The sequence below is a fragment of the Rhodovulum viride genome (assembly GCF_003265965.1).
GTDB classification, from domain to species: Bacteria; Pseudomonadota; Alphaproteobacteria; order Rhodobacterales; family Rhodobacteraceae; genus Rhodovulum; species Rhodovulum kholense.
The window spans coordinates 110,664-166,879 of record NZ_MUAV01000008.1 but is presented as its reverse complement, the minus strand read 5'-3'; the positions used below and the strand labels follow the sequence as shown (position 1 = coordinate 166,879).

Here is a 56,216-nt window from a genome sequence, read left to right as displayed (position 1 = left end):
GGCCGGCATCACCGAGCCCACCCCGGTTCAGGCCCGTGCCATTCCTCCGGCGCTGGAAGGCCGCGACGTGATCGGTCTGGCGCAGACCGGCACCGGCAAGACCGCGGCCTTCGGGCTGCCGCTTCTCACCGCGCTGTCGGAAACCCGCGGCAAGCCCGTGCCCAAGACTGCCCGCGCCCTGGTGCTGGCCCCGACCCGCGAACTGGTCAAGCAGATCGCCGAGAGCCTTCGGCCGCTGGTCGCGGGCACGCCGGTCAGCGTCGAGACCGTGGTCGGCGGCGCCTCGCTGTCGGCTCAGGAAAAGCGGATGGCGCGCGGCGCCGATCTGCTGGTTGCGACGCCCGGGCGGCTGATCGACCTGATGGGCCGGGGCGCCGTGGTGCTGGCCGAGACCCGGTTCCTGGTGCTGGACGAGGCCGACCAGATGCTGGATCTGGGCTTCATCCATGCCCTGCGCCGGATCGCCGCCAAGCTGCCGAAAGAGCGCCAGACCATGCTGTTCTCGGCCACCATGCCCAAGCAGATGGACGAGATCGCGGCCAGCTACCTGACCGATCCGGTCCGGGTCGAGGTGACGCCCCCCGGCACCGCCGTCGACAAGATCCTGCAATCGGTGCATTTCCTTGAGAAGGCCGAGAAGACCGGGCGTCTGATCGAGCTTCTGGATGGCCACCGCGACGACCGTGCCATCGTCTTCGGCCGCACCAAGCACGGCGCCGAGCGGCTGTCGAAACAGCTGGAACGGGCGGGCTTCGCGACCGCCTCGATCCATGGCAACAAGAGCCAGGGCCAGCGCGACCGCGCGATCAAGGCGTTCCGCGCGGGCGACGTGCGGGTGCTGGTGGCGACCGACGTCGCGGCGCGGGGCATCGACATCCCCGAGGTGCGCCACGTCTACAATTTCGACCTGCCGAACGTGCCCGACAACTATGTCCATCGGATCGGCCGCACCGCGCGGGCCGGGGCCGATGGCGCGGCGATCGCCTTCTGCTCGCCCGAGGAGGTGTCAGAACTCCGCGCGATCCAGAAGGTGATGGGCACCGCGATCCCGGTTGCCTCGGGCACGCCCTGGGAAGGGCTGGAGCCGAAGCAGTCGCGGGGCGGCCCGCGCGGCGCAAGCAAAGGCGCGGGCAAACCGCCCGCCAAGGCCCGGGCGCGCCGCCGTCCGCGCAACAAGAACCGCGCCGCGGCCTGAGGCCGGGGGGGCGGTTCGCCCTCGTCAGTCCCAAAAAAACGCCCGCCCGGGGAACCGGGCGGGCGTTCTTTTTTGCATCGGCCGTCGTCAGGCCGGTTCGAGGTCGAGCCCGCGCCCTTTCAGCAGCGCCTCGACCCCGGGCAAGCGGCCGCGGAAGGCGGTGTAAAGCGCATCGGGCTCGGCCGTGCCGCCGGTCGACAGCACGTTGTCTTCCAGCGCCCGGGCCGTCGCCGGATCGAAGGCGTCGCCGGTTTCCTCGAAGGCCGCGAAGGCATCGGCATCCATCACCTCGGACCACATGTAGGAATAATAGGCCGATGCGTAGCCGCCCGCGAAGACATGGGCGAAATGCGGCGTCGCATGGCGCATCCGGATCGCGCGCGGCATGCCGATCCTTTCCAGCACCTCGGCCTGTTTCTGCATCGGATCGGCGGGGGCGGGGCCATCGTGGAATTCCAGATCGACCAGCGCCGAGGCGATGAACTCGACGGTCTGGAAGCCCATGTCGTAGGTTGCCGCCGCCAGCACCCGGTCGCGCATCGCCTCGGGCATCGGTTGGCCCGTTTCGGCATGGGTGGCGAAGCGGTCCAGCACCTCGGGCACTTCCAGCCAGTGTTCGTAAAGCTGGCTCGGCAGTTCCACGAAATCGCGCGGCACCGACGTGCCCGAAAGGCTTTCATAGGTCACGTCCGACAGCATCTGGTGCAGCGCATGGCCGAATTCGTGAAACAGCGTCCGCGCGTCGTCATAGGACAGCAGCGCGCGTCGCCCCTCGGCGGGCTTCGAGAAATTGCAGACGTTCAGCACATGCGGGCGGATCTCGCCCGTCAGCTTCTGCTGGCTGCGCAGCGCCGAGCACCACGCCCCCGACCGCTTGCCCGCCCGGGCGAAATAGTCGCCGATGAAGACGCCCATATGGCGGCCGTCTCGGGTGACCTCCCAGGCGCGGGCGTCGGGGTGGTGCAGATCGACCTCGAGCGGCGCGAAATCCAACCCGAAAAGCCGGTGCGCGCAGTCGAAGGCCGCTTCGATCATCCGGTCGAGCTGCAGGTAGGGTTTCAGCTCGGCCTCGTCGAGATCGTGCAGCGCGCGGCGGCGTTTCTCGGAATAATAATGCCAGTCCCAGGGTTCGAGCGGCGCGGCAAGCCCGTCGGCGACCAGCATGTCCTGAAGGATCGCCGCATCGGCCTCGGCGCGCGCCCGGGCCGGGGCCCAGACCTGCATCAGCAGATCGCGCACATGATCCGGGGTCTTGGCCATCTCGGTTTCCAGCACATAGGCCGCATAGCTGTCATAGCCCAGAAGCGCCGCGCGCTCGGCGCGAAGCTTCAGCGTCTCGGCCACGAGGGCGCGGTTATCGGTGGCGCCGCCCCGCGCGCCGCGCGATGTCCAGGCCTCGTAGGCCGCCTTGCGCAGATCGCGCCGGGGCGAGAATTGCAGGAAGGGCACGATCACCGAGCGCGACAGCGTCACGACCGGGCCGTCCGCGCCGCGTTCGGCGCCCGCCGCCCGGGTGGCCTCGGCGACGAAACCGGGCAGGCCCTCCAGATCCGCCTCGGCCAGCGGCATCGTCCAGTCGCGCTCGTCGGCCAGCAGGTTCTGGGCGAAGGCGGTCGACAGCTCGGCCAGCCGGGTGTTGAGGTCGCGAAGCCGCCCGCGCCCCTCTTCGGGCAGCGCCGCGCCCGCGCGGACGAAATCGCGATGCTTCAGTTCCAGCAGGCGGGCCTGTTCGGCGGTCAGATCCAGCGTCTCGCGGGCCTGCCAGACCGCGTCGATCCGGTCGAACAGCGCGCGGTTCAGCACCACGTCGGACGAGAAGTCGGCCAGTTTCGGAGAAAAGGCGCGTTGCAGCGCCTCGCGGTCCGGGGTCGACGAGACCGAGGCCAGCAGGAAGAAGACCGACAGCACGTCGGACAGGGCCTGACCCGTCCGTTCCAGCGCCTCGATGGTATTGGCGAAATCGGGCGGCTCGGGGGACTCAGCGATGGCGGCGATTTCGGCCCGGGCCTCGCTCAGCGCCTGATCGAAGGCCGGGGCGAAATCCGCGTCCGAGACGGCGGCGAAGGCGGGAAGCTCGAACGGCGCCGTGCGCGGCGCCAGCAGGGGATTGGTCATGGGGATCTCCGTTTGCCAGAAGGCATAGCCGGATCGCGGCCGGGTTCAAGGCCGGCCCGGCACCGGCACCGGCGCGCGTCCGCGCAGCGCGGTCAGCCGCGCTCCGGCCCGCGCCCAGATCGCCACGACCGCCCGGTCGAAGGCGACAAGCTTGACCGTGGCGACAAGCCAGCCCAGAACCGCCCCGGCCAGCGTCTGCCAGATCGTGTGACGCCCGGCGTCGATCCGCGAGGCGCCGACGAAGCCGGCCGACATGACGGCGACCGCCTGCGCCCCGGGGCTGTCGCGCAGGCAGCCGGCAACCAGCGCGCTCGCCCCGAAGGCGGCCGCTGCGGTGTGCCCGGAGGGGAAGCCATGCCCGCCGCCATTCGGGCGAAGATTGACAGGCAGATCGCCCAGCAGGGCCTTGGGGAACTTGATTCCCGCCTCGAGCAAGAGGTATCGTCCAGCGTAGACGCGCGCCTGTCCCCGGGTCGCGGCGCAGACCAGTCCGGCCGCGGGCAGGGCAATCTGCAGATGGTCGCCGATCCGGCGGGCCCGCCCCTCGGACAGTGCGGCCGAAAGCAGGACAAGCGCAAGCATCGCCGAAAGGGCTGCGGGTCGGATAAGGAACGAGGGCGGCGGCACTCGCATGGCGAACAGGTCCGTCTCCGGCAATTGAGGCGCGTCCTCTATCGGCAAGATCTGTGACGATTTGGTGTCGAGTCGCGGTTGCCTTGCGTCGGCTGGCGCAGAAAACGATCCTTGCGGGCTCGTCGCGGCACGGTCCCGGCAGGGCCGCCCCGCCCGTGCTTTAACACTTCCCGAGTTTCGCCCGACTTTGCGATCACACCATTCGCGAGCGTGATCACAAAGGCAAAAAACATCGGATGATCACGGAAATTTCGGGAAAAGGGCGTTTCGCCGCACCATCATTCCGTGCTTAGACAGCGGTAAATCGTACCAGCACGGGACAGTTTGATGAACATCCACGAATACCAGGCCAAGGCGTTGCTGCGCAGCTACGGCGCGCCGGTCTCGAAAGGGCATGTCGTCACCAAGGCCGAAGAAGCGAAGGCCATCGCGGCCGACATCGACGGGCCGATCTGGGTCGTCAAGGCACAGATCCACGCAGGCGGCCGCGGCAAGGGCCATTTCATCGAGGAAGAAGCGGGCGAGAAGGGCGGCGTGCGCCTGACCAAATCGGTCGGCGAAGCCGCCGAAGAGGCCAAGAAGATGCTGGGCCGCACTCTCGTCACCCATCAGACCGGTCCCGCGGGCAAGCAGGTCGGCCGCGTCTATATCGAGGAAGGCGCGGGCATCGACCGCGAGCTTTACCTCGCGCTGCTGGTGGACCGTCAGACCAGCCGGGTGGCCTTCGTCTGTTCGACCGAGGGCGGCATGGACATCGAGGAGGTCGCCGCCAAGACCCCTGATCGCATCCTCAGCTTCTCGGTCGATCCCGTGACCGGCTATCAGGGCTATCACGGCCGCCGGATCGCCTTTGCGCTGGGGCTGACCGGCAACCAGATCAAGCAATGCGTCCGGCTGATGGGCCAGCTTTACAAGCTCTTCACCGAGAAGGATTGCGAGCTTCTGGAAATCAACCCGCTGATCGTGACCGACCAGGGCGACCTTCGCTGCCTCGACGCCAAGATGTGCTTCGACTCGAACGCGCTCTACCGGCAGGAAGATATCCTCGCGCTGCGCGACGAGACCGAGGAAGACCCCAAGGAGCTTCAGGCCTCGAAATACGACCTGAACTATATCGCGCTCGATGGCGAGATCGGCTGCATGGTCAACGGCGCGGGCCTCGCGATGGCGACCATGGACATCATCAAGCTGTACGGCGCCGAGCCCGCAAACTTCCTCGATGTGGGCGGCGGCGCCACCAAGGAGAAGGTGACCGAGGCCTTCAAGATCATCACCTCGGACCCGAACGTGAAGGGCATCCTGGTGAACATCTTCGGCGGCATCATGCGCTGCGACGTCATCGCCGAGGGTGTGGTCGCCGCGGTCAAGGAAGTCGGGCTGAAGGTGCCGCTGGTCGTGCGCCTCGAAGGCACCAATGTCGAGAAGGGCAAGGCCATCATCAATGGCTCGGGCCTCGACGTCATCGCGGCGGACGATCTGTCGGACGCGGCGCAGAAAATTGTCAAAGCGGTGAAGGGGTAAGATCCATGGCGGTTCTCGTCGACGAAAACACCAAGGTGATCTGCCAAGGCTTTACCGGCAGCCAGGGCACCTTCCATTCGGAACAGGCCATCGCCTACGGCACTCAGATGGTGGGCGGCGTCACGCCCGGCAAGGGCGGCCAGAGCCATCTGGACCTGCCCGTCTTCAACTCGTGCCACGAGGCCGTGGCCAAGACCGGCGCCAACGCATCGGTAATCTACGTTCCGCCGCCCTTCGCGGCCGACTCGATCCTCGAGGCCATCGACGCCCAGATCCCGCTGATCGTCTGCATCACCGAGGGCATTCCGGTGATGGACATGATGACCGTCAAGCGCGCGCTGCAGGGGTCGAACTCGATCCTGATCGGGCCGAACTGCCCGGGCGTCATCACGCCGGACGCCTGCAAGATCGGCATCATGCCCGGCCATATCCACAAGCGCGGATCGGTCGGCGTGGTGTCGCGCTCGGGCACGCTGACCTACGAGGCCGTCAAGCAGACCACCGATGTGGGGCTGGGCCAGTCGACCTGCGTCGGCATCGGCGGCGACCCGATCAAGGGCACCGAACATATCGACGTGCTGGAATGGTTCCTCGCCGATGACGAGACCCAGTCGATCATCATGATCGGCGAGATCGGCGGCTCGGCCGAAGAGGAAGCTGCCCAGTTCATCAAGGACGAGGCCAAGAAGGGCCGCAAGAAACCCATCGCGGGCTTCATCGCCGGTCGTACGGCGCCGCCCGGACGCCGCATGGGCCATGCCGGTGCCATCGTCGCCGGTGGCAAGGGCGGGGCCGAGGACAAGATCGAGGCAATGAAGTCGGCCGGGATCGTCGTGGCCGACAGCCCGGCGCATCTTGGCGAAGCGGTGCTGAAGGCGATCGGCTGAGGCCGGTCGCAGGGGAGGCAAAATGGGCTTTGCGGCTGCCGTAAAGGTCTGTTTCAGAAAGTACTTCACCTTTTCGGGGCGGGCGTCCCGCCCCGAATACTGGTGGTTCATCCTGTTCATGCTGCTGGGCAGCATCGTCACCGGGCTGCTTGACCTGGTGCTGTTCCCGAGCGAGGTCCGCACCGGACCGGGCAGCATCGAGGCCGAAAGCGACGGTCCCCTGACAGCCCTGTTCACGCTTGCCGTTCTGGTGCCCTCGGTTTCGGCAGGCTGGCGACGCATGCATGACAGCGGCCGCAGCGGGCTCTTTCTGCTTTATCCGCTGATCGTGCTGGTGGGCATCGCCGGTTTTGCGAATTTCATCGGTGCCTTCGACGCCGCCACCACGGGCGATGTCGCGCAGATGTTCACCGGCCTCGCGGGCGTCGTGCTCGCCCTGTCGGTCGTGGTGCTGATGATCTCGCCGCTTCTGGTGCTCTGGTGGCTGACCCGCCCGTCCCAGCCCGGCCCCAACGACTACGGTCCAAACCCCCATGAGGTAGCTCCATGACCGAGCAAAGCGCGAACGACATCTTTCACAGCTCGTCCTTCCTGCAGGGGCATAATGCCGAGTATGTGGAACAGCTTTACGCCCGCTATGCCAACGATCCGAACGCGGTCGACGAGGCCTGGCAGAGGTTCTTTGCGGAACTGGGCGATGACGAGGTTTCGGTCAAGCGCGAGGCGGCGGGGCCGTCTTGGGCCCGGCGCGACTGGCCGCCCGCACCGAACGACGATCTGACCGCGGCGCTTGACGGGCAATGGCCGACCCCGCCCGCCGCCCGCGAAGCCAAGGCCGCCGAGGAGAAAATCCGCGAGAAGGCGAAGGAAAAGGGCGTCGAGGTCACCGACGACGAGGTCAAGCGCGCGGTGCTCGACTCGATCCGGGCGCTGATGCTGATCCGGGCCTACCGGATCCGGGGCCATCTGGTCGCCGATCTCGACCCGCTGGGGCTGCGCAATCCGACCCCGCATCCCGAGCTCGACCCGGGGTCCTACGGCTTCACCGATGCCGACATGGAGCGGCCGATCTTCATCGACAACGTGCTGGGCCTGCAGGTCGCCTCGATGCGCGAGATCCTCGCCATCGTGCAGCGGACCTATTGCGGCACCTTCGCGCTGCAATACATGCACATTTCCGATCCCGAGCAGTCGTCCTGGCTGAAGGAGCGGATCGAGGGCTATGGCAAGGAAATCAAGTTCACCCGCGAGGGGCGGCGCGCGATCCTTAACAAGCTGGTCGAGGCCGAGGGCTTCGAGAAGTTCCTGCATGTGAAATACATGGGCACCAAGCGCTTCGGCCTCGACGGCGGCGAGGCGCTGATCCCGGCGATGGAACAGATCATCAAGCGGGGCGGTGCGCTGGGCCTGAAGGAAATCGCCATCGGCATGCCCCACCGGGGCCGCCTGTCGGTGCTGGCCAACGTGATGGGCAAGCCCTACCGCGCGATCTTCAACGAATTTCAGGGCGGCAGCTTCAAGCCCGAGGATGTCGACGGTTCGGGCGACGTGAAATACCACCTCGGCGCCTCGTCGGACCGCGAATTCGACGGCAATACCGTGCACCTGTCGCTGACCGCGAACCCCTCGCACCTCGAGGCGGTGAACCCGGTCGTCCTGGGCAAGACCCGCGCCAAGCAGGCGCAGATGGTCGATCACGAACGCAAGCAGGTCCTGTCGGTGCTCCTGCACGGCGACGCGGCCTTCGCGGGGCAGGGCGTCGTGGCGGAATGCTTCGGGCTGTCGGGGCTCGTTGGCCACCGTACCGGCGGCACCATCCATATCGTCGTGAACAACCAGATCGGCTTTACCACGGCGCCGCATTTCTCGCGGTCCTCGCCCTATCCGACCGATATCGCGCTGATGGTCGAGGCGCCGATCTTCCACGTCAACGGCGACGACCCCGAGGCGGTGGTGCATGCCGCCAAGGTCGCGACCGAGTTCCGCCAGAAGTTCGGCAAGGACGTGGTTCTGGACATCTTCTGCTATCGCCGCTTCGGCCATAACGAGGGGGATGAACCGATGTTCACCAACCCCCTGATGTATCAGAAGATCAAGAAGCATAAGACCACGCTGCAGCTTTACACCGAGCGGCTGGTCGAGGACGGGCTGATCCCCGAAGGCGAGATCGAGGACATGAAGGCCGCCTTCCAGTCTCATCTCAACGAGGAATTCGAGGCCGCCAAGGAATACAAGCCCAACAAGGCCGACTGGCTCGACGGGCGCTGGTCGCATATCCAGCGCGGCGGCGGCGACGACTATCAGCGCGGCGATACCGCGATCGGCGAGGAAACCCTGCAGGAACTGGGCCAGGCCCTGACCACGCCCCCCGAGGGCTTCGAGGTCCACAAGACCGTCGGCCGCCTGCTTGACGCCAAGAAAGAGATGTTCGCGACCGGCAAGGGCTTCGACTGGGCGACCGCCGAGGCGATGGCCTTCGGAAGCCTCCTGACCGAAGGCTATCCGGTGCGGCTGGCCGGTCAGGACAGTGCCCGCGGCACCTTCAGCCAGCGCCACTCCGCGCTGATCGACCAGAACAGCGAAGAGCGCTATTACCCGCTGAACCACATCCGCAAGGGGCAGGCGAAATACGAGGTCATCGACTCGATGCTCTCGGAATACGCGGTTCTGGGCTTCGAATACGGCTACAGCCTGGCCGAGCCCAACGCGCTGGTGATGTGGGAGGCCCAGTTCGGCGATTTCGCCAATGGCGCGCAGATCATGTTCGACCAGTTCATCAGCTCGGGCGAACGCAAATGGCTGCGGATGTCGGGCCTCGTCGTGCTGCTGCCGCACGGCTTCGAGGGGCAGGGGCCGGAACACAGCTCGGCCCGGCTCGAACGCTTCCTGCAGATGTCGGCCGAGGACAACTGGATCGTCGCCAACTGCTCGACGCCCGCCAACTACTTCCACATCCTGCGCCGCCAGCTGCATCGCAGCTTCCGCAAGCCGCTGATCCTGATGACGCCCAAATCGCTGCTGCGGCACCGGCTGGCGGTGTCCGAGGCGCAGGACTTCGTCACCGGATCGTCGTTCCACCGGGTCCTGTGGGACGATGCCGATGCGGGCCGCATGTCTGAAACAAAGCTCAAGCCCGACGATCAGATCCGGCGCGTGGTGATCTGTTCGGGCAAGGTCTATTACGACCTGCTGGAAGAACGCGACGCCCGCGGCATCGACGATGTCTACCTGATGCGGCTCGAACAGTTCTATCCGTTCCCGGCGCTCAGCCTCGTCAAGGAGCTGGACCGGTTCCGCGACGCCGAGGTCGTCTGGTGTCAGGAAGAGCCCAAGAACCAGGGCGGCTGGACCTTCATCGAGCCCAATCTCGAATGGGTCCTGACCCGCATCAACGCCAAGCACGGCCGGCCCCGCTATGCGGGCCGTCCCGCCGCCGCCTCGCCGGCCACGGGCCTCGCCAGCACGCACAAGGCACAACAAGCCGCGCTCGTGAACGACGCGCTGACCATCGAAGGATAATCGCCATGTCCACAGAAGTCCGTGTTCCGACGCTCGGGGAAAGCGTCACCGAGGCCACCGTCGCCACCTGGTTCAAGAAGCCCGGCGATGCGGTCGATGCCGACGAGATGCTCTGCGAGCTGGAAACCGACAAGGTGACCGTCGAGGTGCCCGCCCCCGCTGCGGGGACCCTGTCCGAGATCGTCGCCGCCGAAGGCGAAACCGTGGGCGTCGATGCGCTGCTGGCCACCATCGCCGAGGGCGCCGCCGCGCCCGCGCCGAAGTCGAATGGCGGCGAGCCCGCCGCGGCTCCGGCTGCCGAGGCCGCCACCGAAGAGGTGCCGGTGATGGTGCCGACGCTGGGCGAAAGCGTGACCGAGGCGACCGTCTCGACCTGGTTCAAGCAGGCGGGCGACACGGTCGAGCGCGACGAGATGCTGTGCGAGCTTGAAACCGACAAGGTTTCGGTCGAGGTGCCCGCGCCCGCCTCGGGCGTGCTGAAGGACATCCTCGCGGGCGAGGGCAGCACCGTCGAGGCGGGCGGCCAGCTGGCCGTCCTGCTGGCGGGCGAAGGCGCTGCCTCTGCGCCGGCCGCAAGTCCGGCCCCCGCGCAGGGCACCGGCGGCGGCAAGGATGTCGAGGACGCCCCCTCGGCCAGGAAGCTGATGGCCGAAAAGGGCCTGACCGCGGCCGAAGTCGCGGGCACCGGCCGCGACGGGCGCATCATGAAGGAAGACGTGCTGAAGGCCGCCTCGGCCCCGAAACCGGCCGCCTCTGCGCCCCGTGCCCCCGAGGCCCCCAAGCCCGCCGCCATCCCGGACGCGGCCCGCGCGCCGATCCCCGCCGAGGATGCCGAGCGCGAGGAACGGGTCAAGATGACCCGCCTGCGCCAGACCATCGCCCGCCGCCTGAAGGATGCGCAGAACAGCGCTGCGATGCTGACCACCTATAACGAGGTGGACATGTCGGGCGTGATGGCGCTCCGGAAGGAATACAAGGACCTCTTCGAGAAGAAGCACGGGGTGAAACTGGGCTTCATGTCCTTCTTCACCAAGGCCTGCTGCCATGCGCTGTCCGAGGTGCCCGAGGTCAACGCGGAAATCGACGGTACCGACATCGTCTACAAGCGCTTCGTCCATATGGGCATCGCCGTCGGCACGCCCTCGGGGCTGGTGGTTCCGGTGCTGCGCAATGCGGATTCGATGAGCTTTGCCGAGATCGAGAAGCGGATCGCCGAGATGGGCACCCGCGCCCGCGACGGCAAGCTGTCGATGGCCGAGATGCAGGGCGGTACCTTCACCATCTCGAACGGCGGCGTCTACGGCTCGCTGATGTCCTCGCCGATCCTGAACCCGCCGCAATCGGGCATCCTCGGCATGCACAAGATCCAGGATCGGCCGATGGTCGAGGGCGGCCAGATCGTGATCCGTCCGATGATGTATCTGGCACTCAGCTACGATCACCGCATCGTCGACGGCAAGGGCGCCGTGACCTTCCTCGTCCGCGTCAAGGAAGCGCTGGAAGATCCGAGACGGCTGCTGATGGATCTGTAAGGCGATGGCGGGCGACACCGGACTGAAACCGGGCAACGTGCATTGGGCGACAGGCGTCAAGGACGCCTGTCGCGCTGCCACGGGATGCCGGGATTTCAATTCGGGCGACGCCCGCAAGGTCTTCGGCCATAAGGGCTGTTCCGTCGTCAGACCGGAACAGCCCATTGACGCAACTGCCAGAGACCGGGAGAATTCATGACCCTCGAACTCGCCGCCCTCGCCGCCACCGCCTTCATCCACCTTGCCGCCGTGCTCTGGTCCCAGCGCGCGCTTGAGGCCGATGTGGGCCGCGAGGGCAATACCGGCCCCCGCGACGGGATCGAGGACCGGCTGTCGCCCCATACCCTCCGCCTGCGCCGGGCGCTCGCCAACCATGTCGAGAATACCGGCCTCTTCGTGATCGCCGTGGTTCTGGTGCAGTTCACCGGCTCCAATGGCTGGGTCACCGGGCTTGCCGCCTGGATCTTCGTCGCCGCCCGCGCGCTCTACCTGCCCGCCTATGCCTTCGGCTGGGTGCCCTGGCGGTCCGTCATCTTCATGGCCGGGCTCGTTTCCTGCTTCGCCATGATCCTTGCCAGTATCTTCTGAGGCCCGCATGACCCCCGAACTCACCGCCCTCGCTCTCGCAATCCTCGTTCAGGCTGTGCAATTCGTCCTCATGGCGATCCCTGCCAATATGGAACTGGGCACCGAATACACCACCAGCCCCCGCGACACGGCCCCCGACCAGCAGCTCTCGCGGCGGACCGGACGGATGCAGCGCGCGCTGAACAACCATTTCGAAGGGCTGATCCTCTTCACCGCGGCGGTGGTCCTCGTCACCGTATCGGACCAGTCGACCTGGTTCACCGCGCTTTGCGCCTGGATCTACCTGATCGCCCGCATCGCCTATGTGCCCGCCTATATCCGCGGCTGGGTGCCGGGCCGCTCGATGATCTGGGCCGCGGGCTTCGCGGCGACCGTCCTGATGACGCTCGCCGCGCTGATATGATCTTCTTCTTGGCGAAAATGCCCTCGGGGGGTGAATTGTCCGCCAGGACAAGAGGGGGGCAGACAGCCCCCCATGCCCCCGCCGCCATCCCAACACCCGCCCGTAAAGGAGGCCCCGAATGGCAAGCTATGATGTGATCGTGATCGGCTCCGGCCCGGGTGGCTATGTCTGTGCCATCCGCTGCGCCCAGCTGGGCCTGAAGACCGCCTGCGTCGAGGGCCGCGAAACCCTTGGCGGCACCTGCCTGAACGTGGGCTGCATCCCCTCCAAGGCGCTGCTGCACGCCTCGCACCAGCTGCACGAGGCGCAGCACAATTTCGAGAAGATGGGCCTGAAGGGCAAGGCGCCCTCGGTCGACTGGGCGCAGATGCTGTCCTACAAGGACGAGGTCATCGGCCAGAACACCAAGGGCATCGAATTCCTGTTCAAGAAGAACAAGATCGACTGGATCAAGGGCTGGGCCTCGATCCCCGAGGCGGGGCTCGTGCAGGTTGGCGACGAGACCCACAAGGCGAAACACATCGTCATTGCCAGCGGGTCCGAGGCCTCCAGCCTGCCGGGGATCGAGATCGACGAGAAGACGATCGTCACCTCGACCGGCGCACTGGCGCTGCCGAAGGTGCCCAAGAAGATGATCGTGATCGGCGCGGGCGTGATCGGGCTGGAACTCGGGTCCGTCTATGCCCGTCTTGGTGCCGAGGTCACGGTGCTGGAATATCTCGACCAGATCACCCCCGGCATCGACACCGAGGTCGCCCGCAGCTTCCGCTCGCTGCTCAAGCGCCAGGGGCTCGACATCATCACCGGCGCCGCCGTGCAGTCGGCCGAGGCGCTGAAGACCAAGGCCAAGGTCACCTACAAGCTCCGCAAGGATGACAGCGAGCATCAGCTTGATGCCGATGTCGTGCTGGTCGCGACCGGCCGCAAGCCTTTCACCGACGGGCTCGGGCTCGACGCGCTGGGCCTGCAGCTGACCAAGCGCGGCCAGATCGCGACCGATGCCCATTACAAGACCTCGGTCGACGGGATCTATGCCATCGGCGACGTGATCGAAGGCCCCATGCTGGCCCACAAGGCCGAGGACGAGGGCATGGCGGTCGCCGAGATCCTGGCAGGGCAGGCGGGCCACGTGAATTACGGCGTGATCCCGGGCGTGATCTACACCCATCCCGAGGTCGCCTCGGTCGGTCAGACCGAGGACCAGCTGAAGGAAGCGGGCCGCGCCTACAAGGTCGGCAAGTTCTCCTTCATGGGCAACGGCCGGGCCAAGGCCAATTTCGCCGCGGACGGCTTCGTCAAGATCCTCGTCGATGCCGAAACCGACCGCATCCTCGGCGCCCATATCCTCGGGCCGTCGGCGGGCGATCTGATCCACGAGATCTGCGTCGCGATGGAATTCGGCGCCGCGGCCGAGGACATCGCCCGCACCTGCCATGCCCACCCGACCTATTCCGAGGCGGTGCGCGAGGCGGCGCTGGCCTGCGGCGACGGACCGATCCACAGCTGAGGCCGGGACAGGACCTGCAAGGGGCGGTGGCCGGACCGGGCTGCCGCCTCTCGTCATGCCGGGGAGCATGACAGCCCGGCCGTCCCGGGCAAGCGCCCGCTTCGGGCCACGGATGATCTTGCGGCCGGGCCGTCGGCATCCGTCGCGCGCGGTGCGGGACGGCCTGCGGCCCCAGCGGCGACGCGCGGGCCCTCGGGTCGGGCCGTCAGGTCGTGCGGGTCTGGGCCCGGATCAGCATCTCGGCGAAGGCCGTGACCTTGGGCTGGCGGTAGCGCGTCGGCGGATAGACGATGTGGATCCCGCCGTCCCGCAGGCTCCATCCGCTGAGCAGCGGCTGCAGCTGGCCGTCGCGCAACGGCGACTCCAGCAGGAAGTCCGGCAGGACGGCGCAGCCCATGCCATGAAGCGCGCCCGCCAGCACGGCCGCGGTCGTCGACATCGAGACGACAGTGTCGAAGCGCACCCGCTCGACCTGACCCGAACCATCCTCGAAATCCCAGCTGCCGGGGTCGTGCAGCGCCGAGTTGGCGACGAAGGGCAGGCCTTTCAGGTCGGCCGGGGTCTCGATCGGGCCGAAGTCGTCCAGAAAGGCCGGGGCCGCCACCAGAGCCTGTCCGAACCGGCCGACGCGGCGCGATTTCAGGCTGGAATCGACCAGCCAGCCCAGCCGCACCGACAGGTCCCAGCGGCCGGATTGCAGGTCGACCACCGCGTCGGTCAGGTCCAGCTCGACCCGGCAATCGGGGTAGCGGCGGCGGAACTCGGCCACCAGCGGCACCAGGACCGACTGGCCGAAATCGAGCGGCGCGGTGATCCGCAAAAGCCCCGTGGGCCGGTCGGCCGCGTGCAGCAGGGCCTCTTCGGCCTCGGAGGCTTCCTGCAGGATGACCTGGCATTTCTCATGCAGAAGAAGGCCTTCGGCGGTTGCCGTGACCCGGCGGGTCGTGCGCACCAGCAGCGCGGTGCCAAGCTCTTCCTCCAGCCGGGCCACATGCGCGCTGACCACGGCCTTGGTGACCCCCAGCCGGTCCGCCGCGCGGGTGAAGGACCCGGTCTCGACCACGGCGGCAAAGAAGGGAAGACGGTCAAGTTTCATGGGCGCTCCGGACCGAAGGGAAATGGTGAGGCCGTATGGAAAAAGCAGACAGAAATGAATGTATTATTCGGGTAATGCTTCCCAACCCGCAATGATACCCCTGCGTCACCCGGGGCGCCGTCGCCCTGCACAGATGAGGACATCATGACGTACCGCCCGATTGCCGTCTCCCTGACCGCCATCACGCTGATCCTCGGCGGCCAGGCCGCGCTGGCCGAGGCCCCGTCCACGGTTCATGCGACCTATCGCGCCGCCTCGGCCGATCAGGCGCTGGCGCCGGGCGAGAAGATCGCCGATCTCTTCACGCTGAACATGACCGCGCCCTATATCCTGCAGAAGCTGACCGACCGCACCTACTGGTATCAGGCGGGCTTCTACGGCACGACCTGGTATGTGGGCGACGAGGGCGTGCTGCTGTTCGACCCGCTGGACGGGCAGGCGCCGAAGATCCTCGAGGCGGTGCGCAAGGTCACCGACAAGCCGATCACGGCGGTGGTCTATTCGCACGACCATGCCGACCATATCGGCGGCACGCAGGCGCTGTTCGACCTGCTGGCGGGCCAGCAGCCGGTGCCGGAGATCATCGCCTCGCAGGAAACGGCCGACAAGATGGAGCGTCTGGGCAGCACGCTGCCGCGCCCCGACCGCACCGTCGCCTGGCCCGAGGGCAGCTTCACCTTCGAGGGGCTGACCGTCGAACTGCACGGCTTTGCCCATGCCGCCCATACCGAGGACCATTCGGCCTGGCTACTGGTCGGCGAACGGGTGCTGCATGCCCCCGACCTGCTGAACGCCGACCAGCCGCCCTTCTGGGACTTCGCCGGGTCCGAGCGGTTCACTTATCTGCAGGACAACCTGCGCCAGGCCGATGCGCTTGGCTGGGACTATCTCAATGGCGGCCACGGCAACGTGGGCTCGCATGACGACATCGCCTTCCACCTGACCTTCATCGACGACCTGGTCGCGGCGGTCGGCACGGCGATGGGCGAGGTGCCCTGGGGCTTCGGCGTCGATCCGGCCACGCTGACCGCGCATACCGCGATGCTGCCGGCCTGGTATGCCGAGATCTCGCGGCGCGCGACCGAGGCGCTGCGGCCGAAATACGGCACCTACTACGGTTTCGATGCGGCCACTCCGCCCAATGCCGAGATGGTGGCCGAGTATCTCTTCAGCTATCGCTGAGCCCCCGGGCGCGGCAGAGCCAGCCGAAGGAAAGCGAACGGCCCGCCGATGGCGGGCCGTTCTGCGTTGCGGGAGGGGCGACCGTTCCGGCGCTCCCTATTTCATGAAGACATAGGTTCCCGGCGCGGGGCAAAGCGGCGGCAGGCCGGCATCGGGCGCCCCCATGGCGGGCGGAGCGGCCTCGGCCGGGCCGGTCTTGCCGGCCAGCCAGCGCGCCCATTCCGGCCACCAGGACCCCTCGGTCGCCGGATGGCGGGCATACCAGCTGTCGGGGTCGGTATAGCGGGTCTCGGGCGTCCGGCAGCCGATCCGGTAATGACGGCCCTTGTGGCCCGGTTCGGACAGGATGCCGCCGTTATGGCCGCCCTTGGTCAGCACGAAGGTCAGCTCGTTCTGGGTGAACAGCGCCACCTTGTAGACCGAATGCCAGGGCGCGATATGGTCCTTCTCGGTGCCGATCACGAACATCGGCGCGCGGATGTCCTTCAGGGCGATCACCCGGCCTTCGACCGCGAACCGGCCCGAGGTCAGCCGGTTGTCGAGGAAAAGCGCGCGCAGATAGTCGGAATGCATCTTCGCGGGCATCCGCGTCGCGTCGGCGTTCCAGACGGTGATGTCGAAGGCCTCGTCTTCCTTGCCCATCAGATAGCGGCCGACGGCGCGGGTCCAGACCAGATCCTCGTCCCTCAGCGCCCGGAACGCGCCCGCCATCTGTTCCTGCGCCAGATAACCTTGGTCCCACATCATGTCCTCAAGGAAGGCCACCTGGCTTTCGTCGAGAAAGAGCATCAACTCGCCCGCTTCGGTGAAATCGGTCTGCGCCGCCAGAAGGGTGATCGAGCCCAGCCGGTCATCGCCGTCCCGCGCCATGGTGGCGGCGGCGATCGACAGGATGGTGCCGCCGAGGCAATAGCCGCAGGCATGGATCTTCTGCCCGGGCATGACCTTGCCCACCGTATCGAGCGCCGCCATCACGCCGTCGCGGCGGTAATCGTCCAGCGACACGTCGCGATAGTCGGCCGAGGGGTTCACCCAGGACATCGCGAAGACGGTGAACCCCTGCTCGACCAGATAGGCGATCAGCGAGTTTTCCGGGCTGAGGTCGAGGATGTAGTATTTCATGATCCAGGCGGGCACGATCAGCACCGGCTCGGGATGCACCTTTTCGGTGCGGGGGGCGTACTGGATCAGCTCGAACAGTTCGTTGCGGAAGACGACCTGACCCCCGGTGACCGCGAGGTTGCGGCCCACGGCGAACCCGCCCGGCGCGGCGGCGGGGGTGGCGGTGGCCTGGGCGCGGATGTCCTCGGCCAGGTGGCGCATCCCCTGCATCAGGTTGCCGCCGCCGGTGCGGACGGTTTCCTGCAGGATCTCGGGGTTGGTCAGCGGCATGTTCGAGGGCGACAGCACGTCCAGCATCTGCCGCGCCATGAAGGCGACCCGGTCGCTGTTATGCGGATCGGTGCCGCGCGCCGGTTCGGCGGCGGCGTCCCACCAGTCCTGCGCGGCCAGGAACGCCTGCTGCCAGAGCGAAAAGGGCGGGGTCGACCAGCCGGGATGGGAAAAGCGGTGATCCTCGGCGCGGGGGCGGAACGGCGGGTCGTCCCGCGTCAGGCCGCTGGCATGGGCCGCCAGCTTGGCGCCGTTGCGCATGGCGCGTTCGGCCAGTTCCATCTGCCGGCCCGGGGCGCGGGCCAGATGGCTCGCCCAGTCGGCCCAGGCGGCCGCCGCCGCGTTCAGCGAGGCGCCCGAGGTCATGCGCGCCAGCATCGCGCGGCCGGCCCGGTCGGCGGTCTCGTAGGGATGGTCGTGTTTCGGATGGCCGTTGGGTGCGGTCATGCCCTGCCTCTCTGTCGCTCGATCCGTCGCCGGTCTGACAGGCCGGCGTGTCGGCCCCGCGATAGCAACGCCGCGCCGCAGCGACAATCGTCCCGCAACGTCACAGAAAAAACGCCCCGAACCTGGGTTCGAGGCGTTTCATGATCACAGCTGCGATCTTGTCCTTGTGCGACGCTCAGCCCTGACGGGCCTTGTAGCGGCGCTGGGTCTTGTTGATGACATAGACCCGGCCCTTGCGGCGCACAACGCGGCAGTCGCGATGACGCTGCTTGAGCGAGCGGAGCGAGTTGCGGACCTTCATCGGCCTTCTCCTCATGTCGCGGCGCGTCCGTGCGCCTCGTGGGTTTCAAGGGCTGTCCCTGGGCATGCACCGCAGGGGCAGAAATTCAATGGTGGGCGGTACTGGGATCGAACCAGTGACCCCTACGATGTCAACGTAGTGCTCTACCGCTGAGCTAACCGCCCGGTCTCCGATGCCATCCCACCCGTCCGAAAGAAAACGGACGCGGGCAGGACCGCGTCGGTTCGCAGGTCTATAAAAGGAGTCGGAGGAGGGTGCAAGGGCTTTTGGTCGGCCGCGAAATACCGTTATAAACGTTCGAAGGAGGACGTGGCGGCGTGCAGGCGTTCAAGCTTTTCCGGCCGGACTGGCCGACCACCAGCGTTGTGTTTTCCTCGCCCCATAGCGGGCGGGACTACCCTTGGTCGTTCCTGCGCCAGACGGTGCTGGACGAACGTTCCGTGCGGTCGTCCGAGGATGCCTTCGTCGATCTGCTGTTTTCCGATGCGCCCGAGCATGGCGCGCCGCTGATCGTGGCCTCGGCCCCGCGCGCCTATGTGGATCTGAACCGCGCCGCCGAGGAACTCGACCCCGCCGTCATCGACGGGGCGCGGCTGGCCGGACACAATCCCCGGATCAGTTCGGGGCTGGGGGTGATCCCCCGGGTCGTGGCAAACGGTCGCGCCATCTATCGCGGCAAGATCGCCCTTACCGAGGCCGAGACCCGGATCGAGACTTGCTGGCGGCCCTATCACCGGCAACTCGAATCGCTGGTCGAGGAAGCGCTGGCCCGGTTCGGCGAATCGATATTGATCGACTGTCACTCGATGCCGCGCGAGGCCATCGAAAGCGCACGGGCGGGCGGGCGGCCCCGCCCCGAGGTGGTGCTGGGCGACCGGTTCGGCACCTCGGCGGGCGGCGAGATCGTCGACCGGGTCGAGCAGGCCTTTTCCAATGCGGGGCTCAGGGTCGGGCGCAACGCGCCCTTTGCCGGGGCCTATATCACCCAGCGCTACGGCCTGCCCTCGCGGCGGCGCCACGCGGTGCAGGTCGAGATCGACCGCTCGCTTTACATGGACGAGGCCACGGTGCGCCCGAATGCCGATTTCGACGCGGTGCGGCGGCTTCTGGGCCAGGTGGTCGGCACGCTGACCCAGATCGGCCGCCCGGGCGAGGTGCCGCTGGCCGCCGAATAGCGCGACCTTCGCCGAGGCACGCGCTCAGACGAAATCCGACCGGCGGAACAGGCTGCGCACGATCGTCAGCCCGGCGCCGATCGCGCCGATGGTGAAGGCCACCCGCAGTCCGGCCGACGCGGTCATGCCCAGCGTTTCGGCGGCGGTTGCCGGGTCCTCTGCGGTCAGGGTCAGAAGGCCGATGATGCATTGCGTGGCGGCCCCGCCCGGGATCATCGGGATGCAGCCCGCGACCGCCAGCGCGGTGCCCATCCGCGCCACCCGAAGCCGCGGCAGGGACAAGATCTCGACCCCCAGCGCGACCGAGGCGGCGGCGGCGAAAGAGGCCGCCTCGAGGCTCCAGCCCAGATCCATGCCGACGGTGCGCACCGCCAGCGCCAGCGCGCCCGCCGCCGCCGCCCAGACCAGCCGGACCCAGCCGAAGTTGAACAGGACCCCGAACCCCGCCGCCGCGACCGCGCCGAAGACGGCCTGGTGCAGCACCGAGCGCTGCGGCTCGAAGATCTGGTCGGGAAGCGCCGGAACCAGAAGCCGCGCGGCCGAGATCCCCACCGTGATGAAGACGAGGATCATGCCGACGGTCACGAAACGGGCGCTTCCGGTGGTCGGATGGCCCTCCATGATGTCGGTCTGCGCGTTCATCGCCGGAACCCCCGGCACCAGCAGCAGAACCGCCGCCGTCATCGCCGTTTCGATCATGTGGCTGCCCGCCGGGATCGCCAGCAGCCCCGCGAGGCTGGCCGCGAGGCAGGCGACGATGGCGGTCAGAACGAAGGTGTTGGTGCCCCGGCGCAGCAGGCTGACCCGGACCCATTGCGCCGCCGTGCTGGCCGCCAGAACGGGTCCGAAGGCGGCCCAGTCGACCCCCAGCAGCCGCCCGAAGGCGGCGCAGGCGATGCCTGCGGCCAGCGCGATCACCAGCCGGGGGTGATGCGGCGTCCCGGCCTTCAGCCGGGCCAGCGCCTCGCGGACCTGCTCGGCGGTCTGGCCGCCCTTCTCGACCTCGACGCAGAGATCGCGGATGGCGTGGTTCAGGCGCATGTTGACCCCATGCCCGCCGGTGCCCGTCATCCGGGTGATGGTGTTCTCGCCATGGGTGACGGTGATCGCGAGCGAGGCGAAGCCGATCCGCGCATGCACCTCTTCGGCGCCAAGCCCCTCGGCGATCTTGCGCATCCCCTCCTTGACCAGAAGGGATTTGCCTCCCGTTTCGGTCAGCAGCACGCCGGCCTGCAGCGCGGTCATCGCGATCTGTTCGAGGTGTCGGTGCCGAAGCACCACCGGGTCCGAGCTGCGTGTCATGCCCGCCTGCCTGTGCGCTATGGGTCGTGCCCTCCCAATTGTGGTCCTGCCGCCCGAGGGCAAGGCCATTCTGCACGACCGGTCGGACGACCGCGCCGGGGCTGGATTCCTGATCGACTAAAAATGGCATTGATTTCCATGATTTGGTTGAAATTTTGGCCGCCGCCCAGCACCCCGCCGTGGCACCTCCTCCGGTCTGGGCAGGGGCATCCCGGACGGACGGCAGGCATGAGCATCGAGCATCCCGAGAAGATCGGACTTGGCATCTGGGACCGCGATTCCCTCGGCAGCGCGCTGAACGACCTCGAAAGCGTCGGGGTCGCCTGGTATTACACCTGGTCCGACTGGGCGCTTTACGATGCCGATCCCGCGCCCGAGACGGTCGGGTTCGTCGGCATGACCTGGGACGAGCGGCTGGTGACGCCCGAAGCGCTGGAGCGCATCCGGGCCTCGGGGGCGACAGCGCTTCTGGGCTTCAACGAGCCCGATCTGGACCGGCAGGCCGACATGAGCATCGCGCAGGCGCTAGACCTGTGGTCGGCGCTTGAGGCGACCGGACTCCGGCTCGGGTCGCCAGCCGCCTCGCAGGACCAGACGCTGGGCGGGGACTCCTGGCTCGGCCGGTTCGTGGCGGGGGCCGAGGCGCGCGGCCAGACCGTCGATTTCATCGCCGTCCATTACTATTCCGACAGCGGCGATGTGGCCGAGTTCGAGGCCTGGCTGAAGGCCGTCCATGCCCAGTACGACAGGCCGGTCTGGGTGACCGAATGGGTGCTGGCCGACTGGACCGGCGCGCGCAGCTTCAGCGCCGCAGAGCAGGCTGCTTTCGCCCGCGCCGCGACCGAGATGATGGACGATCTCGACTTCGTCGAACGCCATGCCTGGTTCGCGGCCTATGAGGGCGGCGACGGCTGGTATCTGAACAGCGGCCTTTTCGACGCCGCGGGCAATCTGACCGAGGTGGGGCGGACCTTCGCCGACCTGACCGCGCCCGAAGCGCCGCCCCCGATCGCCGGGGGTGCGGGCAACGACCGTCTGACCGGAACCCAGGGGGACGACCTGATCCTGGGCGGCGGGGGCGACGACCTGCTGTCGGGCGGCAGCGGCACCGACACCCTGCGGGGCGAAGCCGGAAACGACACGCTGCAGGGAGGGGCGGGGGACGACTGGCTGCTGGGCGGCGATGGCGACGACCGGCTCTGGGGCGGGGTCGGGGGCGACCTGCTGGGGGGCGGGGCCGGGGGCGACCTGCTGGAAGGCGGGACGGGCGACGACCTCTATGCGGTCGACACTGCCGGGGACCGGACCCTCGAGCGGCCGGGCGAGGGCTGGGACCGGGTTTGCGCCAGCCTCAGCTGGACGCTTGGCGATCATGTCGAACAACTGACGCTGGGCGGCAGCGCGGCGCTTGATGGCACCGGCAACGCGTTGGCCAATGTCCTGACCGGCAATGCGGGGGCCAATTATCTTTGCGGGCTCGGCGGGCCGGATACGCTGTCGGGCGGGGCGGGCGATGACGGGCTTGTGGGTGGCACCGGCGACGACCGCCTGTGGAGCGGGGACGGAAACGACTGGCTCGATGGCGGCGAGGGGGCCGATCTGCTGGATGGCGGGGCGGGGTCCGACCTGTTGATCGGCGGTGCCGGGGCCGATCTTTTCATCTTCACCGGCGGCTGGGACCGGATCGCGGATTTCGAGGACGATCTCGACACGCTCAGGTTTGACGGCGCGCTTTGGGGGGGCGCGCCGCTCGATCTGGCCGAAGTGCTGAGCCTGGCCACCGCGACCGACACCGGTCTGATGTTCGATTTCCGTGCCGGAAACGGGATCGTGGTCGAGGGGATCACATCGGTCCTGGCGCTGGCCGATGATCTGCAGATCGTCTGAGCGCCCGGACTTGTCAGGTCAGGGCCGGACCGGCGCGCCTCAGCGCAGCCGGTTGATCTGGTCGGGATGGATCTGGCCGAGCCAGGTTTCGGTCAACGGCTTGCCGTCCCGTGTCAGATAGGCGCGCAGGTCCACCGTTTCGGTATCGGGCGGCGCCTTGAGGTCGAACACCATCCGCCAGCGGTCGGTGCCCACCACCGGCAGCACGAAGGGGTTGATGATCACGACCCCCTGGGGCGCCGAGACCTTGGGCAGGATCCCGTCCTTGCGGGTCAGCCCCTTCAGCGCGGGCCCCTCGAAATCGACGACGACCTTGATCTGGTCCTTTGGCCGCGGCTGGCCGGGCACGCCGCCATTGCCGATCCGGGTGGCGACGGTATGGGCCAGCTTCATCTCGACCGGCGGGGTCGCGGTCCAGTGCAGCCGGTACGAAAACGTCATCTCGTCGCCTGCCTGGGGCTTGGTCTCGGGGTTCCAGAACGCGACGATATTGTCGAAGATCTCGTCATCGGTCGGAATCTCGATCAACTGGACCGCACCCGCGCCCCAAGGCGAGGTCGGCTCGACCCAGACCGCGGGGCGCTTGTCGTAGAACACGCCGTCATCCTGGTAGTTCTCGAAATCGCGGTCCCGCTGGATTAGTCCGAAACCCTTGATGTCCTGGTCGAAATAGCTGGAGGTCACGACCCGGTCGGGGTTGTTCAGCGGTCGCCAGATATGCTCGCCCGCGCCGGTCTCGATCATCAGCCCGTCGGTGTCATGGACCTCGGGCCGCCAGTCCGCGGACTGGAAGCGGTTGCTTTCGGAATACCAGAACATCGAGGTCAGGGGCGCGATCCCCAGCCGTTCGACCGGAGCGCGGAAGAACAGCCGCGCTGTGATGTCCATGATCTGGCCCTGGCCGGGCTGGTCGCCAAGCACCATCCGGTAGGCGCCCGCGACGCTTGGCCCGTCCAGCAGCGCGTTGACGATGGTGCGGCCGTCCGGACCCGGCTCGAGGTAGAATTCGGTGAAGCGCGGGAATTCCTCGGGCACCGACATGCCGGTATTGAGCGCGATGCCGCGTGCCGACAGCCCGTATTGCTTCAGCGCGCCGTCCGAGCGGAAATAGGCCGCGCCGAGAAACGAGATCCAGTCGGTCTTCATGTCGGGCCGCATCAGGCGGAACCCGGCAAAGCCCGCATCGGGTTGCAGCGCATGGGCCGGGCTGTCTTCCGGCATGTCGAAATAACCGGTGCTGTAGATCAGCTCGCGGGCGGTGCCGTCCTCGACCGCGAAGATCTTTACCGGCTGGCGGAAATAGGTGCCGAGATGGAAGAACTGCGCCGCGGTGTCGCCGATCCTCAGCGAGGCCTCGGGGCGGAAGAAGATCTTCCAATGCGCGTCATAGTCGATCTTTTCCAGCACGTCGGGCTGATGCACCGGCGTCGGCGCATAGGGTTGGGCGGCGAGCGCGGCGGCGCGGGAGGCCAGCATGTCGAAGCTGAAAGCTTTGGGGGCGCCGAGTTCGGGAGCTGAAAGGCCCGGTGCGGGCGGGACCGAAGCCGGATCGGCCGCGGCGAAGGGGGCGGCGGCAAGAACGGCGGCAAAACAGGTTGCGGCGGCGAAGAGGGCACTCGCCAGAAGGCGATAGGCGGTCGGGCGGACAGTCGGCACGGTGGGCTCCTTGGCGGCGGCCCCGGCGGGGGCGTCGTCCGAGGGATGTGGTGGATTCGCGGGCCAAATCAAGCTGAAGATCGGGTCTTGGGCGGTGCCGCGCCGGGATGCCGCCTGGCGGGGGGCCGCGGAACAAGGGCCGGGCGGTGCCGCCCGGCCCCCGGGGGCCCGTCAGATCGTCCGCGCCGACATTTCGCGGGCGATATGGTCGGCCTGGCGGATCGCCAGCGCGACGATGGTCAGGGTCGGGTTCTCGGCCGCGCCGGTGGTGAATTGCGAGCCGTCCGACACGAAGAGGTTCGACACGTCATGGGTCTGCCCCCAGCGGTTCACCACGCCGTCCCTCGGGTTTTCCGACATCCGGTTGGTGCCGAGGTTATGGGTCGAGGGATAGGGCGGCGTCGGGAAGGTGCGGGTCGCGCCCACCGCCTCGTAGATCGCGCGGCCCTGGGCATAGGCATGGGCGCGCATCGCCCGGTCGTTCGGGTGGTCGTCGAAATGCACATCGACCACCGGCAGGCCGTGCTGGTCGGTCACGTCGTGGTTGAGGGTGACGCGGTTGGTTTCCTGCGGCATGTCCTCGCCGACGATCCACATGCCCGCCATGGTCTCGTAGGCATCGAGCGCCGAGGTGAATTCGCGCCCCCAGCCGCCCGGATCGAGGAAGGCCGCCATGAAGGGCAGGCCGAGGCTCAGGGTCTCGAATTCATAGCCACCGACGAAGCCGCGCGAGGGGTCGTGACGCGCCTCGTCGCGGATGATCCCGGCCATGGTGGTGCCGCGCCACATCCTGACGGGCTTTTCGAAGGTGGCATAAACCGACCCGGTCATGTGCCGCATGTAGTTGCGCCCGACCTGGCCCGAGGAATTGGCCAGCCCGTCGGGGAACATCGACGAGGCCGAGTTCAGCAAGAGCCGAGGGCTTTCGAACGAGTTCCCGGCGACGCAGACGATCCGCGCCTTCTGCATCTGCAGAGTGCCCTCGGCGTCGAAATACTCGACCCCGGTCACCTTGCCGGTCGCGTCATGCAGGATGCGCGCGGCATGCGACCGGTCGCGGACCTCGAGATTGCCGGTCTCTTCGCCGCGCGGAATGTCGGTATAGGCCGAGGACCATTTGGCGCCCCATTTGCAGCCCTGGAAGCAGAACCCCGTCTGCTGGCAGCTGACGCGCCCGTCGCGCTCGACCGAGTTGATCGCCATCCGGCCGGTGCTGACCTCCTTGTAGCCAAGCGCCCGCGCGCCCGCCTCGAAGACCTTGTAGTTGTTGTTCCCCGGCAGGCCGGGCAGGCCGTTGGTGCGGGTCACACCGAGCTTTTTCTCGGCCAGATCGTACCAGGGCTCCATCTCGGCCGCGTCGATCGGCCAGTCGAGAAGGTTCGCACCCTGCACCGGGCCATAGGTGGTCTTGCCCTTCCATTCGTGGTCCTGAAACCTCAGCGAGGCCCCGGCCCAGTGGGTGGTGGTGCCGCCCACCGCCTTGACGATCCAGGCGGGCAGGGCCGGGAAGTCGCGCGCCACCCGCCAGTCGCCCGAGGTGCTACGCGGGTCGGTCCAGGCAAGCTGGCCGAAGCTTTCCCACTCGTCGTTGATGTAATCCTCGGGCAGAAAGCGCCCGCCGGCCTCCAGCGCCACGACCTTGATGCCCTTCTGGGCCAGTTCGTTGGCCAGCACCCCGCCGCCCGCGCCGGTGCCGATGATGACGACCACACTGTCGTCGGTCTTGTCGAATTTCGCAGCCATGTCCGTTCCTCCCTGACTGGCGATGGCTCAGAGCCAGGCGATGTCGTCGAAGCCGCGGTGCAGATAGCCGCCCTTCGAATAGCTCTCGCCCTCGTAGCTAAAGAGCGGCCAAAGCGCTTTCTGGTTGTAAAGCCCGGTCACGAGCCCGCCGCGCACGGTCTGAAAGAAGGGGCTTTCCTCGATCCCGCGCAGGATAGCGACCCGGTCGCTTTCCCAGCCGGTGCCGAGGTAGCTGCCGAAGCCGTGGCCCCGGGCGGCGGCGTCCAGCGCGGCGATCCCGGCCTCGACCATAGGCGCGGCCTCGGCGCTGTCGTAGCCCTTGACCGCGACCGCGTAATATTCGGTGCCGACCCGGTCATGGGGGTAGATGTCGCGCGCCATCTGCACGAGGGTCGCGAAGGTCTCGGGTTTCAGCGCGGCGGTTTCCAGCGCCCAGGCGGCGTCGGGCGCGGCGACGAAGCCTGCCCCCACCACCAGGGTCGCCCCCGCCGCGCTGGCGCGCGCAAGAAGCTGGCGCCGGGTCAGTGCCCGGACGGCTTGCTGGTCTGTCATCTGGTCTCCTCCCTGGACAGACGGGCGGGGTCCCAACCGCCCGGTATCTTGTCGTTATCTGGTCATTTGAATCGGTCGCGGCGTTCCAGCACCTCGATCTGGTAGCCGTCGGGGTCGGCAACGAAGAAGAACCGCGCGATCACCTCGCCCGCAGGCGCGAAGGCGACCAGCTTGCGGGGCGCTAGCCCCTCGGCCTCGAAGCGCGCATGTTCGGCCTCGAGTTCCGCCACCGAAACCGCCAGATGGCCGTAGCCGTCGCCCAGGTCATAGGGCTCGGTCCGGCCCTTGTTCACGGTCAGTTCGAGTTCGAATTCGGTTTCCGGGTTGCTCATGTAGATCAGCGTGAACTCCGGGAAGTCGAGCCGGTCCGCGACCTTCAGCCCGAAGGCCTTGTCGTAGAACGCGACCGACCGCTCTTCGTCGAGCACCCGGATCATGCTGTGGATCGCCTTGGCCAAGATGGTCCCCTTCTTGCTGGGTCTTCCGTTCGGAATGATCCTAGCGCGAGGCGGGGAGGGTGCGGGTAGTAGCTCGATACTACCGCCGGGGATTGGCGCCGGCGGCTATTCGGCGGCCATCGCCATCGCGCCCCCGGCCGGGACCGTCTCGCGGAAGATCAGGCAGGTGCAGCGCAGAAGCGAGGTGAAATTCGACGGCTCGCCGTGCAGTTCCAGCACCTCGGCATGCAGCTTCGAGATGAAGGCGGGCGTCGTCACGCCTTCGGAAACCGCGATCTCATCGAGGATCGCCCAGAAGCTGTTTTCCAGCCTGATGCTGGTGCTTTGCCCGTTCAGCCGCAGCCGCCGCGTTGTGGATTGATACCGTTCGGGGTCCTGACCCGCAAAGATCTGGCACATGGCATGTCTCCTTCCCTGCGGCGCGGTCTTCTTCCGGATCCGGCGGCCGCCCGTCCTGTCCGGTTCGAAGTTTATACCAATTCCACGCGCCTCCCCAAGCAGGAACCGTGCCGGACCCCTCCCGGGCGGTGATTGAAGCGCGGCGCGGTGCGGGCTATGCAGCGCCCTGCGGCAAGAGGAGAGCACGATGGGACGGATCGTTCTGGTGACCGGCGGGGCCCGGTCGGGCAAGAGCAGCCATGCCGAGGCGCGGGTGCGGGCGATGCCGGGCGCGCCGGTCTACATTGCCACCTCGGACCCGCAGGACGACGAGATGCGCGATCGCGTGGCCCGGCACCGGGTGGCGCGGGGGCCGGGCTGGACCCTGATCGAGGAACCGCTTGATCTGGTCGGCGCGCTCGACCGCAGCGACGGTGCCGGGCCGCGTCTGGTCGACTGCCTGACGCTCTGGCTGTCCAATCACATGGTCGCCGGGCGCGACTGGGAACCCGAGGCCGAGGCCATGACCGCGGCGCTCCGGCGTCAGCAGGCGCCGGTGGTGCTGGTCTCGAACGAGGTCGGCATGGGCATCGTGCCGGAAAACGCGCTGGCGCGGGCCTTCCGCGATGCCCAGGGCTGGGTCAACCAGCGCGTGGCCAAGGTGGCCGACGAGGTCGAATTCGTGGTGTCGGGCCTGCCGCTGCGGGTGAAGTGACGGCGGCGGTCAGCCCTTCGCGTCCAGAAACCCCTCGAAGGCATGCAGCGTCGCGTCCGAGACGTGATGTTCGATGCCTTCGGCGTCAAGCTCGGCGGTCTCGCGCGGCACCCCCACCGCCACCAGCAGATCGACCACCACCCGGTGGCGCTGCCGCACCCGGTCGGCCAGCGCCGCGCCGTCTTCGGTCAGGAACACGCCCCGATAGGGCCGCGACACCGCCAGCCCCTCGCGCTTGAGCCGCGAGACAGCCTTGGTCGCGGTCGGATGCGCCACGCCCATGCGCTGGGCGATGTCGGCCACCCGCGCCTCGCCGTGCTCGGCGATCAGATCGCCGATCATCTCGACATAATCCTCAAGCAAGGCCACCGCCTGCGCCTCGCGGGCCCGCTGGAACCGGTCGGGCTGCGCATCGGCGGTGAGGTCCGTTTGCGGGTCGCAGGTCGGGGGCGCGTCGGGCGGCATCGGGTCTCCTCTCCCGCACCGGCGCCGCGGCCGGCCGGACTGTCAGACCCCGATATATACCCGCGCCGGGCGGTCCAGACCAGCCCCTCTTGCCGTGTCCGGAGGAAAACAAAGACGCACCATCACGATAAAGACACTTGCACGGAATAAAGCCCTGGCTACATTTCGAACGTCATCCCTTCACCCCCTGCCCGCAGGACGAAACCGTGAGCCCGAGCGACCGCACCCGTCTGGAAATGTCTGCCGTTCTCGCGGGCAAGCGTCACGGGCTGCGTGCCCGGCTGCTCTTCGTGGGGCCGGCGGTGATCGCCTCGGTGGCCTATATGGACCCCGGCAACTACGCGACGAACATCCAGGCCGGGGCGGGCTATGGCTACGCGCTTTTGTGGGTGGTGCTGCTGGCGAACCTGATCGCGATGCTGTTTCAGGGCCTCTCGGCCCGGCTTGGCATCGTCACCGGCAAGAACCTGGCCGAACTGTGCCGCGACCACTTTCCGCGCCCGCTGGTGGGCGTGATGTGGGCCGTCAGCGAGGTGGCGGCCATGGCCACCGATCTGGCCGAGTTCCTGGGCGGGGCCATCGGGCTGTCGCTGCTGCTGGACCTGCCGCTGCTTGTCGGCATGGCGATCACGGCCATCGTCACCTATGCGATCCTGCTGGCCCAGGGGCGCGGCTTCCGGCCGATCGAGCTGATCATCGGAGCGTTGGTCGGGGTGATCGGGCTGTGCTATCTGGCCGAAATCCTGATCGCCCCCATCGACTGGGGCGCCGCGGGGCTGGGTCTGGTGACCCCCGCGATGCCCGATACCGCGGCGCTGACCATCGCCGTCGGCATCATCGGGGCCACCGTCATGCCGCATGCGATCTACCTGCATTCTGGTCTGACCCAGACCCGGACGGTCATCCACAGCGAGGCCGAGCGGGCCAAGGTGCTGCGCTATTCCGACATCGAGGTCGTGGCGGCGCTGGCCGTCGCCGGGATCGTCAACATGGCCATGGTGATGATGGCGGCCAGCGCCTTTCACACCGGCCATAGCGAGGTGTCCGAGATCGAGACCGCCTATCACACGCTGACCCCGCTTCTGGGCGCGGCGGCGGCGGGGGTGTTCCTGCTGTCGCTGATCGCCTCGGGTATTTCCAGTTCGGTCGTCGGCACCATGGCCGGTCAGATGATCATGCAGGGCTTTCTGAGGATTCGGATCCCGATCTGGCTGCGGCGGCTGGTGACGATGCTGCCCGCCTTTGCGGTGGTCGCGGCCGGGGTCAACGCGACCCAGGCGCTGGTCGTCAGCCAGGTGATCCTGTCGATCGCGCTGCCGGTGCCGATGATCGCGCTGATCGTCTTTGCCGGGCGGCGCGACGTGATGGGGACCTATGCCGCCGGGCCACTGGTGCGGGGCCTCGCGGTTGCGGGCGCGGTCGTGGTGCTGAGCCTGAACGCGGTGCTGCTGGCCGGGGCTTTCGGCGTCGATCTGCCCTTCCTCGGATCGGTCGCGCTGCACTGAGCGGCGGTGCGTCCCGGTTCGCTGTCGCTGGCCTGCGGTTCAGTCCTGCGGGCCGCGCGGCGGCCGGGCCAGGCCGATCAGCAGGCCCAGCGCCAGGGCGCAGATCCCGAAGCCCTGCAGGCCAAGCACGCAGAATTCGGCCAGCACGGGCGGACTGGCGGCGCCCGCCGCAAGCCGCGCCAGACCGGCGCCGAGTCCCAGCCACAGGAAGGCCGAGGCCCCGAGCGCGACCGACAGGATCGGCAGCGCCTTGGCGGGCGGCAGCGCACAGAGCGAGCGGCAGGATCCGGGGCAGGACCGGCGGGCAGGAGTGCGGCTGGCGCGATCGGGCATGGCGGGCGGTCTTCCTCGCGAATGGGCTCGTCTGCATGGAACCCTGCAAAAGGTTGATGAATGCCTTTCACCGGGCGACAACGCGGTCTTCCGTCCGGCCGGGTACGATATGAGCGATCGTGTCGCAAGAAAAGTTTATCATGGATCAAGGACTCCGTGACATGGCTCGGGCTATGTCGCCCACCATCGCGCCCATCCGCATCGCGGACGGCCCGGATCAGGAGCCTCGCATGCCCGCCCTCGTCAAGACCGCCGTCACCATTGCCGAACCGGCCGGTGTTCCGCACCTCTGCCGGGCCGTGGTCCTGCCGCTGGCTCTGGTGCTGGCGGGGTCGGACCTGGCGGCGGGACCGGCGGTCGCGATGCCGCCGCTGACCGACGCGCCGGAGCGGCCCTTCTATTTCGTGGTCGATCTGGGCGATCTGGCGGATGGCCGCGCGACCAGCGTTCCGCACGCGATCAGCGAGGACAATGCCGTCGTCGGCGCCGCCGCCGACATGACGGGCGCCACCCATGCCTTCTACTGGAAAGGCGGGCAGATGCGCGATCTGGGCGTGCTGCGGCTGATGGGCGAGCCGATCTACAGCCAAGCCGAGGACATCAACGAGGCCGGGCAGATCGTCGGAACCACCTATACCGACGAGGGCCCGGCGGTCGCGCTCTGGGACAAGTCGGGCATCGCGCTGCTGCCCGCGCTGGAGCCCGACGCCGATCCGGGGCAGGCGCATTCGATCAACGCCCGGGGCGACATCACCGGCTATGTCGGACGCCCCGACCGCAAGGAAAGCGTGGCGCTGTGGCAGGGCGGGCGGCTGGTCGAGATCGGCTTGCCGGGGCCGCAATTCGACACCGCCCATGGTATGGTCATCAATGACGCGGGCCAGATCGCGGGCCAGGCCGCGCGCCATGACGAGGTGCGCGCCTTCCGCTACGACGCCGGGGTCTGGACCCTGCTGCCGGAATTTTCCGGCGGCGGTTATGCGAGCCTTGTCAACGACATGAACCGGTCGGGCGAGATCGTCGGCAAGGGCATCGGCGAAAGCGGCACGGATCGCGGCTTTTTCTGGGATGGCGCGGTCTTGTACGACATCGGCGACCTGCCCGGGGGCAAGGACATGAGCCATGCCTTCGGGCTGAACGACCGGGGCGAGGTGGTCGGCTACAGCGCCGCCGGGAACGGCAACGCCGCCGTGCTCTGGACCCGGGCCGACCGGCGGTTGGTCGATCTGAACGACTGCATCGACCCGGAAAGCGGCTGGCATCTGGTGCTGGCCAAGGACATCAACGACAATGGCTGGATCACCGGCTATGGCATCGCGCCGAACGGTGCGACCCACGGTTTCGCGCTGATCCCGGAATAGGGCCGGCGACCGGCGGCGCGATCCGGCCGACACGGCCCGGTCGCGGCCTTGCGATCCGGCCCGGCTGTCGTCGGCGCCCGGACGGGCCTGTTCGACAGGACGGGCAGGGCCCGCCCGCCGGTCTTCCATCGGCTGCCGGCCGGCGGTTTTCGCGCGTCGCGGACTGATCCGTCAAGGCGGTCCCTCGGATGCCATCAATTTGACCTATTCGATTGCTATCAAAATGGAAGGCCCTGCAGGCGGCAATCCCGGGTCTCTTAAAGCGGTTTTAAGCTGATGGCGTCAGTCCCTTGCAGTGTCGGGGGGGGGAACGCCGCCCGGGCGAAGGTCGGGGCGCGCAGACCCGGGGCAGGCGGAACGATCCGCCAGGGGACGGAGACGGACATGACGGAAACGCGCAGCGGCCGGGGATGGCTCGTCAATCGCCTTGCGGCGACGGGGCTCGGGGTGCGCCTGATCGGGATCATGCTGGCGCTTTTCCTGACCAGCGTGACGCTTGGCGTCATGGGATATGTGGAACTCCGGGCACTGGGGGACTCGGCGCGATCGGTCGGCGATGTCTCGGTTTCGCGGCTCTTTGCCATCAATGACATGGAGAATGCGCTGAGCGATCACGAGATCGCCGCCGAACGGTCCGTTCTTGAGGACGATCCGTTCGAACGCCAGGATCTGCACGACGCGCAGCGTATGGCAAGTTCGGCCTTCGGACAGGCTCTCTTGCGTCTCAAGACGTTCGGTCTGTCGTCCGAGGAAAAAAGGATCGTCGCCGAGATTCAACGTGACTGGGACGGCTATCTCGACAATTTCCGGCTGGCCGACAGGTTCGCCGATGACGGCCGTTTCGAAGAGGCGAAGGAGCATTTCGAGATCGGGGCCGAACAGATGGCGGCCGCTCTGACCGCGAAGATCACCGACATCACCACGCTGACCCGCGCCGACACTGCGGTTGCGCTGGACCGTCAGGACACCATCGTCGAGCAAAGCCTGCGTCTGATCGTGGTGACCCTGGCGGCCGCCGGGGGGCTGGCCCTCGGCGCGGCGATCTGGGTCCTGCGGCGCCTGAGCCTGCCGCTGATCGCACTGAACGAGGCCCTGCGCAGGCTGCTTGCCGGGGACGATACCGTCCGGCTGCCGGATTTCGGCACCGAACGGAACGAGCTGTCGACCCTGTCCCATTCGGCTCATGCGCTGCGCGACAGCATCGTCGAGACCCGGCGGCTGGCCGCCGAGATGAAGACCCAGCGGGCGCTTCTGTCCGAGACCGTAGAGAACATGCCGGCGGGCCTGTGCATGTTCGACGAGACCGGCAAGCTTCTGGTGGCGAACGCGATGTTCTGGTCCTTCTTCGGCATGCCGAAAGAGCTGACTTCAGGGCAGGGCTCGGTGATGCTGGACCGGCTGTTGACGCAGGTCGGCTGCCGGATGACCGCTGCGCGTCCCGGCGGCGGGGCGGCTTTTGCCAGCCGCATGAAGGCCCTGATCACCCAGGGCGGATCGGACTCGGCGTCGTGGGAACTGGACGACGGGCGGCATGTCCTGTTGCAGGTCCAGCCGGTGCCCGGCGGCTGGATGATGATCGCCAGCGACATTTCCGACCGGGTCGACCAGGAGGAACAGGCCCTCCACATGGCCCGGCACGACACGCTGACCGGGCTTCCGAACCGGCGCGCCTTTGCGGACAGCATCGACTACGCCATCGCCACCGCCGACCCGAACCGGCCCGCGGCGATCCTCTTCGTCGACCTCGACCGGTTCAAGCATGTCAACGACACGCTCGGCCATGCCGCGGGCGATAAACTGTTGCGCCATGTGTCCGAGCGTCTGCAGGGCGCGGTGCGCGAGGGCGACACCGTTGCGCGGTTCGGCGGCGACGAATTCGCCGTGATCCAGATCGGCCAGCAGCAACCCGACAGCGCGCTGGGGCTTGGCGACCGGATCATCGACCTGCTCTCGCAACCCTTCAGGATCGACGGGCGGCTGGCGGATATCGGGGCCAGCGTCGGCATCGCGCTCGCTCCCGAGCACGGCGACCGCGCCGAAACCATCATGTCGCGCGCCGATATCGCGCTTTACGCGGCCAAGTCCGCGGGCCGCGGCCAGTGCCTTCTGTTCGACACGGACATGCTGGACCGGCAGAACGCGCTGATCAAGCTGGAAGCGGATCTCAAGCGCGCCATCGAGCTTGACCAGTTCTCGATGCTGTTCCAGCCGCTGGTCAATCTCGATACCGGGCGGATCACCGGGGCCGAGGCGCTGCTGCGCTGGCGGCACCCGACGCGCGGGCTGGTCCCGCCCGCCGAATTCGTCCCCATGGCCGAGGAGCTGGGGCTGATCGTGCCGCTCGGGGCGCTCGTGCTGCGGATGGCCTGCACCGAGGCGGCCGCGTGGCCCGACCGGCTGAACGTCGCCGTCAACCTGTCGCCGGTCCAGTTCCGGCGCCACGACATTGTCGGCGATGTGGTCGCGGCGCTGAAATCGAGCGGCCTGCCGCCCGCCCGGCTGGTGCTGGAAATCACCGAAGGCGTGCTGCTCGAGGACACCGACGACGTGAAGGACAAGCTGATCACGCTGAAGGGCATGGGCGTCCGGATCTCGCTGGACGATTTCGGCACCGGCTATTCCTCGCTTCGCTATCTCAGGATCTTCTCGTTCGACAAAGTCAAGATCGACGCCTCCTTCGTGCAGGAGATCGACAGCGATCTGGGCGGCGCCGCGGTGGTGCGGGCGGTCTGCATGCTGTGCGGCAGCATGGGGATCGACGTCGTGGCGGAAGGGATCGAAACCCGCGAGCAGTTGCTGCAGGTGATGGAGGCCGGGTGCAACGAGGCGCAGGGTTACCTTCTGGGCCGGCCGCTTGCGCGCGAGGATTTCCTCGAGATCGAGGGCCGGTCGGCGGCAGGCGTCTTTCCCGGGCTCGGCGTCGAGGAGAGCCCGGACCTGCCCTCGGCCATGCGCAGCGCGCAGGCGGGCTAGGCACGCCCGGCGCGACGGCCGCCGATCCGGCACGGAAGGGGATCGGGCGCGGTGAGCGTCCGACGAACCGGAAGCGGACGGACCTGGCAAGCCGATGCGGAACGGCTTTGCGGCGCCTGTCAACGGCCGGATGCACGCCGATCTGCCGACCGCGACCTTGCCCGGCGGCCGGTCTCACGCGGTCGGCCACCGGGCGCAAACCGGTGGCGCCTTGATCAACGCCCGTGATCGCGGCCCGGGCGGCCGCCTGCTCCGCCGGGCGCCGGCCCCGGAGGATCGGACTCCGGCCGATCACGCACGAACCCTGACCGCCGCAATCGCCCCGCTCTGCGGGACGAAGGCCCGGAGCAAGGCTGCGGGCTTCGGGCGATTGCTCGCCCAGCGCCGTTCGGCGAGAACGCCGGCCGGGACAAGGTCGCGACTGACCTGCCCCCTCGGAGTCCGCGTTTATAGGTTAGCTCTGTTCAGGGTTTGGTCCTCTTTCGACCTTTGGTGATACTCCCACGGGGTGAGCCCGTCGAGGATCGTGTGGGGGCGGTGATGGTTGTAGTCGTCTCTCCACGCCGTGATCAGGCCGCGGGCAGGGCGCAAGTTGGCGAACAGATGCTCGTTGAGGCATTCGTCCCTCAGGCGGCCATTGAAGCTCTCGACAAAGCCGTTCTGCATCGGTTTCCCCGGCGCGATGTAATGCCATTCGATCCGACGATCCTCATGCCATTTGAGGATGGCGTTCGCAGTCAGCTCGGTCCCGTTGTTGCTGACCACCATGCAGGGATGGCCTCTGATCTCGGCGATCCGATCCAGTTCTCGGGCGATCCGGATGCCGGAAAGCGAGGTGTCGACGACCGTCGCCAGGCATTCCCGGCTGAAGTCGTCGAACACGCACAGGATCCGGAAGCGGCGGCCATCGCTCAGACTGTCCGAGACGAAGTCTAGCGACCAGCGCCGGTTCGGTCCCTGCGGGATCGCCATCGGCGCCCTGGTGCCCGGCGCCCGCTTGCGGCTCCCACGCTTGCGCACGGTGAGGTCCTCCTCGCGGTGGATCCGGTAGAGCGCTACGCCCTGCAAACGATCCCCCGGATCGTTTGATTGACGGGCTTCGATCCAGTTCAGTGCCCAACCTTCCCGCCGCAGCAGGATGTGAAGACGCCGATATCCGAACCGCCACCTCTCGCCGGACGGGTCCCGCAGCCGCTCGCGCAACTCCCGGTCCTCCGGCCTGATCGGCTGCCGCCGATACACGCGCGGGTCGATCCCGGCCAGCGCACAGGCGCGCGGCTGCCAGCAGCTCTTCTCCTTCATGGCCCAGTCCACGGCACGACGCCGCGAACCGGGTCTTGGAAGTTTTTTCCCAGCGTATTCTTCAGCTTCGCGTTCTCGGCCTCCAGCGCCTTCAGCCGCCGAGCATCCTGAACCTCCATGCCGCCATATCTCGAGCGCCACTTGCAGAAGGTCGCGTCGCTGACGCCGTGCTTGCGGCACACCTCCTTCGCGCCCAGCCCGGCCTGATGCTCCTTCAGGATGCCAATGATCTGGTTTCCATGGGCTTACGCGGCCCCACTTGGGCCACGGTCCCATTCCAACTCGCTGAAACGGCTTCTCTTCTTCGTCTGTCTCCCCGTCTGGAGAACAGGCTAACCTCAAAACGAAAACAGTTCAGGGGAGCAGGTCGCAACCGGATGAAATATCAGGGGCAAGCTCAAGGGTAAGCTCAGAGACAAACTCAGAGACAAACTCAGAGACAAACTCTGGGGCAAACTCGGGGGCCGCTCGATCGGCCGCCCGCGAGGTTTGCAAGATTCCGCCCGCGACCGGAGCGGGGACCGGGCCTTTGCGGCAGGGTCAGGCGGCGCGATACCGTTCGACCGTGGCGGTGGTGCGGGCGGCGTTCGAATGCAGCTCGCTTGCCACCTGACGGGTCTGGTCGGCCTCTTCCAGTACCTTTCGCGAGGATTGCGCTAGGTCGGACAACGTTGTTTCGACCCGCGCCAGAAGGGTGCGCGAGCGCGCTTCCATTTCCTCGACCTCGGCCAGCAGCGTGGCGTTCGAGGCGATGCGGCCGCGAATGTCTTCCAGCGCGTGATCGGTGCCCGCGACCTCGCGGACCGCGCCGGTGACGGTCTCGCGCACCCCGTTCAGCATGCCGCGGATGTCGGCCGCCGAGGCGGTCGTGGTCTCGGCGAGGCTGCGCACCTCCTGCGCCACCACCGAAAAGCCCGCGCCGGCCGTGCCGCTGGCCCGGGCCGCCTCGACCGAGGCGTTGAGGCTGAGCAGCCGGGTGGCGAAGGCGACCTCGTCGATCATCTCGAGCCCGGCGGCGATGCGTCCGATCGCGGCGCTGGCCTGTTCCATCCCGGCCACGGCCCGCTGCGAAATCTCGGCGGCATCGGCCGCGCTCTGACGCGCCAGCTCGGAATTCAGCAACGCCTGTTCCAGACGCGCGCCGTTGCGGTCGACCTCGGCGCGCAGCTCGGCCATCTCTTCCGAAACGGACCCGATCTGGCGCGCCTGATCGGTCGAGCCCGAGGTCAGCGTCGCGCTCTGGGCGCTGAGCTGCGCGGCATGGGCGGCGACCGACTGGGCCGAGGCGGCGATCTCGCCGACCATAGTCTCGACCGACCCGATCATCGCATTGATCGACCCCGGCACCCGGGCGAAGGGGCCCTCGTGCCCGATCTGCATGCGCCGGTCGAGCCGCCCGTCCAGCACCGCCTCGATGGTCCCGGCCAGATCGGCCAGCAACGCCTCGGACTGGTCGGCAAGCCGCCGGTCGGTTTCGGCCTTGCGGCGGATGTTCTCGGCGATGCCGTTGAACAGGGTCGCCGCCTCGTGCGATTCCTCGCCCGGTTCGGTCTCGATCCTGCCGATCTCGGCCGAGGGGTTCTCGGCGATGCGGGCCATCGCCCGCACCAGCCCCGAAAGGCCCAGCGGCGCGTCGTGTTCGGCAATGTTCAGCCCGGCCTCCTCGGCCTCGCGCGTGACGCGAAGCCCGCCGCGCGGCCCGTCGGGCGCGGGCAGCAGCGCGTCCACGATCCGCAGCAGAACGAAGGCCGTGCCGAAGGCCCAGACGAAGACCGCGCCGATGCCCAGGGCCTGCACACCGATCTGGGCGATCCGGCTGCCTGCCATCAGCGCATCGGGCCGGGCCAGGGCGCCCGCCATCAGCGTCCCCCAGGCCCCTGCGACGCCGTGCACCGAGATCGCCCCGAGCGGGTCGTCTAGCCGCCAGACCCGGTCCAGCATCTCACGCGCAAGGAAGGCGACGGCGCCCGCGCTGGCCCCGATCAGGAAGGCCGATTGCGTCGCGACCGCGTCGCAGCCTGCGGTGATGCCGACCAGACCGGCCAGCGAGCCGTTGATCAGATGCTCGGGCCGGTAGATGCCGGTCTTGCGCGCTCCGATGATCAGCCCGACCGCACCGCCCGCCGCGCCCGAGACGATGGTGTTGGCGATGATCCCGGCGATGGCGCCGGACCCGATATTGGTCGATCCGCCATTGAACCCGATCCAGCCGATCCAGAGGATCAGCGCGCCCAGCGTCGACAGGACCGGCGAATGGCCATGGAGCGTGACCGGCCGTCCCGCTGCGTCATAGCGCCCGAGCCGCGGTCCGATGAGGATGATCGCGGCCAGAGCCACCCAGGCACCGACCGAATGCACCACGGTCGACCCGGCGAAGTCGATGAAGCCGAGCCGCGCGAGCCAGCCCTCGGTCTCGCCCGACAGCAGCCCGCCCCACGCCCAGTGGCCCGAGACCGGGTAGATCAGGCAGCCGATCAGCAGGGTGCAGATCATGTAGCCCGACATCGTCGCGCGTTCCGCGACCGCGCCCGAGACGATGGTGGCCGCGGTGCCGCAGAACATCAGCTGGAAGACGAAGAAGGTCAGCGACCAGTCGCCTTCGGTGTTGAAGAAAATGTAGTCGGAAGAAAACCCGATCCATCCGCCGAGGCTGGGACCGAACATCAGCGCAAAGCCGATCGAGCCGAAGGCCAGCGTCGACAGGATGAAATCGACCAGGTTCTTCTGGGCGACGTTGATCGAGTTCTTGGACCGGACCTGCCCGGCCTCGAGCAGCAGGAAGCCCGCCTGCATCATGAAGACCAGCGCCGCGGCGGTCATCGTCCAGACATGGTCGAGGTCGGTATGAAGCGCGAAACGCTCGGTGCCGGCGGCTGCAATCCCAGGCGTCAGGAGGGTGGCGAGAACCGCCAGGACAGCTTTCATGAACAGGGCTCACTGGTTGAAAACGACTCCCTGCCTAGTCCCCACATCCGAAATAAGAATTAACCGCCCGGGGCCACTGCCGCCGGGGCCCCGGAAAGGGCGCGCCGATGGGCGCGCCCTGCCTCGATCAGAGCAGGCCGCCCATATGGAAGGCTTTGGTTTCAAGGTATTCCTCGATCCCGGCCTGCGCGCCCTCGCGCCCGAGCCCCGAGGTCTTGACGCCCCCGAAGGGCGACACCTCATGGCTGACCGCGCCGGTATTGAGCCCCACCAGACCGAACTCGAGCGCCTCGCCGACCCGGAAGGCGCGGGCCAGATCGCGGGTGTAGAAATAGGCGGCCAGCCCGAAGGGCGTGCCATTGGCGAGGGCCAGCGCCTCGGCCTCGGTCTTAAAGCGGAAGATGGGCGCCACCGGGCCGAAGGTTTCCTCCGAGGCCAGCCGCATCGCGGTCGTGGCGCCGGTCAGGACCACCGGATCGGCGAACTGCGGCGGCAGATCGCGGGCGGGGGTCGCCCGGGTCGCGCCCTTTGCCAGCGCGTCGGCGACATGGGCCTCGATCTTGGCGATGGCGGCGGCGTTGATCATCGGGCCGATCTGGGTGCCGTCCTCGGTGCCCGCGCCCACCTTCAGCGCAGCGACCCGGGCCGAAAGCTTCTCGACGAAGGCGTCATGGATGCCCGCCTGCACCAGGATCCGGTTCGAACAGACGCAGGTCTGCCCGCCATTGCGGAATTTCGAGGCCATCGCGCCCTCGACCGCCGCGTCGAGATCGGCGTCGTCAAAGACGATGAAGGGCGCATTGCCGCCCAGTTCCAGGCTGAGGCGTTTCACCGTGAGCGCGCATTGCTCCATCAGCAGAGCCCCCACCCGGGTCGAGCCGGTGAAGGACAGCTTGCGCACGATTGCGGACCCGGTCAGCGTCGCGCCGATCTCTTCGGGGCGGCCGGTCAGGATGTTGATGACGCCCGCGGGGATGCCCGCGCGCTCGGCCAGAACCCCAAGCGCCAGCGCCGAATAGGGGGTGAAGTCCGAGGGCTTGATGACCACGGTACAGCCTGCCGCCAGCGCCGGGGCGACCTTGCGGGTGATCATCGCGTTGGGGAAGTTCCAGGGCGTGATGATGGCGCAGACGCCCACGGGTTCCTTCAGCGTCAGGATGCGCTTGTCGGGCGTGGGCGAGGGGATGATGCCGCCATTGATCCGGCGGGCCTCTTCGGCAAACCAGCGCACGAAGCTCGCGCCATAGCGGATCTCGCCCAGGGCCTCGGCCAGCGGCTTGCCCTGCTCGGCGTTCAGGATCCGGGCCAGATCGTTCTCATGGGCGCGCATCAGGTCGTACCAGGCCATCAGCAGATCGGCACGCTCGGCATGGCTGCGGGCCTTCCAGGGGCCCATGGCGGCCGCGGCGGCGGCGATGGCGGCCTCGGTCTCGGCGGCGGTGCAGTCGGGCATGTGGCCGATGGTGGCGCCGGTCGCGGGATCGGTCACCGCCATGTCGGCGCGGGCGGTCCACTGGCCGCCGATCAGCGCGGCCTCGCGGAAAAGATCGGGATCGTTCAGGGTCATTTCAGGCCTCCAGCGCCGCCTTGACGGTTTGGGTGATCGCGGATGTGGAATGGCTGCCGGGCCGGGTGCCGATGCCTTGCGCCGTGGCGGCCTCGATGGCGGCAAGGATCGCGGCGGCGGCCTCGGCCTCGCCCAGATGATCGAGCATCATCGCCGCCGACCAGATCGCGGCGATGGGGTTGGCGATATCCTTGCCCGCGATATCGGGGGCCGACCCGTGCACGGGTTCGAACATCGAGGGCGCGCTGCGGTCGGGGTTGATATTGGCTGAGGCCGCGAAGCCAAGGCCCCCCTGAATGGCCGCCCCCAGATCGGTCAGGATGTCGCCGAAAAGGTTCGAGGCGACGATCACGTCAAGGCTTTCGGGCGCCATCACCATCCGCGCGGCCATCGCGTCGATATGCATGGGCTCGACGGTCACGTCCGGGTAGTCGGCGGCAACCTCGCGGGTGACCTCGTCCCAGAAGACCATCGAATACTGCTGGGCATTCGACTTCGTCACCGAGGTCAGATGCCCGCGCCGCGCGCGCGCCTGCTCGAAGCCAAAGCGCAGGATGCGTTCGACGCCCATCCGGGTGAAGACCGAGGTCTGGATCGCGACCTCGCCCGGCGTGCCCTGATGCACGCGCCCGCCCGCGCCGGAATATTCGCCCTCGGTATTCTCGCGGATGCAGAGAATGTCGAAGCCTTCCGACTTCAGCGGGCCTTCGACGCCTTTCAGCAGCCGGTGCGGCCGGATATTGGCATATTGCGCGAAGGCCTTGCGGATCGGCAGCAAAAGCCCGTGCAGCGACACGGAATCCGGCACCGTGGCGGGCCAGCCGACCGCGCCCAGATAGATCGCGTCGAAGCCGCGCAACGTCTCGATCCCGTCCTCGGGCATCATCCGCCCCGTGGCCAGGTAATGGTCGCAGGACCAGGGGAAGGTCTCGGTCGCCAGCGTGAAGCCGAAGCGCCGGGCGGCGGCGGTGGCGATCTCCATCGCGGCATCGGTCACGTCGACGCCGATGCCGTCGCCCGGGATCAGGGCGATCTTGTGGTTGGTCATGGTCGTCTCCTGAAAAGGCGGCTCAAAGGTCGATCAGAACGGATTTCTGGCGTCGGTTGGCCAGATAGGCCTCGCGGCCCAGATCCTTGCCAAGGCCCGAGGATTTCCAGCCTCCGGTGGGCAGGATGTGGTCGCGCGAGCGGCCATAGCGGTTGACCCAGACCGTGCCCGCCTCGATCGCGCGGGTCATCCGCAGCGCGCGCGACAGATCGCGAGTGTAGATCCCCGAACAGAGGCCATAAGTCGGATGGCGAGCCAGGGCCAGCGCCTCGTCCTCGGTTCCGAAGGTTTCGACCGTCAGGACCGGGCCGAAGATCTCTTCGGTGATGGCGGGCGAGTCCGCGCCAGGCCCGGTCAGGATCGTGGGCGCATAGAAGCTGCCGGGCCGGTCGAGGCGTTCGCCGCCGCACAGCACCCCGGCGCCCTCGGCCCGGGCGGCCTGCACGAGGCTGTCGATGCGGGACAGCTGGGCCTCCGAGATGATCGGCGAATAGCCGGTGGTCGCCTCCCAGGTCGGGCCGGGGGCGATCCCGGCCATCTTCGCGGCGATTTTCGCGGCCAGCTCTTCGGCCACAGAGGCTTCGGCGATCAGGCGCGATCCGGCGACGCAGACCTGACCGGCATTCGCGGTGATGCCGCGCAGGATGCAGTCGGCGGCGAGGTCCAGATCGGCATCGGCGAAGACCAGTTGCGGCGACTTGCCGCCCAGTTCCAGCGTCATCGGCTTGATGCCGCTGCGCGCGATGTTTTCCATGATCGCCGCGCCCGCCCGGGTCGAGCCGGTGAACGAGACCTTGGCGATGCCGGGATGGGCGACCAGCGCCGCGCCGGTGTTCGGCCCGTCGCCGAGCACGATGTTGATCAGCCCCTCGGGCAGGCCCGCGCGCACCGAAAGTTCGGCCAGGCGCAGCGTCGACCAGGGGGTCATCTCGGAGGGTTTCAGCACCACCGCATTGCCCGCGGCCAGTGCCGGGCCAAGCTTCCAGCCCGCCATCGACAGCGGGAAGTTCCAGGGCGTGATGGCGCCGACGACGCCATAGGGTTCGGACGCGATCATCCCCATCCGCCCGGCGCCGGTCGGCACCAGGCTGCCGCCCTCCTTGTCGGCGAATTCCGCGAAGAAGCGGATCTGTTCGGCCAGGATCGCGACATCGCCCGGCACCGCCTCGGCAATCGGGCGGGACGAAGCCACGGCCTCGATCCGGGCCAGGTCCTCGGCCTCGGCCTCGATCAGATCGGCCCAGGCCTGCAGCGCTCGAACCCGGTCGCGGGGGGCCAGATCGGCCCAGCCCGACCGGGCAAGTGCCGTGCGGGCGGCCTCGACCGCGCGGTTGACGGTCCCGGCATCGGCTTGCGGGATCGCGCCAAGGATGCGGCCGTCCGAGGGCGCGCGGATCTCGATGGCGTCGGGGCCGGGCAGATAGCGCCCGCCGATGAAATGACCCTCCGGCAGGGACAGGCGTGCCGGGTCGAAACTGAGCGACATGGCTCCTCCGCTGTGATCTCGGGCCGAGCCTAGCCGATGGCCCCCCGTATCTTCCTGCCGAAGTGCCGGGGCGCGCAGCATATTCCGCTGTCAGCGCCGCCCGGATGGCAGGATCGTCTGCGACCGGCCGGGGTCCGGGCGGGCCAGGCAGGCCGAGACCGGCAGCGGCCGCGCCGGGGCCTGGGCCCGCATCCGTCCCGCCTCGGCCGGCCGCATCTCTGGCGCGATCCCGGTGGCGGCGGCCAGGATCTCGGTTGCGGCGATCTGGCAATAGCGGCCCTGACAGCGGCCCATATCGGCGCGCGACAGCGACTTGACCCGGTTCGCCTCCGCCCCGCCATGGGCCGCGCTTTCGCGCAGCGCGCCCGCGGTGATGCCCTCGCAGCGGCAGATGACGGCGCTGTCGGGCAGTGCCGCGACCCTGGCGGCGGGGTCGGGAAAGGCCTGCGCCAGACCGGCCGCAAAGCGGCGCGGGCGTTTGAGGCGGCGCAGATCGGACGCGGGGTGGGGCAGGCCCAGATCCTGAAGGCAGGCGATGGCGGCCAGCCGCCCCGCGATCTCGGCCGCGTCGGCGCCTAGAAGGCAAAGCCCGTCGCCCGCGAGATAAAGCCCGGCACCCGCCCGGCCCATCGGGTCGGTCTCGGGCCGCCATTGCGCCCAGAGCGGATCGTGGACAAGGCGCGCGCCCGCCAGTTCGGCCAGATGGGTTTCGGACCGCAGGTGCCAGCCAAGCGCGACGGTATCGCAGGGGGGCCGCGCCTGTCCGCGCGCGTCGCGCCAGCAAAGCGCGGTCGGCCCCTCGGCATCTGCCTCGATCCGCCCGAGCGTGACGCCCGCGCGGAACAGCCGCCCGAGCCGCGCCCGCATCGTCAGCCCTCGCAGCGTGACGACGGGTCGGGCGGCCAGCTGGGGCAGCGCCCGGGCCTGCGCCCCAAGCGGTGCGGTGTCCAGAACGGCGGCGACCCCGGCTCCGGCCGCCTGCAGCTGTGCCGCGACCAGCGTCAGCAGCCGGCCGAGGCTGTGTGGAAACGCTGTTCCGTGTTAAGCTTCCGCGAGTTGGCAGGAGGCAGGGATGGCGGGCTTCATCGATGGCATCGACCGGGAGCAGGTCACGCTTTTCCCTGATCGTCTCGAGGACTGGATCGGCGAGGATCACCTGGTCCGTGTCGTCGATCTCTTCGTCGAGGAGCTTGATCTTCCGGCGCTCGGCTTCGAGCGTTGTGTGCCCGCCCGAACCGGTCGCCCGGGCTACCATCCGGCTGTGCTGCTGAAGCTCTTCATCTACGGCTATCTGACCCGCATCCCGTCCAGCCGTCGCCTGGAGCGTGAGGCGGGTCGCAATGTCGAGGTGATGTGGCTGACCGGCCGCCTGGTGCCCGATCACAAGACCATCGCCGATTTCCGGCGCGATAACGGGGCAGCGATCCGCAGGACCTGCGCGCAGTTCGTGGAGCTGTGCCGGCGGATCGGGGTGCTGAAGGGCGATTGCGTGGCCATCGACGGCAGCAAGTTCAAGGCCGTGAACAACCGCGACAGGAACTTCACAAAGAACAAGATCGCCAGCCGCTTGGCCCATCTGGAGGCTGATGTCTCGCGGTATGTCGATGACATGGCCCGTATCGACCGCCAGGAAGAGGGGGAAGCCCGGGCTGACAAGGTCGCCCATCTTGCTCGCCGCTACGGTCGTATCCGGCAGGAGATTGCCCGGCTGAAGGCAATGGAGAAGGCCCTGACCGAGGCGCCCGACGGGCAGATCTCGCTGACGGATCCCGATGCCCGGGCCATGGCGACCAGCGCCCGGCACGGCGGCATGGTCGGCCACAACGTCCAGGCCGCGGTCGATACCGAGACGCATCTGATCGTAGCACATGACGTGACCAATCAGGGCTTCGATCGCGACCAGCTGAGCCCGATGGCGGCCGCGGCCAGGGAGGCCCTTCAGCGCGACGACCTGCACGCCATTGCCGACAAGGGATATTTCAGCGGGTCTCAGATCCTGGCCTGTCCTCAGGCGGGGATCACCACGACCATGCCGCGCCCCGAGACATCGGGCAACCTGGGCAAGGGCATGCATGTGAAGGCCGACTTCGCTTACGATCCGGCCCGCGAGGTTTATGTCTGCCCAGCGGGAGAAGAGCTGAACTATCGCTACTCGCGCGAGGAGGACGGCCTGCGGGTCGGCCGCCACTGGACCAATGAATGTCAGGATTGTCCGGTTCGTCACCGCTGCACCACCAGCAAGGAACGTCGGATCACCCGGTGGGACCATGAACACCTGGTCGATGCGATGCGCGAAAGGCTGGGTGGGCATGCGGATCCGATGACCCTGCGCCGCTGCACCGTGGAACACCCGTTCGGCACGCGCAAGGCCTGGATGGGGCACACCCATTTCCTGACCCGGAGGCTGAAGAACGTCCGCAGCGAGATGGCGCTGAATGTGTTTGCCTACAACATCAAGCGGGTGGTCGCGTTGATCGCCATCCGGGGCCTGATGCGGGCCATTCCGGCCTGATCGGGGGGTGCCGCGCCCCAAGCGCAGACGTTGCGCTTTGCCCGAAAGGGATCGCCGGGCCGCCACGCGCGCCAGGGGATGTCTGAGACGGCTAAAGCGAGCATCCGGGCAAATCAGCATCCGAAAACCCCTGCCGGCCCGTCTCCACACAGCCTCCGCCGCTTCCGGCCAGCACGATCCGCCGTCCCAGCGCCACGCCCTGCGACTTGAGCGCGATCTGCGCGGCGCCAAGCGAAAACACCCCCGGCGCCTGCCAGCCGGGCACCGGGGCCAGCCGGTCGGTGGCGCCGGATGCAAGGATCAGCCGGTCGAAGGGGCAGGGCAAAAGCCCTTCAGGGCCAAGGACATGCAGCACCCCGTCGCGGATCGCCACGACTGAGCTTTCGGGGCAATGGTCGATCCGGCCCCGGGCCACAAGCCCGTCGAAACAGTCATGCAGCGCGACCGCCTTGGCGGCCTCACTGCCATAAAGCGTGGCAGGAGGGCGGGCGAAGCCTGCGGGGGGGGGCGGTAGATCTGGCCCCCCGCGCGCGTGCCCTCGTCGATCACCATCGGGCAAAGCCCGGCATGGGCCAGGGTTTCGGCCGCGCGGATGCCCGCGGGGCCCGCGCCGACGATGACGACCCGGGTCATGGCCAGCTTTCCGGCGGCTGCGACAGAAGCCGCATGCCCGGCGCGACGGGCGTCGAACCGGCGCGGAGCCGCGGCCCGTCTTCCTGCCAGACCCAGCAATCCTGACAGGCGCCCATCAGGCAGAACCGGCGCGCCGTTCTGGGCCTGCATCGCCCGCGCGCAGGCTCCGGGCCGATGTCAGCACCGCCGTCAGCACCGTGTCGCCCGCCAGGGCCTGACAGGCGCGGCCATCCAGCATGAAGCGGACGGGCGGGCGGCCCTTTTCCGCCAGCCGGACGAGCTGACCGGTCATTCGGCGGCCTCAATGGCCTCTGTGGTCCTGGCGGGGCGGGGCAGGTCGGGGAAACGAGCGCAGACCGCCTCGAACGCGGCCGCGACGCCTTCGGCGCCGGTGCGCCGTCCATCCGCGCAAAGATTTCGGTCTTGGCGAAGAACCGCCAGTGGATCGGCAGCGCCGACAGGATCGCACTCAGCGCGTCATAGGCCGCGGGCGTGGCCCGGGCGGCGCCGCGCCGCCGTCGCGGCCTCGTCGACCCTGCCCTCGGGCAGCATCACGCCATAGTCGCGACCGGCGGCCCCGGCCGAGACATAGCCCCGCGCCACGTCCCAAGCCACCCGCCAGGGCTCGCGCGCCATCGGATCGCCGCGCCCGCCGCCCCCGTCCGAGCGGATCTCGAGCACGTCGCCCGGTTGCAGCACGGCGGCATCGACATTGCCCAGACGCCGCTCATTCGGTGTGCCGGGATTGACGACCATATCGGACAGCCCCGCCGCCCGGCCCCCCAGTAAGCCCCAGGGGCGAAAGAAGGACCGGTCGCGGTTGCGCACGGTGATGCGGGTATCGGGGGCGAAGACGCGGAACGCCATCTCGGTCGCAAGCCCGCCGCGCCAGCGCCCCGGGCCGCCGGAATCGCGCGCAAGCCCATATTTCACGAATTCGACCGGGGTTTCGGTTTCGGTGATCTCGATGGGCGTGTTCTTCAGGTAGGCCGCATCGGCGCCCGAGCCATTGGTGCCGTCGCGATGGGGCATGCCGCCGCCACCGCCCACGACCGGGTTCACCGCAGCGATGATGTTGCGCCGGGTCCGCTCGTCGGTGGTCATCACGTTGACGCTGCAGTTGTTACCGGCTGGTGCTGTGGGCAGGCGGTCGGGCACCGCCTGCGAGAAGGCGCCGAAGATCACCGAGCGCAGCCGCGCGCAGGTCAGCGACCGCATGCCGACCGCGGCGGGCGCCACCGGGTTCAGCACGGTGCCCTCGGGCGCGATGCAGGTGAAGGGGCCCGCGAGCCCCTTATTCAGCAGGATCTTCGGGTTCAGGGTGTAAAGGACGTAATAGACGCCCACCAAAAGCACCGTGTGGCGCGGATCGCCGCCCGAGGGCACGTTAAGCGAACTGGCCATCTGCGGATCGGACCCGGTGAAATCGAGGATGGCCTCGTCGCCCCGGATCGTGAGGCGCAGCTTCAGCCGGCAGGGATTGGCCTTTTCGGAATCCTCGGCGGCATAATCGGCGAACTCCCATGTCCCGTCGGGCATCGCCGCCAGCACGGCACGGGCCTGGGCCTCGGCACGGTCGAGCAGCTCCTCCACCCCGTCCAGAAACGTCGCCTTGCCGAACTTGGCGATCATCGCATGGGCCTTGCGTTCGCCCGTGTTCAGCGCGCCGAGCAGCGCCTTGATGTCGCCGATGTTCAGATCGGGCTTGCGCACGTTCGTCGTCATGATCCGCAGGATCTGCGCGTCGAAGCCCCCCTCGTTCACCAGCTTCATCGGCGGAACGCAAATGCCCTCCTGATGGATCTCGGTCAGCGCGCGCGACAGCGAGGCGGGCACGGCGCCGCCCATGTCGGTATTGTGGATATGCCCGCCAGACCAGGCGACGATCTCGCCGTCCGCCAAGATCGGCTTCCACAGATGGGTGTCGGGGGCGTGGGTCGCGACATGGCCCGAATAGGGGGCGTTGGTGAAGGCCACATCGCCCGGGCGGTAGTCATCCACCATGTCGATTGCGCGGCCACAGGTCAGCCCCGGACACCAGGTGGCGCCCAGATCCATCGGCACGGCGAAGGTCTGGCCCGCGCGGTCCATCAGCATCACCGTGAAATCCTGCGTCTCCTTGACGAAGGCGGAATGGGCGGTGCGGTGCAGCGTATGGGCCATGTTCTCGGCCGCGGCGCGGGCATGTTTCGCGAGAACCTGAAGGGTCATGCGATCAAACATCAGGCGCGCTCCTCGATCTGCAGATGAAGGTTCAGGTGCCGGTCCACAAGGGCCAGCGCCCCGGGCGGGATCGCGACGGTGGTGTCTTCCTGGACGACGACGGCGGGGCCTTCGAACCTTGTGCCCGGGGTCAGATCGTCCCGGGAATAGAGGTTCACATCCTGTTCGGCGCCGCCCGTATGGACCCGGACGGATCTCAGTGCGGTCGCGGCGGTCTTTGCCTCTTCTGCCTCGGGCAGGCTCAATGCGGGGCCCGCGCCGATGGCGGTCAGGCGCAGGTTGACCATCTCGACCGTGCCCGTCGGGTCGTCGAAGTCGTAGATCCGCGCATGTGTCGCGTGGAAGGCCGCCGCGATGGCGCCCAGATCCCCCGTCTCGATCCAGGCTGGGTCCAGCGTCACCTCGATTTCATAGATTTGCCCGTGATAGCGCATGTCGGCCGACAGGATCAGATCGACGGCGCCGTCATGGCCCTGATGGGTCAGCCATTGGCGGCCCTCGGCGATCAGGTCGGCCAGCGAGGTCCGCAGCCCCGGCAGGACCTCGGGCGAGGGCAGGGCAAAGACCCTGCGGATGAAATCGCCCCTGAGATCGGCCACCAGTCCGCCAAGCGCCGAGACGGCGCCGGGACGGCGCGGCGCCATCACATGCGAGATGCCCATCTCCTGCGCCAGGAACGCGCCCAACATCGGGCCGCCGCCGCCGAAGGGCATCAGGGTGAATTCCCGCAGATCGACGCCCGCGCGCGGGGCCAGTTTCTCGACCTCGACGAACATCTCGGAAACCGCGATATCGAGGATCGCCTGCGCCGTTTCGGCCAGCGGCCGCTCGAGGATCGCGGTCAGTTCGCCCACCGCCGCGCGGGCCAACGCGGGGTCCATGTCGAGCTGCCCATAGGCCATTTCCGTATGTCCGAGCCAGCCGCAATCGGCCATCGCATCGGTCACCGTCGCCTTGGTGCCGCCGCGCCCATAGCAGGCGGGGCCGGGGCTTGACCCGGCCGTGTAAGGCCCCACCCGAAACACGCCGTGATCGTCGATCCAGGCGATGGACCCGCCGCCGATCCCGATCGAGTTGACCGAGACCGAAGGCATGTGCAACGGAAACTCGCCCACCGCCGCCCGTGCCGAATTGCGCGGTGCCATCGACGATCAGCGCGAAATCGGCCGAGGTGCCGCCGATATCGAGCGTCAGCACCTTGTCCTCGCCCGCCTGCCGGGCCAGCCAGGCGGCTCCGATCACCCCCGAGGCGGTGCCCGACAAGAGCATGTTCACGCAGGCGGTCTTGCCCTCGGCGGCGTTCATCACCCCGACATTCGACTTGGTCAGCAAGGACCGGCTGGGCACGCCCTGCGTGGCCAGCCGGTCCTCGAGCGCGCCGAGATAGCCCGCGACGCGCGGATGCACGTACCCGTTCAGGATCGCGGTCGTCGTGCGTTCGTATTCGCGGATCACCGGCCAGACCTCGGGCGAGGTAAAGACGAAAAGGTCCGGTGCAAGGCGTTGGATTTCGGCCTTGATCGCGGCCTCCTGCGCGCCGTCGCGCCAGGCATGCAGGAAGGCCACGATGATCCCCTCGGCCCCCCGGGCGCGGGCCGTGGCGACGGCCCCGGCCACCGCAGCCATGTCCGGTGCCAGGGTTTCCCGCCCATCGGCCCGCAGCCGCGCGGGGATGCCGAAGACCATGTCGCGGGCGATCAGCTGATCGGGACGCGCGCGGAACAGCGAATACATGGCAGGCATCCTCAGGCGCGCCAGCTCGATCACGTCCTCGAAACCCGCATTGGTCAGAAGTGCGAGCCGCGCCCCCTTGCGCTGGATCACCGTGTTGATGCCGACGGTGGTGCCATGGACGAAGCGGATGATGTCGCCGGGTGCCAGCCCCTCGCGCCCGGCCAGCAGGGAAAGGCCGGTGATCAGCACGGCCCCCGGCTCGTCGGGCGTGGTCAGCACCTTCAGCGAGGCCACCCGGTCCGAGCGCGTCTCGAGCGCGCAGAAGTCGATGAAGGTGCCGCCGATATCGACGCCGACCTTCCAGTCGGCTGGCAAAGCGCCGCGTCCGTCCATGCCACCTGTCCCTTGCTGTTTCGGGGCCGAGGCTGGCACGCGGGCCGGGGCGCGGTCCAAGACGCATCCCGGCAGGGGGCAGAAGTCACGCTTATGCGGAAAGGGCGGGCAGCGTTGGGCAGGTCTGGCGCAGATGGCCGCAAAGCCGGGTCTCGGCCTGCGACAGCGGGCGGTTGCGGGCCGAGAGCAGAGCCAGCGGCACGGTCGGGCTGGCCGTCAGCGGCCGGACCGCGATACCCGCGAACTGCGCCCAGGGCAGCAGTGCATCGACGAGGGCAAGCCCCAATCCCGCCTGCACGGAAGCCCACGGCCGAGATCGAGCCGTCGATCTCGAGGCTGGCGGTCAGGGTCACGCTCTCGGCGCGGGCCAGCTCTTCGCCGGGGCGGGTGTCGCCGCGATGGAAGATCAGCGGCGCCTCCGCCAGATCGGCAAGGCTCAGGCTTTCCTGCGCGGCCAGCGGATGGCCTGCGGGCAGAAGGCAGGCGAAGCCGACACGGCTCAGGACCTCGGCCGCGATATCGGGGGCAAGACGGTCGTCAAGCGCCAGCGCCAGCCCGGCATCGCCCGCGCGCAGCATCCGGATCATCGAGGCCAGCGGCGCGATGTGAGACCGCAGCAGGATTTCGGGATGGCGCGCCCGGAAGGCGGCCAGCGCGCCGGGCAGCACGGCCATTGCGGGCGGGGTCGAGGCCGCGATCCGCACCAGCCCGGCCCGGCCATGCCGCAGATCGGCGGTCTTCGGGCGCAGCCCTTCGAGATAGGCGAAGATCCGTTCGGCCTCGGGGAAGATCCCGATGGCCTCGGGCGTCGGATGCAGGCGGCCCCTGATCCGGTCGAACAGCGGAAAGCCCAGTTCGTCCTCGGTATGCAGAAGGATCTGGCGCAGCGCCGGCTGCGAGATGTTCAGCATCCGCGCGGCGGCGGTGACGGTGCCCGCCCGCATGATGGCGCTAAAGACTTCCATCTGGCGTGCGCGCATCGGCTTTTCATAGGTCCAGCTTATGAGGTTATCCCGATCCGGTCTTTGACGCAAAGACCCCACGCCGCCAAACTTGCAGAGGACAAAGTCAGGTGGCGGCAGCATGGATGCACCGGTTCCGGGCGGCGGGCCGATGGGAAGGGCCTCGGCCTTTTTCCTGGGCCGGCGCGGGGTTCGGGTGACGCTGGTCGAGCGCGGCCGGATCGGCACCGGCGCCACCATCGCCGCCTTCGGCAATATCCGCCGGACCGGGCGCCACCTGCCGCAACTGCCGCTGGCCCATCGGTCCCGCGCGCTTTGGGGCGAGGCCGAGGCGCTTCTGGGCCGCGATGTCGAGTTCCGCGCGACCGGGCATCTGCGGCTGATCTTCGACGCCGACGGCCTGTCGGACATGCGCGCCTTTGCCGAGGCCGCCCGGCCCTGGGGGCTCGACCTTCAGGAGCTGGCGCCGACAGAGATCCGCGCGCGCTTTCCGGGGTTCGGGCCCGAGGCGATTGCGGCCTCGTTCTCGCCCGAGGACGGGTCGGCCAATCCGCGCCTGATCGCGCCCGCCTTCGCCGCTGCCGCCCGCGCGCTGGGCGTGCGGATCGTCGAAGAGGCGGGGCGGGTTGATATCCGCCAGACCGGTTCGGGCTTCGAGGTTGCGACCGCGCAAGGCACCTTTGGCGCCGGGGTCCTGTTGAACGCGGCCGGGGCCTGGGAGCCGGGATCGCGGCGAGGTTCGGCGAGCCGGTGCCGCTGGAAGCGTTCGGCTCGCAGATGTGCGTGACCGAGCCGCTGCCGCACCGGGTGCTGCCGGTGGTCGGGATCTGGACCCGGGACGCGGGCCGGAACGGCTATCTGCGGCAGGTCGAGCGCGGCAACATCATCTTCGGCGGCGCGGCCGAACGGGTGGCGGTGGCGCTTGACCCCGGTCATGCCCAAGCCGATCCGGCGCGGCTGCCGGGGCAGGTGCGGGCGCTCGTGCGACTTTTGCCTGCGCTGGGGGCTTCGGGCACAACGCGGGGGCTGTTGCATGCCTTCAGCATTGCCCCGGTGTCGGCGACGCCATGGCCGAGCTGATCGCGACCGGGGCCTGCATGACCCCGCTGGCCGAGTTCGGGATCGGGCGCTTCGCCCGATGACCGGCTCAGAACTCCGAGACCTTGCCCCATTGCGCCCCGCCAAAACGCGCCAGCCGGTATTGCGCGATTTCGGTGATCGGCGGGCGGCCCAGCAGGATGTCGGCCACCAGATGGCCAGCACCGGGGCCGATGCCGAAGCCATGCCCGGAGAACCCCGCCGCCAGCAGCAGGCCCGGCACGCCGATCTCGCCGTCGATGACCGGCACCCCGTCGGGCGTGCTGTCGATATAGCCCGCCCATTCGGCCTGCACCGGCAGCGTCTTCAGTGCGGGCAGCAGGCGGCGGGCACGGGTCAGCGTCTCGGCGATCAGCTTCGGCGCCGGGCGCGGGTCGAGGATGCGGACCCGCTCCATCGGGGTGGGGGCGTCCATCGCCCAGCGGCGCCGGGTCTCGAAGCCCGCGGCCCAGGCCTGGAACCCGCCCGGGGCCAGCGCCTGCCAGCGCTTGGCGAACATCGGCAGGAAGTGCCGCGCGCCCATCAGGGCGCCGGGCGTCGGGTCGAGACTGGCCTTGCCCGAGATTGCCAGTGTATGCCCGCCATCGCCGCGCCGGGTGACGGAAACGGCGGCGGTATGAAGCGCCGCCGGAAGATCGCCGCCGCCGGGCGCGAGCGACAGGATCGAGCTGCGGACCGAGGCTTGCGGGACCCGAAGCCCCAACTGATGCAGGAAGCTCGCGGCCCAGGCGCCGCCCGCAAGCACCACCTGGCGGGTGCGGATCACGCCCTTTTCGGTGATGACGCCGCTGACGGCGCCCGCCTCACGCTCGATCCCGCGGGCGGCGCAGTTCTGCAGGACGGTGCCCCCCAGCTTCGTCACGCCGGTCGCGATCAAGGGCGCGGCGCGCGCCGGATCGGCGATGCCGTCGGTCGGCGACCAGACCCCGCCCGCCCAGGCCTGCCCGGTCGCGGCGCCGCGCTCGGCGGCCTCGGCGGCGCTCAGCATCCGGGTATCGACGCCCGCGCCCCGGGCAAAGCGGCCCCAGTCGGCCCAGCCCTCGATCTCGGCGGGGTCGTTCGAGAGATAGAGAAGCCCCGAGCGGCGGAAGCCGAGATCGGTGCCGGTTTCGGCGGTCAGGCGGTCCCAAAGCTCGAGGCTTCGGGTGGCCAGCGGCAGTTCGCGCGCGTCGCGGTTCTGCTGGCGGCACCAGCCCCAGTTGCGCGAGGACTGTTCGGCGCCGACCAGCCCCTTTTCCAGCAGCACGACCTTCTGTCCGGCCGCGGCCAGCCAATAGGCGGCCGACACGCCCACGATGCCTGCGCCGATGACGACGCAATCGGCGGATTCGGGCAGGATATCGGGGGTTTCGATCCGGTGGAGGGGCGCGGGCATGAGGGGACTCCGGTCTGTTCGGGGCCGACGTTAGGCCAGCCGACGCGCCCGTACCTGCCAGAATCCGCGCCGGAAACAGCATTTCCTGCGGAATTGCCCTTGCCGAACAGCGTGAGAAGGCGTTTCTCGGACGTTGCGTCAGACGGCCGCAGACCGCCCGCCGGGGCCTCTGGCGCCCCCCGATGACGCCTTACCGCCGAGGACGACCCATGGACAGCCGCCAGAAACTTGACCGCATCGACATCAAGATCCTGTCCGAGTTGCAGAAGAACGGGCGGATCACCAATGTCGAGCTGGCCGAGCTGGTGAACCTCTCGCCCTCGCCCTGCCTGATGCGGGTCAAGAAGCTGCAGGCGGCGGGCTATATCACCGGCTACAGCGCGCAGATCGATCTGGCGAAGCTGGGCGAGACCCTGACCGTCTTCACCGAGGTCACGCTGAAGAACCACCGCCATATCGACTTTTCGCGGTTCCAGCAGACCGTGGCCAAGATCGAATCCTGCATCGAATGCCATCTGGTGTCGGGCGGCTACGACTATCTGCTGAAATTCGTGACCGCCGGCATCGTCGACTATCAGACCATCATGGAAAGCCTGATCGACCGCGACATCGGCATCGACAAGTATTTCAGCTTCGTCGTGATCAAGTCGCCCTTCATCAAGTCGCAGATCCCGCTGACCAGCCTGTTCGCGGGCAAGCTCGACACCTAGCGGCGCGAGAAGGCGGCCAGCAATTCGGGGTCTTGGTCGAGACTGTCGAGCCAGCCCGGATCGATCTGCGGCACCGAGGAGATCAGCAGTTTCGAATAGGGATGCGCGGCCTCGGCCGACATCCGTGCCGCGGGCAGTTCCTCGACCACCTCGCCCTTGTACATGACCAGCACGTCGTCGCAGATCGCTTCGACCGTCGAGAGGTCGTGCGAAATGAACATGTAGCTGAGGTTCAGTTCGGATTGCAGCTCTTCCAGCAGCTTCAGGATCGCGGCGGCCACGACAGTGTCGAGCGCCGAGGTGATTTCGTCGCAAAGGATCAGCTCGGGCTCGGCGGCCAGCGCCCGGGCGAGGTTCACCCGCTGTTTCTGCCCGCCCGACAGCTCGCGCGGCAGCCGGTATTTCAGCGCGGCCGGCAGGTGCACCATGTCCAGCAGCGCATCGACCCGCGCGTCGCGGGCCGCGCCCCTGAGCCCGTGGTAGAATTTCAGCGGGCGGGCAAGGATGCTGCCGACCGTCTGGGCCGGATTGAGCGCGGTATCGGCCAGCTGAAACACGATCTGCATGCGCCTGAGGTCTTCCTTGCGGCGCTCTTTCAGATCGCCGTCAAGCTCGTGCCCGTCCAGCAGAACCGCACCGCGATAGGGTGGCAGGATTCCCGAAACGGCGCGGGCGAGGGTCGATTTCCCGGACCCGGATTCGCCGATGACCCCAAGGTTGCGGCCCCGTTCCAGCCGGAAATTGATGTTCTTCAGAACCTTCACGGCGGGTTCGCCGTTCTGGAAGGTGCCATAGCCCGCATGCAGGTCGATCGCTTCGAGGATCGGCGGGCGGGGCTGCAGGCCGGCAATGCTGCGCGGCTGGTGCGGCACCGGATCGACCGCCGCCAGCAGCGCCCGGGTATAGGGGTGGCGGGCCTCGGTCAGGATCTTCGGCGTGGTGTTCTCTTCCTGGATCTCGCCGCCCTTCAGCACGATGATCCGGTCGGCGATCTGGGCGACCACGGCCAGGTCATGGCTGACATAGACGCCCGAGACGCCGCCTTTCTGCACCACCGCCTTGAAGGCGCGCAGCACCTCGATCTGGGTGGTGACGTCAAGCGCCGTGGTCGGTTCGTCGAAGATCACCAGTTTCGGGTCGCCGATCAGCGCCATGGCCGCGGCCAGCCGCTGTAGCTGGCCGCCCGAGACCTGGTGCGGATAGCGCCGCCCGATGGTCTCGGGCTGGGGCAGGGCGAGCGCGCGGAACAGCGAGACCGCCTTGGCCTCGGCCTCGGCGCGCGGCATCAGGCGGTGGATGCCGGTGATCTCGACCACCTGATCCATGATCCGCTTCGAGGGATTGAAGGCGGCGGCGGCCGATTGCGGCACGTAGGACACCTCGGTGCCGCGCAGCTCGGCGCGGTCGGCCTCGGACATCGCGGTGACGTCGCGGCCGTCCAGCGTGACGGTGCCGCCCGCGATCGAACAGCCGGGGCGGCAATAGCC

Annotated in this window: 48 protein-coding genes, 1 tRNA gene and 1 pseudogene (2 of these 50 cut by a window edge); 20 read left to right on the top strand and 30 right to left on the bottom strand. The window is 68.2% G+C overall.

Going from position 1 to position 56,216, the window contains the following annotated elements; genetic code table 11:
* Positions 1–1,195, top strand: the 3' portion of a protein-coding gene (locus tag BYZ73_RS09115; protein ID WP_425451073.1) for a DEAD/DEAH box helicase. The gene continues 56 nt to the left of window position 1, outside the view; only the last 1,195 of its 1,251 coding nucleotides appear in the window; its start codon lies off the left edge, out of view; its stop codon occupies positions 1,193–1,195.
* Positions 1,196–1,282: 87 nt separating this feature from the next.
* Here BYZ73_RS09115 and BYZ73_RS09110 read toward each other — a convergent pair whose 3' ends face one another.
* Together BYZ73_RS09110 and BYZ73_RS09105 are read right to left on the bottom strand one after the other, a co-directional pair.
* Positions 1,283–3,310 carry a M3 family metallopeptidase gene (locus tag BYZ73_RS09110; RefSeq protein ID WP_112315715.1) on the bottom strand — a complete coding sequence of 676 codons (2,028 nt, stop codon included), beginning with the start codon at positions 3,308–3,310 and terminating at the stop codon, positions 1,283–1,285.
* Positions 3,311–3,355: 45 nt separating this feature from the next.
* Positions 3,356–3,892 (bottom strand): phosphatase PAP2 family protein, encoded by a 537-nt coding sequence (locus tag BYZ73_RS09105; protein ID WP_181498007.1) that lies wholly within the window; start codon positions 3,890–3,892, stop codon positions 3,356–3,358.
* 378 nt (positions 3,893–4,270) lie between these two features.
* Here BYZ73_RS09105 and sucC point away from each other — a divergent pair, with 378 nt between their 5' ends.
* The 8 genes from sucC (at position 4,271) to lpdA (ending at position 13,900) form a co-directional block, all read left to right on the top strand.
* On the top strand, positions 4,271–5,464 hold the full coding sequence (gene sucC, locus BYZ73_RS09100; RefSeq protein WP_112315713.1) for an ADP-forming succinate--CoA ligase subunit beta: 1,194 nt from the start codon (positions 4,271–4,273) through the stop codon (positions 5,462–5,464).
* Positions 5,465–5,469: 5 nt separating this feature from the next.
* Complete coding sequence (gene sucD, locus BYZ73_RS09095) at positions 5,470–6,351, top strand: succinate--CoA ligase subunit alpha (RefSeq protein ID WP_108027639.1); 882 nt, start codon at positions 5,470–5,472, stop codon at positions 6,349–6,351.
* 22 nt (positions 6,352–6,373) lie between these two features.
* Complete coding sequence (locus BYZ73_RS09090) at positions 6,374–6,901, top strand: DUF805 domain-containing protein (protein WP_112315712.1); 528 nt, start codon at positions 6,374–6,376, stop codon at positions 6,899–6,901.
* Complete coding sequence (locus tag BYZ73_RS09085; RefSeq protein ID WP_108027637.1) at positions 6,898–9,870, top strand: 2-oxoglutarate dehydrogenase E1 component; 2,973 nt, start codon at positions 6,898–6,900, stop codon at positions 9,868–9,870. Before BYZ73_RS09090 ends, BYZ73_RS09085 begins: the two co-directional genes overlap by 4 nt.
* A gap of 5 nt (positions 9,871–9,875) precedes the next feature.
* Positions 9,876–11,402 (top strand): 2-oxoglutarate dehydrogenase complex dihydrolipoyllysine-residue succinyltransferase, encoded by a 1,527-nt coding sequence (odhB, locus tag BYZ73_RS09080; RefSeq protein ID WP_112315711.1) that lies wholly within the window; start codon positions 9,876–9,878, stop codon positions 11,400–11,402.
* A 195-nt stretch (positions 11,403–11,597) separates the two neighbouring features.
* Positions 11,598–11,990, top strand: a complete 393-nt coding sequence (locus tag BYZ73_RS09075) for an MAPEG family protein (protein ID WP_112315710.1) — start codon at positions 11,598–11,600, stop codon at positions 11,988–11,990.
* A gap of 7 nt (positions 11,991–11,997) precedes the next feature.
* Positions 11,998–12,393: an MAPEG family protein gene (locus tag BYZ73_RS09070; RefSeq protein ID WP_108027633.1), complete on the top strand. Its 396-nt coding sequence runs from the start codon at positions 11,998–12,000 to the stop codon at positions 12,391–12,393.
* Positions 12,394–12,511: 118 nt separating this feature from the next.
* The gene (gene lpdA / locus BYZ73_RS09065; RefSeq protein WP_112315709.1) at positions 12,512–13,900 is read left to right on the top strand and encodes a dihydrolipoyl dehydrogenase; all 1,389 of its coding nucleotides are present in this window, start codon (positions 12,512–12,514) and stop codon (positions 13,898–13,900) included.
* A gap of 205 nt (positions 13,901–14,105) precedes the next feature.
* Here the strand turns inward: lpdA and BYZ73_RS09060 are convergent, their stop codons facing one another.
* Complete coding sequence (locus BYZ73_RS09060) at positions 14,106–14,996, bottom strand: LysR family transcriptional regulator (protein WP_112315708.1); 891 nt, start codon at positions 14,994–14,996, stop codon at positions 14,106–14,108.
* A 144-nt stretch (positions 14,997–15,140) separates the two neighbouring features.
* Between BYZ73_RS09060 and BYZ73_RS09055 the strand changes: the two genes are divergently transcribed.
* Positions 15,141–16,178, top strand: coding sequence for an MBL fold metallo-hydrolase (locus BYZ73_RS09055; RefSeq protein WP_112315707.1), 1,038 nt, complete (start codon positions 15,141–15,143; stop codon positions 16,176–16,178).
* A 96-nt stretch (positions 16,179–16,274) separates the two neighbouring features.
* Here the strand turns inward: BYZ73_RS09055 and BYZ73_RS09050 are convergent, their stop codons facing one another.
* The 3 genes from BYZ73_RS09050 to BYZ73_RS09040 all read right to left on the bottom strand — a co-directional run bounded on the left by BYZ73_RS09050 (position 16,275) and on the right by BYZ73_RS09040 (position 18,482).
* Positions 16,275–18,017, bottom strand: coding sequence for a PHA/PHB synthase family protein (locus BYZ73_RS09050; RefSeq protein WP_112315706.1), 1,743 nt, complete (start codon positions 18,015–18,017; stop codon positions 16,275–16,277).
* 175 nt (positions 18,018–18,192) lie between these two features.
* Entirely contained in the window at positions 18,193–18,318 is a 126-nt protein-coding gene (ykgO, locus tag BYZ73_RS09045; RefSeq protein ID WP_075784404.1) for a type B 50S ribosomal protein L36, read from the bottom strand.
* A gap of 89 nt (positions 18,319–18,407) precedes the next feature.
* Positions 18,408–18,482: transfer RNA gene (locus tag BYZ73_RS09040), tRNA-Val, on the bottom strand.
* A 153-nt stretch (positions 18,483–18,635) separates the two neighbouring features.
* Between BYZ73_RS09040 and BYZ73_RS09035 the strand changes: the two genes are divergently transcribed.
* Entirely contained in the window at positions 18,636–19,493 is an 858-nt protein-coding gene (locus BYZ73_RS09035; RefSeq protein ID WP_112315705.1) for an N-formylglutamate amidohydrolase, read from the top strand.
* 24 nt (positions 19,494–19,517) lie between these two features.
* Here the strand turns inward: BYZ73_RS09035 and BYZ73_RS23785 are convergent, their stop codons facing one another.
* Positions 19,518–20,795, bottom strand: coding sequence for a threonine/serine exporter family protein (locus tag BYZ73_RS23785; RefSeq protein ID WP_245895744.1), 1,278 nt, complete (start codon positions 20,793–20,795; stop codon positions 19,518–19,520).
* Positions 20,796–21,023: 228 nt separating this feature from the next.
* On the opposite strand from BYZ73_RS23785, the gene BYZ73_RS24005 reads away from it, so the two are divergent.
* Entirely contained in the window at positions 21,024–22,682 is a 1,659-nt protein-coding gene (locus tag BYZ73_RS24005; RefSeq protein WP_281269466.1) for a glycosyl hydrolase, read from the top strand.
* A gap of 39 nt (positions 22,683–22,721) precedes the next feature.
* On the opposite strand, the gene BYZ73_RS09010 is transcribed toward BYZ73_RS24005, so the two are convergent.
* The 5 genes from BYZ73_RS09010 to BYZ73_RS08990 all read right to left on the bottom strand — a co-directional run bounded on the left by BYZ73_RS09010 (position 22,722) and on the right by BYZ73_RS08990 (position 27,490).
* The gene (locus tag BYZ73_RS09010; RefSeq protein ID WP_112315704.1) at positions 22,722–24,338 is read right to left on the bottom strand and encodes an OpgD/OpgG family glucan biosynthesis protein; all 1,617 of its coding nucleotides are present in this window, start codon (positions 24,336–24,338) and stop codon (positions 22,722–22,724) included.
* 171 nt (positions 24,339–24,509) lie between these two features.
* On the bottom strand, positions 24,510–26,081 hold the full coding sequence (locus BYZ73_RS09005; RefSeq protein WP_112315703.1) for a GMC family oxidoreductase: 1,572 nt from the start codon (positions 26,079–26,081) through the stop codon (positions 24,510–24,512).
* A gap of 27 nt (positions 26,082–26,108) precedes the next feature.
* Positions 26,109–26,633 (bottom strand): twin-arginine translocation signal domain-containing protein, encoded by a 525-nt coding sequence (locus BYZ73_RS09000; RefSeq protein WP_112315702.1) that lies wholly within the window; start codon positions 26,631–26,633, stop codon positions 26,109–26,111.
* A 62-nt stretch (positions 26,634–26,695) separates the two neighbouring features.
* On the bottom strand, positions 26,696–27,091 hold the full coding sequence (locus BYZ73_RS08995) for a VOC family protein (RefSeq protein ID WP_112315701.1): 396 nt from the start codon (positions 27,089–27,091) through the stop codon (positions 26,696–26,698).
* Positions 27,092–27,196: 105 nt separating this feature from the next.
* Positions 27,197–27,490, bottom strand: a complete 294-nt coding sequence (locus BYZ73_RS08990) for a ribbon-helix-helix domain-containing protein (RefSeq protein ID WP_108027620.1) — start codon at positions 27,488–27,490, stop codon at positions 27,197–27,199.
* Between the two features lie 187 nt (positions 27,491–27,677).
* Between BYZ73_RS08990 and cobU the strand changes: the two genes are divergently transcribed.
* Positions 27,678–28,184: a bifunctional adenosylcobinamide kinase/adenosylcobinamide-phosphate guanylyltransferase gene (gene cobU, locus BYZ73_RS08985; RefSeq protein ID WP_112315700.1), complete on the top strand. Its 507-nt coding sequence runs from the start codon at positions 27,678–27,680 to the stop codon at positions 28,182–28,184.
* A 9-nt stretch (positions 28,185–28,193) separates the two neighbouring features.
* Here the strand turns inward: cobU and mntR are convergent, their stop codons facing one another.
* The gene (gene mntR, locus BYZ73_RS08980; protein WP_108027618.1) at positions 28,194–28,649 is read right to left on the bottom strand and encodes a manganese-binding transcriptional regulator MntR; all 456 of its coding nucleotides are present in this window, start codon (positions 28,647–28,649) and stop codon (positions 28,194–28,196) included.
* Positions 28,650–28,885: 236 nt separating this feature from the next.
* Here mntR and BYZ73_RS08975 point away from each other — a divergent pair, with 236 nt between their 5' ends.
* Positions 28,886–30,154: an Nramp family divalent metal transporter gene (locus BYZ73_RS08975; RefSeq protein ID WP_112315736.1), complete on the top strand. Its 1,269-nt coding sequence runs from the start codon at positions 28,886–28,888 to the stop codon at positions 30,152–30,154.
* A gap of 39 nt (positions 30,155–30,193) precedes the next feature.
* Here BYZ73_RS08975 and BYZ73_RS08970 read toward each other — a convergent pair whose 3' ends face one another.
* Positions 30,194–30,487, bottom strand: coding sequence for a hypothetical protein (locus tag BYZ73_RS08970; protein WP_108027617.1), 294 nt, complete (start codon positions 30,485–30,487; stop codon positions 30,194–30,196).
* Between the two features lie 230 nt (positions 30,488–30,717).
* Between BYZ73_RS08970 and BYZ73_RS08965 the strand changes: the two genes are divergently transcribed.
* Together BYZ73_RS08965 and BYZ73_RS08960 are read left to right on the top strand one after the other, a co-directional pair.
* A complete protein-coding gene (locus BYZ73_RS08965) occupies positions 30,718–31,848 on the top strand; it encodes a hypothetical protein (RefSeq protein WP_181498006.1) in 1,131 nt (376 codons plus the stop codon).
* Positions 31,849–32,232: 384 nt separating this feature from the next.
* Positions 32,233–34,821 (top strand): EAL domain-containing protein, encoded by a 2,589-nt coding sequence (locus tag BYZ73_RS08960; protein WP_181498005.1) that lies wholly within the window; start codon positions 32,233–32,235, stop codon positions 34,819–34,821.
* Between the two features lie 447 nt (positions 34,822–35,268).
* Here the strand turns inward: BYZ73_RS08960 and BYZ73_RS08955 are convergent.
* The 6 genes from BYZ73_RS08955 to BYZ73_RS08925 all read right to left on the bottom strand — a co-directional run bounded on the left by BYZ73_RS08955 (position 35,269) and on the right by BYZ73_RS08925 (position 44,016).
* Positions 35,269–36,353, bottom strand: a protein-coding gene (locus BYZ73_RS08955) for an IS3 family transposase (protein ID WP_425451074.1) whose coding sequence is annotated in 2 segments (ribosomal slippage) — positions 35,269–36,173 and positions 36,173–36,353 — 1,086 coding nt in all. Because the reading frame shifts where the segments join, the coding sequence is not laid out codon by codon here.
* A gap of 310 nt (positions 36,354–36,663) precedes the next feature.
* Complete coding sequence (gene amt / locus BYZ73_RS08945; RefSeq protein WP_112315697.1) at positions 36,664–39,048, bottom strand: ammonium transporter; 2,385 nt, start codon at positions 39,046–39,048, stop codon at positions 36,664–36,666.
* A 127-nt stretch (positions 39,049–39,175) separates the two neighbouring features.
* Entirely contained in the window at positions 39,176–40,615 is a 1,440-nt protein-coding gene (locus BYZ73_RS08940; RefSeq protein ID WP_112315696.1) for an NAD-dependent succinate-semialdehyde dehydrogenase, read from the bottom strand.
* 1 nt (position 40,616) lies between these two features.
* A complete protein-coding gene (locus BYZ73_RS08935; RefSeq protein ID WP_112315695.1) occupies positions 40,617–41,663 on the bottom strand; it encodes a tartrate dehydrogenase in 1,047 nt (348 codons plus the stop codon).
* A 22-nt stretch (positions 41,664–41,685) separates the two neighbouring features.
* Positions 41,686–43,149 carry an aldehyde dehydrogenase family protein gene (locus BYZ73_RS08930; RefSeq protein WP_112315694.1) on the bottom strand — a complete coding sequence of 488 codons (1,464 nt, stop codon included), beginning with the start codon at positions 43,147–43,149 and terminating at the stop codon, positions 41,686–41,688.
* Between the two features lie 90 nt (positions 43,150–43,239).
* Entirely contained in the window at positions 43,240–44,016 is a 777-nt protein-coding gene (locus tag BYZ73_RS08925; RefSeq protein ID WP_245943099.1) for a (2Fe-2S)-binding protein, read from the bottom strand.
* A 205-nt stretch (positions 44,017–44,221) separates the two neighbouring features.
* Between BYZ73_RS08925 and BYZ73_RS08920 the strand changes: the two genes are divergently transcribed.
* Positions 44,222–45,661, top strand: coding sequence for an IS1182 family transposase (locus BYZ73_RS08920; RefSeq protein WP_112315692.1), 1,440 nt, complete (start codon positions 44,222–44,224; stop codon positions 45,659–45,661).
* A gap of 91 nt (positions 45,662–45,752) precedes the next feature.
* Here the strand turns inward: BYZ73_RS08920 and BYZ73_RS23565 are convergent, their stop codons facing one another.
* The 8 genes and pseudogenes from BYZ73_RS23565 to BYZ73_RS08895 all read right to left on the bottom strand — a co-directional run bounded on the left by BYZ73_RS23565 (position 45,753) and on the right by BYZ73_RS08895 (position 51,549).
* Entirely contained in the window at positions 45,753–46,034 is a 282-nt protein-coding gene (locus BYZ73_RS23565) for a hypothetical protein (RefSeq protein WP_220086826.1), read from the bottom strand.
* A complete protein-coding gene (locus BYZ73_RS23560; RefSeq protein ID WP_220086822.1) occupies positions 45,962–46,294 on the bottom strand; it encodes an NAD(P)-binding protein in 333 nt (110 codons plus the stop codon). Before BYZ73_RS23560 ends, BYZ73_RS23565 begins: the two co-directional genes overlap by 73 nt.
* On the bottom strand, positions 46,291–46,410 hold the full coding sequence (locus BYZ73_RS24140; protein ID WP_220086821.1) for a 2Fe-2S iron-sulfur cluster-binding protein: 120 nt from the start codon (positions 46,408–46,410) through the stop codon (positions 46,291–46,293). Before BYZ73_RS24140 ends, BYZ73_RS23560 begins: the two co-directional genes overlap by 4 nt.
* Positions 46,410–46,586 carry a 2Fe-2S iron-sulfur cluster-binding protein gene (locus BYZ73_RS24080; RefSeq protein ID WP_220086820.1) on the bottom strand — a complete coding sequence of 59 codons (177 nt, stop codon included), beginning with the start codon at positions 46,584–46,586 and terminating at the stop codon, positions 46,410–46,412. The genes BYZ73_RS24140 and BYZ73_RS24080 overlap by 1 nt, the downstream gene beginning before the upstream one ends.
* Before the next feature lie 185 nt (positions 46,587–46,771).
* A complete protein-coding gene (locus BYZ73_RS08905; protein ID WP_220086819.1) occupies positions 46,772–48,517 on the bottom strand; it encodes a hydantoinase B/oxoprolinase family protein in 1,746 nt (581 codons plus the stop codon).
* On the bottom strand, positions 48,517–49,662 hold the full coding sequence (locus BYZ73_RS24000) for a hydantoinase/oxoprolinase family protein (RefSeq protein ID WP_281269465.1): 1,146 nt from the start codon (positions 49,660–49,662) through the stop codon (positions 48,517–48,519). The genes BYZ73_RS08905 and BYZ73_RS24000 overlap by 1 nt, the downstream gene beginning before the upstream one ends.
* A 46-nt stretch (positions 49,663–49,708) precedes the next feature.
* Positions 49,709–50,584 (bottom strand): annotated as a pseudogene (locus BYZ73_RS23995) (hydantoinase/oxoprolinase N-terminal domain-containing protein); the annotation flags it as partial.
* Positions 50,473–51,549, bottom strand: a complete 1,077-nt coding sequence (locus BYZ73_RS08895) for a LysR family transcriptional regulator (RefSeq protein WP_220086818.1) — start codon at positions 51,547–51,549, stop codon at positions 50,473–50,475. The pseudogene BYZ73_RS23995 and the gene BYZ73_RS08895, both read right to left, overlap by 112 nt.
* A gap of 118 nt (positions 51,550–51,667) precedes the next feature.
* On the opposite strand from BYZ73_RS08895, the gene BYZ73_RS08890 reads away from it, so the two are divergent.
* Both BYZ73_RS08890 and BYZ73_RS23545 read left to right on the top strand, forming a co-directional pair.
* Positions 51,668–52,333, top strand: coding sequence for an NAD(P)/FAD-dependent oxidoreductase (locus BYZ73_RS08890; protein WP_220086817.1), 666 nt, complete (start codon positions 51,668–51,670; stop codon positions 52,331–52,333).
* Positions 52,330–52,626, top strand: a complete 297-nt coding sequence (locus BYZ73_RS23545) for a hypothetical protein (RefSeq protein ID WP_220086816.1) — start codon at positions 52,330–52,332, stop codon at positions 52,624–52,626. Before BYZ73_RS08890 ends, BYZ73_RS23545 begins: the two co-directional genes overlap by 4 nt.
* A 67-nt stretch (positions 52,627–52,693) precedes the next feature.
* Here BYZ73_RS23545 and BYZ73_RS08885 read toward each other — a convergent pair whose 3' ends face one another.
* The gene (locus tag BYZ73_RS08885; protein WP_112315691.1) at positions 52,694–54,019 is read right to left on the bottom strand and encodes an NAD(P)/FAD-dependent oxidoreductase; all 1,326 of its coding nucleotides are present in this window, start codon (positions 54,017–54,019) and stop codon (positions 52,694–52,696) included.
* Between the two features lie 209 nt (positions 54,020–54,228).
* On the opposite strand from BYZ73_RS08885, the gene BYZ73_RS08880 reads away from it, so the two are divergent.
* Positions 54,229–54,729 carry an Lrp/AsnC family transcriptional regulator gene (locus tag BYZ73_RS08880; protein ID WP_075784525.1) on the top strand — a complete coding sequence of 167 codons (501 nt, stop codon included), beginning with the start codon at positions 54,229–54,231 and terminating at the stop codon, positions 54,727–54,729.
* On the opposite strand, the gene BYZ73_RS08875 is transcribed toward BYZ73_RS08880, so the two are convergent.
* A protein-coding gene (locus BYZ73_RS08875) for an ABC transporter ATP-binding protein (RefSeq protein ID WP_112315690.1) crosses the window boundary here: on the bottom strand, positions 54,726–56,216 show its 3' portion. The gene runs 180 nt beyond the window's last position; only the last 1,491 of its 1,671 coding nucleotides appear in the window; the start codon falls outside the window, past its right edge; its stop codon occupies positions 54,726–54,728. The genes BYZ73_RS08880 and BYZ73_RS08875 overlap by 4 nt on opposite strands.

Excerpts from the sequence above, each read along its gene's own strand:
- BYZ73_RS08970 (WP_108027617.1), bottom strand. The coding sequence starts at position 30,487 with ATGCCCGATCGCGCCAGCCGCACTCCTGCCCGCCGGTCCTGCCCCGGA.
- BYZ73_RS24000 (WP_281269465.1), bottom strand. The coding sequence starts at position 49,662 with ATGGCACCGCGCAATTCGGCACGGGCGGCGGTGGGCGAGTTTCCGTTG.
- BYZ73_RS09005 (WP_112315703.1), bottom strand. The coding sequence starts at position 26,081 with ATGGCTGCGAAATTCGACAAGACCGACGACAGTGTGGTCGTCATCATC.
- BYZ73_RS09090 (WP_112315712.1), top strand. The coding sequence starts at position 6,374 with ATGGGCTTTGCGGCTGCCGTAAAGGTCTGTTTCAGAAAGTACTTCACC.
- BYZ73_RS08880 (WP_075784525.1), top strand. The coding sequence starts at position 54,229 with ATGGACAGCCGCCAGAAACTTGACCGCATCGACATCAAGATCCTGTCC.
- BYZ73_RS08965 (WP_181498006.1), top strand. The coding sequence starts at position 30,718 with ATGCCCGCCCTCGTCAAGACCGCCGTCACCATTGCCGAACCGGCCGGT.
- BYZ73_RS24080 (WP_220086820.1), bottom strand. The coding sequence starts at position 46,586 with ATGACCGGTCAGCTCGTCCGGCTGGCGGAAAAGGGCCGCCCGCCCGTC.
- BYZ73_RS08990 (WP_108027620.1), bottom strand. The coding sequence starts at position 27,490 with ATGTGCCAGATCTTTGCGGGTCAGGACCCCGAACGGTATCAATCCACA.
- BYZ73_RS08935 (WP_112315695.1), bottom strand. The coding sequence starts at position 41,663 with ATGACCAACCACAAGATCGCCCTGATCCCGGGCGACGGCATCGGCGTC.
- BYZ73_RS08890 (WP_220086817.1), top strand. The coding sequence starts at position 51,668 with ATGGATGCACCGGTTCCGGGCGGCGGGCCGATGGGAAGGGCCTCGGCC.
- BYZ73_RS24140 (WP_220086821.1), bottom strand. The coding sequence starts at position 46,410 with ATGGGCGCCTGTCAGGATTGCTGGGTCTGGCAGGAAGACGGGCCGCGG.
- BYZ73_RS23785 (WP_245895744.1), bottom strand. The coding sequence starts at position 20,795 with ATGACACGCAGCTCGGACCCGGTGGTGCTTCGGCACCGACACCTCGAA.
- BYZ73_RS09000 (WP_112315702.1), bottom strand. The coding sequence starts at position 26,633 with ATGACAGACCAGCAAGCCGTCCGGGCACTGACCCGGCGCCAGCTTCTT.
- BYZ73_RS08930 (WP_112315694.1), bottom strand. The coding sequence starts at position 43,149 with ATGTCGCTCAGTTTCGACCCGGCACGCCTGTCCCTGCCGGAGGGTCAT.
- BYZ73_RS08885 (WP_112315691.1), bottom strand. The coding sequence starts at position 54,019 with ATGCCCGCGCCCCTCCACCGGATCGAAACCCCCGATATCCTGCCCGAA.
- cobU (WP_112315700.1), top strand. The coding sequence starts at position 27,678 with ATGGGACGGATCGTTCTGGTGACCGGCGGGGCCCGGTCGGGCAAGAGC.
- mntR (WP_108027618.1), bottom strand. The coding sequence starts at position 28,649 with ATGCCGCCCGACGCGCCCCCGACCTGCGACCCGCAAACGGACCTCACC.
- BYZ73_RS09085 (WP_108027637.1), top strand. The coding sequence starts at position 6,898 with ATGACCGAGCAAAGCGCGAACGACATCTTTCACAGCTCGTCCTTCCTG.
- sucC (WP_112315713.1), top strand. The coding sequence starts at position 4,271 with ATGAACATCCACGAATACCAGGCCAAGGCGTTGCTGCGCAGCTACGGC.
- BYZ73_RS08960 (WP_181498005.1), top strand. The coding sequence starts at position 32,233 with ATGACGGAAACGCGCAGCGGCCGGGGATGGCTCGTCAATCGCCTTGCG.
- BYZ73_RS09075 (WP_112315710.1), top strand. The coding sequence starts at position 11,598 with ATGACCCTCGAACTCGCCGCCCTCGCCGCCACCGCCTTCATCCACCTT.
- BYZ73_RS09050 (WP_112315706.1), bottom strand. The coding sequence starts at position 18,017 with ATGACCGCACCCAACGGCCATCCGAAACACGACCATCCCTACGAGACC.
- BYZ73_RS09110 (WP_112315715.1), bottom strand. The coding sequence starts at position 3,310 with ATGACCAATCCCCTGCTGGCGCCGCGCACGGCGCCGTTCGAGCTTCCC.
- BYZ73_RS08975 (WP_112315736.1), top strand. The coding sequence starts at position 28,886 with ATGTCTGCCGTTCTCGCGGGCAAGCGTCACGGGCTGCGTGCCCGGCTG.
- BYZ73_RS08925 (WP_245943099.1), bottom strand. The coding sequence starts at position 44,016 with ATGCGGGCGCGGCTCGGGCGGCTGTTCCGCGCGGGCGTCACGCTCGGG.
- BYZ73_RS09105 (WP_181498007.1), bottom strand. The coding sequence starts at position 3,892 with ATGCTTGCGCTTGTCCTGCTTTCGGCCGCACTGTCCGAGGGGCGGGCC.
- BYZ73_RS08895 (WP_220086818.1), bottom strand. The coding sequence starts at position 51,549 with ATGGAAGTCTTTAGCGCCATCATGCGGGCGGGCACCGTCACCGCCGCC.
- BYZ73_RS09055 (WP_112315707.1), top strand. The coding sequence starts at position 15,141 with ATGACGTACCGCCCGATTGCCGTCTCCCTGACCGCCATCACGCTGATC.
- sucD (WP_108027639.1), top strand. The coding sequence starts at position 5,470 with ATGGCGGTTCTCGTCGACGAAAACACCAAGGTGATCTGCCAAGGCTTT.
- BYZ73_RS08940 (WP_112315696.1), bottom strand. The coding sequence starts at position 40,615 with ATGACCCTGAACGATCCCGATCTTTTCCGCGAGGCCGCGCTGATCGGC.
- BYZ73_RS09070 (WP_108027633.1), top strand. The coding sequence starts at position 11,998 with ATGACCCCCGAACTCACCGCCCTCGCTCTCGCAATCCTCGTTCAGGCT.
- BYZ73_RS24005 (WP_281269466.1), top strand. The coding sequence starts at position 21,024 with ATGAGCATCGAGCATCCCGAGAAGATCGGACTTGGCATCTGGGACCGC.
- lpdA (WP_112315709.1), top strand. The coding sequence starts at position 12,512 with ATGGCAAGCTATGATGTGATCGTGATCGGCTCCGGCCCGGGTGGCTAT.
- BYZ73_RS23560 (WP_220086822.1), bottom strand. The coding sequence starts at position 46,294 with ATGACCCGGGTCGTCATCGTCGGCGCGGGCCCCGCGGGCATCCGCGCG.
- BYZ73_RS08905 (WP_220086819.1), bottom strand. The coding sequence starts at position 48,517 with ATGTTTGATCGCATGACCCTTCAGGTTCTCGCGAAACATGCCCGCGCC.
- BYZ73_RS08920 (WP_112315692.1), top strand. The coding sequence starts at position 44,222 with ATGGCGGGCTTCATCGATGGCATCGACCGGGAGCAGGTCACGCTTTTC.
- BYZ73_RS09060 (WP_112315708.1), bottom strand. The coding sequence starts at position 14,996 with ATGAAACTTGACCGTCTTCCCTTCTTTGCCGCCGTGGTCGAGACCGGG.
- odhB (WP_112315711.1), top strand. The coding sequence starts at position 9,876 with ATGTCCACAGAAGTCCGTGTTCCGACGCTCGGGGAAAGCGTCACCGAG.
- amt (WP_112315697.1), bottom strand. The coding sequence starts at position 39,048 with ATGAAAGCTGTCCTGGCGGTTCTCGCCACCCTCCTGACGCCTGGGATT.
- ykgO (WP_075784404.1), bottom strand. The coding sequence starts at position 18,318 with ATGAAGGTCCGCAACTCGCTCCGCTCGCTCAAGCAGCGTCATCGCGAC.